The organism is Tissierella carlieri, from assembly GCF_018917285.1.
Classification (GTDB): Bacteria; Bacillota; Clostridia; order Tissierellales; family Tissierellaceae; genus Tissierella; species Tissierella carlieri.
Genome location: NZ_JAHLOH010000017.1, coordinates 1 through 57,671, shown reverse-complemented (window position 1 = coordinate 57,671; position 57,671 = coordinate 1). Strand labels below are relative to the sequence as shown.

General features: G+C 30.4%; 62 protein-coding genes and 1 other annotated feature (1 of these 63 running past the window's edge). Of the genes, 1 reads left to right on the top strand and 61 read right to left on the bottom strand.

Annotation, left to right across the window (positions count from 1 at the left end; translation table 11 throughout):
• From KQI38_RS03980 to KQI38_RS03920, 13 genes are all read right to left on the bottom strand, one after another.
• Nucleotides 1-210 carry the 5' end (the start) of a histidine phosphatase family protein gene (locus tag KQI38_RS03980; protein ID WP_216556114.1) on the bottom strand. It extends 396 nt beyond the left edge of the window, so only the first 210 of its 606 coding nucleotides appear in the window; its start codon is at nucleotides 208-210; its stop codon lies off the left edge, out of view.
• 60 nt (nucleotides 211-270) lie between these two features.
• Nucleotides 271-831 (bottom strand): AAA family ATPase, encoded by a 561-nt coding sequence (locus KQI38_RS03975; RefSeq protein WP_216556111.1) that lies wholly within the window; start codon nucleotides 829-831, stop codon nucleotides 271-273.
• Nucleotides 832-841: 10 nt separating this feature from the next.
• On the bottom strand, nucleotides 842-1,717 hold the full coding sequence (locus tag KQI38_RS03970; protein WP_216556108.1) for a GNAT family N-acetyltransferase: 876 nt from the start codon (nucleotides 1,715-1,717) through the stop codon (nucleotides 842-844).
• A gap of 56 nt (nucleotides 1,718-1,773) precedes the next feature.
• Nucleotides 1,774-2,574, bottom strand: coding sequence for a GNAT family N-acetyltransferase (locus tag KQI38_RS03965; RefSeq protein WP_216556105.1), 801 nt, complete (start codon nucleotides 2,572-2,574; stop codon nucleotides 1,774-1,776).
• On the bottom strand, nucleotides 2,555-2,983 hold the full coding sequence (locus tag KQI38_RS03960; RefSeq protein WP_216556102.1) for an NUDIX hydrolase: 429 nt from the start codon (nucleotides 2,981-2,983) through the stop codon (nucleotides 2,555-2,557). The genes KQI38_RS03965 and KQI38_RS03960 overlap by 20 nt, the downstream gene beginning before the upstream one ends.
• A 163-nt stretch (nucleotides 2,984-3,146) precedes the next feature.
• A complete protein-coding gene (locus KQI38_RS03955) occupies nucleotides 3,147-3,902 on the bottom strand; it encodes a class I SAM-dependent methyltransferase (RefSeq protein WP_216556099.1) in 756 nt (251 codons plus the stop codon).
• Between the two features lie 208 nt (nucleotides 3,903-4,110).
• Nucleotides 4,111-4,647 (bottom strand): GNAT family N-acetyltransferase, encoded by a 537-nt coding sequence (locus KQI38_RS03950; protein ID WP_216556096.1) that lies wholly within the window; start codon nucleotides 4,645-4,647, stop codon nucleotides 4,111-4,113.
• Nucleotides 4,648-4,687: 40 nt separating this feature from the next.
• Nucleotides 4,688-5,374, bottom strand: coding sequence for a 5'-methylthioadenosine/adenosylhomocysteine nucleosidase (locus KQI38_RS03945; protein ID WP_216556093.1), 687 nt, complete (start codon nucleotides 5,372-5,374; stop codon nucleotides 4,688-4,690).
• A 57-nt stretch (nucleotides 5,375-5,431) separates the two neighbouring features.
• On the bottom strand, nucleotides 5,432-6,001 hold the full coding sequence (locus tag KQI38_RS03940) for a class I SAM-dependent methyltransferase (RefSeq protein WP_216556090.1): 570 nt from the start codon (nucleotides 5,999-6,001) through the stop codon (nucleotides 5,432-5,434).
• A gap of 196 nt (nucleotides 6,002-6,197) precedes the next feature.
• Nucleotides 6,198-7,235, bottom strand: coding sequence for a DmpA family aminopeptidase (locus KQI38_RS03935; protein ID WP_216556087.1), 1,038 nt, complete (start codon nucleotides 7,233-7,235; stop codon nucleotides 6,198-6,200).
• Between the two features lie 73 nt (nucleotides 7,236-7,308).
• The gene (locus tag KQI38_RS03930) at nucleotides 7,309-8,112 is read right to left on the bottom strand and encodes a class I SAM-dependent methyltransferase (protein ID WP_216556084.1); all 804 of its coding nucleotides are present in this window, start codon (nucleotides 8,110-8,112) and stop codon (nucleotides 7,309-7,311) included.
• A gap of 290 nt (nucleotides 8,113-8,402) precedes the next feature.
• The gene (locus KQI38_RS03925) at nucleotides 8,403-9,143 is read right to left on the bottom strand and encodes a SagB/ThcOx family dehydrogenase (protein WP_094902195.1); all 741 of its coding nucleotides are present in this window, start codon (nucleotides 9,141-9,143) and stop codon (nucleotides 8,403-8,405) included.
• 86 nt (nucleotides 9,144-9,229) lie between these two features.
• A complete protein-coding gene (locus KQI38_RS03920; RefSeq protein WP_158220130.1) occupies nucleotides 9,230-9,403 on the bottom strand; it encodes a hypothetical protein in 174 nt (57 codons plus the stop codon).
• A 163-nt stretch (nucleotides 9,404-9,566) separates the two neighbouring features.
• On the opposite strand from KQI38_RS03920, the gene sfsA reads away from it, so the two are divergent.
• The gene (gene sfsA / locus KQI38_RS03915; protein ID WP_216556081.1) at nucleotides 9,567-10,268 is read left to right on the top strand and encodes a DNA/RNA nuclease SfsA; all 702 of its coding nucleotides are present in this window, start codon (nucleotides 9,567-9,569) and stop codon (nucleotides 10,266-10,268) included.
• A gap of 85 nt (nucleotides 10,269-10,353) precedes the next feature.
• On the opposite strand, the gene KQI38_RS03910 is transcribed toward sfsA, so the two are convergent.
• From KQI38_RS03910 to KQI38_RS03675, 48 genes are all read right to left on the bottom strand, one after another.
• The gene (locus KQI38_RS03910; protein WP_216556077.1) at nucleotides 10,354-10,911 is read right to left on the bottom strand and encodes a signal peptidase II; all 558 of its coding nucleotides are present in this window, start codon (nucleotides 10,909-10,911) and stop codon (nucleotides 10,354-10,356) included.
• A gap of 13 nt (nucleotides 10,912-10,924) precedes the next feature.
• Nucleotides 10,925-11,236, bottom strand: a complete 312-nt coding sequence (locus tag KQI38_RS03905) for a hypothetical protein (RefSeq protein ID WP_216556074.1) — start codon at nucleotides 11,234-11,236, stop codon at nucleotides 10,925-10,927.
• 36 nt (nucleotides 11,237-11,272) lie between these two features.
• Nucleotides 11,273-12,781, bottom strand: a complete 1,509-nt coding sequence (locus KQI38_RS03900; RefSeq protein ID WP_216556072.1) for a M3 family metallopeptidase — start codon at nucleotides 12,779-12,781, stop codon at nucleotides 11,273-11,275.
• A 45-nt stretch (nucleotides 12,782-12,826) separates the two neighbouring features.
• The gene (locus KQI38_RS03895) at nucleotides 12,827-13,339 is read right to left on the bottom strand and encodes a GNAT family N-acetyltransferase (protein WP_216556070.1); all 513 of its coding nucleotides are present in this window, start codon (nucleotides 13,337-13,339) and stop codon (nucleotides 12,827-12,829) included.
• 62 nt (nucleotides 13,340-13,401) lie between these two features.
• A complete protein-coding gene (locus KQI38_RS03890; protein ID WP_216556067.1) occupies nucleotides 13,402-14,169 on the bottom strand; it encodes a Nif3-like dinuclear metal center hexameric protein in 768 nt (255 codons plus the stop codon).
• Nucleotides 14,170-14,195: 26 nt separating this feature from the next.
• Nucleotides 14,196-15,959 (bottom strand): S41 family peptidase, encoded by a 1,764-nt coding sequence (locus KQI38_RS03885; protein ID WP_216556063.1) that lies wholly within the window; start codon nucleotides 15,957-15,959, stop codon nucleotides 14,196-14,198.
• Between the two features lie 59 nt (nucleotides 15,960-16,018).
• Nucleotides 16,019-16,858 (bottom strand): aminoglycoside phosphotransferase family protein, encoded by an 840-nt coding sequence (locus KQI38_RS03880; protein WP_216556059.1) that lies wholly within the window; start codon nucleotides 16,856-16,858, stop codon nucleotides 16,019-16,021.
• Between the two features lie 80 nt (nucleotides 16,859-16,938).
• Entirely contained in the window at nucleotides 16,939-17,697 is a 759-nt protein-coding gene (locus tag KQI38_RS03875; protein WP_216556056.1) for an SDR family NAD(P)-dependent oxidoreductase, read from the bottom strand.
• A 9-nt stretch (nucleotides 17,698-17,706) separates the two neighbouring features.
• Nucleotides 17,707-18,246, bottom strand: a complete 540-nt coding sequence (locus tag KQI38_RS03870; protein ID WP_216556053.1) for a flavodoxin domain-containing protein — start codon at nucleotides 18,244-18,246, stop codon at nucleotides 17,707-17,709.
• 269 nt (nucleotides 18,247-18,515) lie between these two features.
• Nucleotides 18,516-18,818 (bottom strand): hypothetical protein, encoded by a 303-nt coding sequence (locus KQI38_RS03865; RefSeq protein ID WP_216556049.1) that lies wholly within the window; start codon nucleotides 18,816-18,818, stop codon nucleotides 18,516-18,518.
• A 47-nt stretch (nucleotides 18,819-18,865) separates the two neighbouring features.
• Entirely contained in the window at nucleotides 18,866-20,182 is a 1,317-nt protein-coding gene (locus KQI38_RS03860; RefSeq protein WP_216556046.1) for a B12-binding domain-containing radical SAM protein, read from the bottom strand.
• A 208-nt stretch (nucleotides 20,183-20,390) separates the two neighbouring features.
• Nucleotides 20,391-21,365, bottom strand: coding sequence for an NAD-dependent epimerase/dehydratase family protein (locus KQI38_RS03855; RefSeq protein WP_216556043.1), 975 nt, complete (start codon nucleotides 21,363-21,365; stop codon nucleotides 20,391-20,393).
• A gap of 47 nt (nucleotides 21,366-21,412) precedes the next feature.
• On the bottom strand, nucleotides 21,413-22,057 hold the full coding sequence (locus KQI38_RS03850; protein WP_216556040.1) for a DUF1905 domain-containing protein: 645 nt from the start codon (nucleotides 22,055-22,057) through the stop codon (nucleotides 21,413-21,415).
• A 13-nt stretch (nucleotides 22,058-22,070) separates the two neighbouring features.
• Complete coding sequence (locus KQI38_RS03845; protein ID WP_216556037.1) at nucleotides 22,071-22,952, bottom strand: AraC family transcriptional regulator; 882 nt, start codon at nucleotides 22,950-22,952, stop codon at nucleotides 22,071-22,073.
• A gap of 113 nt (nucleotides 22,953-23,065) precedes the next feature.
• Nucleotides 23,066-23,998: a glycosylasparaginase gene (locus tag KQI38_RS03840; protein ID WP_216556034.1), complete on the bottom strand. Its 933-nt coding sequence runs from the start codon at nucleotides 23,996-23,998 to the stop codon at nucleotides 23,066-23,068.
• A gap of 18 nt (nucleotides 23,999-24,016) precedes the next feature.
• Nucleotides 24,017-24,772, bottom strand: coding sequence for a copper homeostasis protein CutC (locus KQI38_RS03835; protein WP_216556032.1), 756 nt, complete (start codon nucleotides 24,770-24,772; stop codon nucleotides 24,017-24,019).
• Nucleotides 24,773-25,013: 241 nt separating this feature from the next.
• Entirely contained in the window at nucleotides 25,014-26,477 is a 1,464-nt protein-coding gene (locus KQI38_RS03830) for an alanine/glycine:cation symporter family protein (RefSeq protein WP_216556029.1), read from the bottom strand.
• A 184-nt stretch (nucleotides 26,478-26,661) separates the two neighbouring features.
• Nucleotides 26,662-27,498, bottom strand: a complete 837-nt coding sequence (locus KQI38_RS03825) for a response regulator (RefSeq protein ID WP_216556025.1) — start codon at nucleotides 27,496-27,498, stop codon at nucleotides 26,662-26,664.
• Nucleotides 27,495-28,772 carry an ATP-binding protein gene (locus tag KQI38_RS03820; RefSeq protein WP_246565569.1) on the bottom strand — a complete coding sequence of 426 codons (1,278 nt, stop codon included), beginning with the start codon at nucleotides 28,770-28,772 and terminating at the stop codon, nucleotides 27,495-27,497. Before KQI38_RS03820 ends, KQI38_RS03825 begins: the two co-directional genes overlap by 4 nt.
• A gap of 117 nt (nucleotides 28,773-28,889) precedes the next feature.
• Entirely contained in the window at nucleotides 28,890-29,828 is a 939-nt protein-coding gene (locus KQI38_RS03815) for a dipeptidase (RefSeq protein ID WP_216556022.1), read from the bottom strand.
• A gap of 128 nt (nucleotides 29,829-29,956) precedes the next feature.
• A complete protein-coding gene (locus KQI38_RS03810) occupies nucleotides 29,957-30,769 on the bottom strand; it encodes an N-formylglutamate amidohydrolase (RefSeq protein WP_216556019.1) in 813 nt (270 codons plus the stop codon).
• Nucleotides 30,770-30,903: 134 nt separating this feature from the next.
• Nucleotides 30,904-31,467: a YdcF family protein gene (locus tag KQI38_RS03805; RefSeq protein ID WP_216556016.1), complete on the bottom strand. Its 564-nt coding sequence runs from the start codon at nucleotides 31,465-31,467 to the stop codon at nucleotides 30,904-30,906.
• A 164-nt stretch (nucleotides 31,468-31,631) separates the two neighbouring features.
• On the bottom strand, nucleotides 31,632-32,309 hold the full coding sequence (locus KQI38_RS03800; protein WP_216556013.1) for a DUF1905 domain-containing protein: 678 nt from the start codon (nucleotides 32,307-32,309) through the stop codon (nucleotides 31,632-31,634).
• Between the two features lie 69 nt (nucleotides 32,310-32,378).
• A complete protein-coding gene (locus KQI38_RS03795) occupies nucleotides 32,379-33,371 on the bottom strand; it encodes a MerR family transcriptional regulator (protein ID WP_216556010.1) in 993 nt (330 codons plus the stop codon).
• A 117-nt stretch (nucleotides 33,372-33,488) separates the two neighbouring features.
• Nucleotides 33,489-34,376, bottom strand: coding sequence for a GNAT family N-acetyltransferase (locus KQI38_RS22565; RefSeq protein WP_216556008.1), 888 nt, complete (start codon nucleotides 34,374-34,376; stop codon nucleotides 33,489-33,491).
• Between the two features lie 114 nt (nucleotides 34,377-34,490).
• The gene (locus KQI38_RS03785; protein ID WP_216556005.1) at nucleotides 34,491-35,009 is read right to left on the bottom strand and encodes a CHAP domain-containing protein; all 519 of its coding nucleotides are present in this window, start codon (nucleotides 35,007-35,009) and stop codon (nucleotides 34,491-34,493) included.
• A 47-nt stretch (nucleotides 35,010-35,056) separates the two neighbouring features.
• Nucleotides 35,057-35,926 carry an alpha/beta fold hydrolase gene (locus KQI38_RS03780; protein WP_216556003.1) on the bottom strand — a complete coding sequence of 290 codons (870 nt, stop codon included), beginning with the start codon at nucleotides 35,924-35,926 and terminating at the stop codon, nucleotides 35,057-35,059.
• A 142-nt stretch (nucleotides 35,927-36,068) separates the two neighbouring features.
• On the bottom strand, nucleotides 36,069-36,317 hold the full coding sequence (locus KQI38_RS03775; protein ID WP_216556002.1) for a TIGR04076 family protein: 249 nt from the start codon (nucleotides 36,315-36,317) through the stop codon (nucleotides 36,069-36,071).
• A 273-nt stretch (nucleotides 36,318-36,590) separates the two neighbouring features.
• Nucleotides 36,591-37,274 (bottom strand): aspartate/glutamate racemase family protein, encoded by a 684-nt coding sequence (locus KQI38_RS03770; protein ID WP_216556000.1) that lies wholly within the window; start codon nucleotides 37,272-37,274, stop codon nucleotides 36,591-36,593.
• A gap of 202 nt (nucleotides 37,275-37,476) precedes the next feature.
• Nucleotides 37,477-38,061: a DUF4269 domain-containing protein gene (locus tag KQI38_RS03765; RefSeq protein WP_216555997.1), complete on the bottom strand. Its 585-nt coding sequence runs from the start codon at nucleotides 38,059-38,061 to the stop codon at nucleotides 37,477-37,479.
• Between the two features lie 107 nt (nucleotides 38,062-38,168).
• On the bottom strand, nucleotides 38,169-38,660 hold the full coding sequence (locus tag KQI38_RS03760; RefSeq protein ID WP_246565566.1) for a GNAT family N-acetyltransferase: 492 nt from the start codon (nucleotides 38,658-38,660) through the stop codon (nucleotides 38,169-38,171).
• Between the two features lies 1 nt (nucleotide 38,661).
• Complete coding sequence (locus KQI38_RS03755) at nucleotides 38,662-39,228, bottom strand: histidine phosphatase family protein (protein WP_216555994.1); 567 nt, start codon at nucleotides 39,226-39,228, stop codon at nucleotides 38,662-38,664.
• A gap of 37 nt (nucleotides 39,229-39,265) precedes the next feature.
• Nucleotides 39,266-39,736, bottom strand: a complete 471-nt coding sequence (locus KQI38_RS03750; protein ID WP_216555991.1) for a GNAT family N-acetyltransferase — start codon at nucleotides 39,734-39,736, stop codon at nucleotides 39,266-39,268.
• Nucleotides 39,737-39,865: 129 nt separating this feature from the next.
• Nucleotides 39,866-40,600 (bottom strand): Type 1 glutamine amidotransferase-like domain-containing protein, encoded by a 735-nt coding sequence (locus KQI38_RS03745; protein WP_216555988.1) that lies wholly within the window; start codon nucleotides 40,598-40,600, stop codon nucleotides 39,866-39,868.
• A gap of 116 nt (nucleotides 40,601-40,716) precedes the next feature.
• On the bottom strand, nucleotides 40,717-40,905 hold the full coding sequence (locus KQI38_RS03740) for a hypothetical protein (protein WP_216555985.1): 189 nt from the start codon (nucleotides 40,903-40,905) through the stop codon (nucleotides 40,717-40,719).
• 107 nt (nucleotides 40,906-41,012) lie between these two features.
• A complete protein-coding gene (locus tag KQI38_RS03735; RefSeq protein ID WP_216555982.1) occupies nucleotides 41,013-41,243 on the bottom strand; it encodes a hypothetical protein in 231 nt (76 codons plus the stop codon).
• The gene (locus KQI38_RS03730) at nucleotides 41,222-41,911 is read right to left on the bottom strand and encodes a class I SAM-dependent methyltransferase (protein WP_216555979.1); all 690 of its coding nucleotides are present in this window, start codon (nucleotides 41,909-41,911) and stop codon (nucleotides 41,222-41,224) included. Before KQI38_RS03730 ends, KQI38_RS03735 begins: the two co-directional genes overlap by 22 nt.
• A gap of 277 nt (nucleotides 41,912-42,188) precedes the next feature.
• On the bottom strand, nucleotides 42,189-42,794 hold the full coding sequence (gene lepB / locus KQI38_RS03725) for a signal peptidase I (protein WP_216555976.1): 606 nt from the start codon (nucleotides 42,792-42,794) through the stop codon (nucleotides 42,189-42,191).
• A gap of 229 nt (nucleotides 42,795-43,023) precedes the next feature.
• On the bottom strand, nucleotides 43,024-43,803 hold the full coding sequence (locus KQI38_RS03720) for an alpha/beta fold hydrolase (protein WP_216555973.1): 780 nt from the start codon (nucleotides 43,801-43,803) through the stop codon (nucleotides 43,024-43,026).
• A gap of 123 nt (nucleotides 43,804-43,926) precedes the next feature.
• Nucleotides 43,927-44,682 carry an alpha/beta hydrolase gene (locus KQI38_RS03715; RefSeq protein ID WP_216555969.1) on the bottom strand — a complete coding sequence of 252 codons (756 nt, stop codon included), beginning with the start codon at nucleotides 44,680-44,682 and terminating at the stop codon, nucleotides 43,927-43,929.
• A gap of 217 nt (nucleotides 44,683-44,899) precedes the next feature.
• Nucleotides 44,900-45,823 carry a class I SAM-dependent methyltransferase gene (locus KQI38_RS03710; protein ID WP_216555967.1) on the bottom strand — a complete coding sequence of 308 codons (924 nt, stop codon included), beginning with the start codon at nucleotides 45,821-45,823 and terminating at the stop codon, nucleotides 44,900-44,902.
• A gap of 346 nt (nucleotides 45,824-46,169) precedes the next feature.
• Nucleotides 46,170-46,985 (bottom strand): GNAT family N-acetyltransferase, encoded by an 816-nt coding sequence (locus KQI38_RS03705; RefSeq protein WP_216555960.1) that lies wholly within the window; start codon nucleotides 46,983-46,985, stop codon nucleotides 46,170-46,172.
• A gap of 160 nt (nucleotides 46,986-47,145) precedes the next feature.
• Entirely contained in the window at nucleotides 47,146-50,250 is a 3,105-nt protein-coding gene (ileS, locus tag KQI38_RS03700; protein WP_216555957.1) for an isoleucine--tRNA ligase, read from the bottom strand.
• Between the two features lie 259 nt (nucleotides 50,251-50,509).
• Nucleotides 50,510-50,727: a binding site (T-box leader), on the bottom strand.
• A 310-nt stretch (nucleotides 50,728-51,037) separates the two neighbouring features.
• Nucleotides 51,038-53,365, bottom strand: a complete 2,328-nt coding sequence (locus KQI38_RS03695) for a xanthine dehydrogenase family protein molybdopterin-binding subunit (RefSeq protein WP_216555954.1) — start codon at nucleotides 53,363-53,365, stop codon at nucleotides 51,038-51,040.
• Nucleotides 53,362-53,814, bottom strand: a complete 453-nt coding sequence (locus KQI38_RS03690) for a (2Fe-2S)-binding protein (protein ID WP_216555946.1) — start codon at nucleotides 53,812-53,814, stop codon at nucleotides 53,362-53,364. Before KQI38_RS03690 ends, KQI38_RS03695 begins: the two co-directional genes overlap by 4 nt.
• Nucleotides 53,811-54,605: an FAD binding domain-containing protein gene (locus KQI38_RS03685; RefSeq protein ID WP_216555943.1), complete on the bottom strand. Its 795-nt coding sequence runs from the start codon at nucleotides 54,603-54,605 to the stop codon at nucleotides 53,811-53,813. The genes KQI38_RS03690 and KQI38_RS03685 overlap by 4 nt, the downstream gene beginning before the upstream one ends.
• A gap of 1 nt (nucleotide 54,606) precedes the next feature.
• On the bottom strand, nucleotides 54,607-55,425 hold the full coding sequence (locus tag KQI38_RS03680) for a GntR family transcriptional regulator (protein WP_216555940.1): 819 nt from the start codon (nucleotides 55,423-55,425) through the stop codon (nucleotides 54,607-54,609).
• A 48-nt stretch (nucleotides 55,426-55,473) separates the two neighbouring features.
• On the bottom strand, nucleotides 55,474-56,811 hold the full coding sequence (locus tag KQI38_RS03675) for a uracil-xanthine permease family protein (RefSeq protein ID WP_216556142.1): 1,338 nt from the start codon (nucleotides 56,809-56,811) through the stop codon (nucleotides 55,474-55,476).
• Nucleotides 56,812-57,671 lie beyond the last annotated feature (860 nt).

Here is a 57,671-nt window from a genome sequence, read left to right as displayed (position 1 = left end):
ATCTTTATCTTGTCTAATATGCTCTGCTGTAGCTACAGCCCTACCTAAAGGACTGCAATATATACAATCAAAATCAATATCTCTTAATCTATATCCAAGTTTTTTCGCACCTTCAACACCATTTTCGATTAAGTCAGAATTCTGCCATCCCTGCATTCTTCCTTCTTTATTCCATTTGGTTTCACCGTGTCTAGTTATATATATTTTCAATTATGTCCCTCCATTCTTTCTGCTAAGTTATAATCTTAACTATATTTATACTCAGTGCATTTATAATTCAAACCTGTTTTTAATCATTTGGGCTACTTCTAATGGACTTAACTCTGTATTATTTATTCTAATATAATTTTCCTTTTTAATTTCATCCTCTATTGAATTCAGCCTATGTTTCTCCATTGTGCTTATTAAATCTCTTTCTGAAAACTCTATATCTCTCTTAGTTGGTTTATGTTCTAATCTAAGAGGACTTCTATTCCGCTCTAATCTTTCCTCTAACTCTGCATCTAGCTCTACAAAGTATACTTCGCCACCTCTAGATTCAAAAATATTACATACCTTATCTATATAATCCCAATCCTCTTGCATATCAAATGCCCATACATAGGTAAATATTAATCCTTCCAAATCACTCTTTGCTACTTCTTCAAATATTTCTTGGCGAAATAAACTGACTAACCTTTTTCCTTCCTTTGAACCATAGCTAAAAAAATGGGATACTAATTCAATTGTCATATGATTATGAAAAAGCTTTAGTCCAGTTATTTTTTCAAGTTCCTGTCCAACTGTCATTTTGCCAACTGCTTGTGGTCCAAATATTAAAATCAATTTCATGTAGCTCCTCCTATCCCCTCTTTATGAAGTAACTTAACTGGTGTTTTTCTTTAAAACCTGCCATTTTATATAGATTAATTGCCTTTTCATTTTTTGAATTAACGCAAAGACTAATCGAATCTATAGAATTAAATGAAAATAGCCATCTTAATGCCATGGTTAATAAATAACATCCTATTCCTTTACCCCTTTGTGATTCATTCACTGCAAAAAATTCAATACTTCCTTCATCAAATTCAGGCTCAGCCTCAACATAAATATATCCAGTTAATTCCTTAGTTTCTTTACAAACAAATACTTTTCTATGATTATTTAATCGTGATATTATTTCTTCTCCATCATAATAGGTATTGGGAAAAGTTTTATCATGAAGCTCTCTCATAGATTCAAAATCCTCTACAGCCAATTCTATCAAACATACTTCATCTAAATTATTTAAATCACTTCTTTTAAATTCCAATATGATTTCTTCACTATTTTTACTAAAACCAAGGATATCTGCTAACTTTAGGCAATTATAATTTTTATTATTGAAAAACATACTAGTCGTTACTATTTCCTTAGGAATCAATTGTAACATCTTGTCCCACATATCAGTTGCAATGCTCCATTTCCCATTCTCGATAAAAGGTCCCCAGATTTCAGCATTATTCCTTTCCATATCTGCATCAAATCCTAATACACCAACTATTTTATTTTCTTCTGTAGCGATTACAAAACTTTTATCAAATTGAATATCCGTTATATCTTCTTTTAATGAATTCTCTATTTCTTCACTATCATCACCACAATAAGCAATATGACTTTCTTCTTTTCTATTTAATCTTGCTATAAAATCACTGATTTTCTTAATATCTCTTTCTTTAGCTAAAGTAAACTTCACCATATTATATCTCCCAAGCATTTATTATTTTTACCTAGCATAACATTAGGCAAATTTCTTTACTTCTTAATTGCTTTCTTCCATATATACACAGGATATCTTTCTGATTTTTCAAATCCAAGTTTTTCAGCTACCCGTAAAGACGGTATATTATCTTCCCTAGTTTCCCAGAGCGGTTTCATACCTTTATTTTTTTGTTTTTTTATTAATTCATATGCTACTATTGACGCATAACCTTTATTTCTTTCTTTTTCATTAAAAGTATCAAGGTCTATAAAGTATTTGTTATCATATTCAAATCCGTTATTTACACACTGAGATACTGTTTTCTCCTCAACTATGAAAATCATGCCCTCTGTTTCTTTATTCATCCCAGTTATTTTAAAATGATTCTTATATTCTTCTGGTATAATTGGAAAACTCTTTTCCAGTACATCTCCATCAATATTTTTCAGGTCTAATCTATTAAATTTTTCTTCATTTAAGATAAATGTATTTTCATAGTGTTTATTATATAGGCAAAATCCTTCTATTTCTTCTTCTAATATTTTATCATAATCATCATTCAGGGAATACACTTCAAAATACTGCTCTTTTAAGCTATCTATAATAGGTGCTATTTCTTTTATCATAAGTTCTTTAAAAAATTTTCTATTCCTTTTTAAATTTTCTAGTTCAAAATATGCATAAGCCCATCTTGATATAGCCCACACAATTATCCCTTTGGGATTTTCTTTATTATCTACATAAATCTTTCCTGGAAAATCTTTATTGATAACTGCTATAGCAGGAATCTGAAAATTAAAATTAAAATATTTTCTTACAATTTGATACTCATCCTTATCTAACTCTATATACATAATTTCCCCCTCTAATTTCATCCCAATTCCAATTTAACATTCTTATTTTAAAATCATCATACATCATTTGCAGTGATTCCTCATCTGTACTAATCCATTTAAATGCATCATGTTCATCTGATAATCTTACTTCTCCTTCTTCAAATTGACATAAGTAAATGATGCCTGCAATTTGATAGTCTTCTCTAATTAAGCTCCATGTGTCTAGTAACTTTATTGGCTTAACTGCTAATCCGGTTTCTTCCAGCATTTCTCGTTTTAAAGTTTCTTCTGCTGTTTCACCAAATTCCATACGTCCCCCTGGCAGTTCCCATAGATCCTCTTCTACTCCTTTATTATGCATCACTAAAAATTTATCTTCATTAAAAATTAATGCTTTAACTCCTATATCTATTCTCTTATCCTTCATCATTTTTCCCCCATTTTAAAATCTGAATATTATATAAATAACTTGCTCCGTTGCTTGCTACTACTAAATTTATTATTATGATATTGAGTTATATATATCTAAGTATTTCAAAGACTTAGCCTTATCTAGCTAAGCCTTTGAAATTCATGTTAATTTTCCTAAGTCATTTTTCTGCTATTAAAAAATACCTATGTTCTAATGTTTCTATATATCCTTGTTTTTCTAGCTTAACTTGTAACTCAATAAGTTTATCAAAACATCTTTCTACTGAAAAATCTGGAAATTCCCATTCAATTATTCTTGCGTAAAATACAAATGCTCCTATATCGTGAAAATATGTTTTTGGAAAATATTCTCCTGCATCAATAATTTTCATTCCAATATTTTTTGCTTCCATCAAGATTTTATCGAGATTCAATTCAATATCAGTTATATTAGGATACTCTCCTAGTAAAAACTTTGATATCTCTCTATTATTCGTACCTCCGACCTGCTGAGTAATAAAAATTCCACCTGGTTTTAAAATACGATTAATCTCTGACAGACAAAAAGATTCATGTCTATTTATTACAATATCAAAGTAATCATCCTCAAATGGCAAATTGCTGTCATCATAAACTGGTCTTACCTCAATCCCATGAGGAGTTAATATTTCTTTGCAAAGTTCTATATTAGGCAAATAACCTTCTGTTGCATAAGTTTTTCCTTCTGTTGGGTTTAAAGATAAAAGAAATTCCCCTCCACCAGTTCCCATATCAAGTAATATTTTTTCTTCATTAACATATGACTCAACTATTTTTTTATAGTCCCATGGTAGTGTTTCTTCTTCCATACGATTATTTATATGAGAGAAATCCCAACCTTTAAATGAATATTGTTCTTCATATCTCCAAGTTTCTTTTAATTTTTCTAGATTCATAAAACTACACTCCTTTTAAAATATATTAAATGTTTTCTAAAAAGTGCAGTTTACTGATAACTAATTAATCTGCTCGATACAATCTGCTATCAGATATTATAAACTGCACCGAGCAATTACCGAATTTAAGCTTCATCCTAATCCTTCCTTTACAATTTATTTTAAACTTATATATAAAGTAAATCACTAACACTAAAGATCATAATATCTAATCAATTTCCAATCCCATAAATATAGAGCTATAGTACTTACCGTCGACATGGAAATCCCTAGATATAATCCCTTCTTTTTTAAACCCTAATTTTGTATATAGATTTATAGCTGCTTCATTATCTTCTCTTACTCTTAAATTAATTTTTCTCACTACATTACCTTCTTTAGCCCAATCTATCATATATCTAATTAACTCTTTTCCTATTCCTAGTCCCCAGTATTTTTTAGCAACACTAATTCCAAATTCTCCTGTATGCTTAGTCCTTTGCCTAATACCTCCACTATAATTTAAACTTCCTACTATTTCATTTTCAATTTCAGCTATAAGGTATATTTTATTTTCTGCATCTATATAACTTTCAAGTATAGCTTCTTCTTTCTCAATGGATATATCAAATTCATTGTTACCAAATGTAAGAAAATCTGATTCTCCACCTATTTTATTTATGTAATTTATCAGGTTCAAGGCATCTTCCTTTTTTGCTGTTCGAATAGTTAAAGCTTGCCCGTTTTTCAAATTCGATTCCTTCATTATATTTCACTCCAATTTTTATACTTAGAATATTCCTTACCTACAACATTTGTAGCATACTCAAAACTATTTCTGCTGATTTATTAGCCGCAATAGTTTCAAAGGCATTATAGCTAATCGTAGCCTCATCGTCAGCATTATCTGATATACTTCTGATGACCACAAAAGGTATATTATTTATATGAGCAACATGTCCTATTGCAGAGCCTTCCATTTCAACACAATGTGGTGAATAATCTCTAAGTAGATTTTTCTTTATTTCAATATCTTGAATAAAGCTTTCTCCACTTACTATTCTTCCAATGTGATAATTCCAATTTTCACTATGATGTGATTCACATGCTTCGACAGCAAATTCAATTAACTTTTCATCAGCTTGAAAGCACTCCCTATAAGGAAAGCAATTTTCCATCTGGCCCTTTCTTACATCATGATGTGTCACATTACTAGATATTACTACATCACAGATTTTAACTGACTCATGTAATCCACCAGCAATCCCAGTATTTATAATACTATCTACACCAAATCTATCGATTAAAATCTGTGTACATGAGGCTGCATTTACTTTACCTTCTCCGCAGCGAGTTATGATTACATCTTTATTATCTATATCACCTAAGAAAAAATCAAATCCAGCAATATTTTTACTTGTATTAATGTTTATATTGTTTTTTAACAACTCAATTTCCAGAGCCATAGCACCTATAATTCCAATTCTTTTCATAGTTTTTTCACCTCTTACCTTTTATTAATCTTCCACCTATCATCTTATATCATCTTTCTATTTTCTAAATATTATTTTAAATACCTTATCTTGAGATTCTACTTTTATTGCTTCAAAGCCAAGGTTTTCTCCAATACTGATGAAATATTCAACATCTTGATCTTTATCCTTTCTTGAAATCCCATAGCCAGTCTTAATTATTTTAATGGGTGTATCTATTTCAAGCTGGATTACGAAAATATCTTTTATGCTACCATCATATTCTGGTATTATGGCATCCCACAAAACAAATTCTCCATTATCCTTTAATACTCTATATATTTCTTTAAATACTTTTTCATGATCATCTTTATTAATATACATCAATGTAAAAAATGACGTTACAGCATCGAATGAATTTTTTAGAAAAGATAATTCTCTTGCATCCATAACTATTTTTAATGGTCCATCTGGTGCTTCTTCTAATTCATCTTTCCTTGGATCGATGGCAATTACCCTATCTCCATAACATAAACCTATTATGCCTTCTCCACCGCCACCAATATCTAGAATTCTTTTTCCAATTATCTCTTCTTGTATTGTTATCTTCTGATTTCCAACAACGTACATTCTTTCCTCTTGATTCAATTCCCTTCCCCCATTCCGCAATAACTTTAGAGTGTACTATATCCTTACTCCTAGTCTATCTTTTATTTAAAATCTAACATAGGTTATATTTTTTATATGCCATATAGAAGTTTTCACTTATTTTTGATTTTTAAAGAAAATTTAACCTACATAAGTTTCAAAAAACTATCTTACATAGTACTTTTAGAGAAATTTCTTATATTAAATCTTTTAAGGAATACACTTGTTTCCCATCTCTGTCAATGGAACTAGTAGAGCATATTAATGAGTTTAATATAGCCTCTTCAGTGGCCTCAACTGTTGCTTTGAAAATTTTATTTATCTTGTTTTCATTAATTACTCTAATATCAATTACATCATTCTCTTCATAATGCTTGATTATATTAGCTGTTGAAAATCCTATAATCACTTCACCACTTCCATTACCTGTATAGCTTCCAGTTCTAGATATTCCAGGATAAACTCTTTTTATTATTCTCTTAAGTTGTCTAGATGAAAGAGGAATATCTGTGGCTAATATTACAATTATAGATCCCTTATCTTCTGTTGTATCTATCTCTTTAGTCTTTTCAACTAGTTTAGGACCTATATGGTCTCCATTTAAAACAAAGTCTTCCAAGGAGCCAAAATTACTCAAGACTAACACCCCTATTGTATATTGAGTATTTTCTAGCTCAACAATTCTAGAGGATGAACCAATCCCACCTTTTAGTCCATAACATACCATACCCGTGCCGGCTCCAATATTTCCTTCAGCAAATTCAATATTACATTTTTCTATAGCTTCATATATATGTTCCTGTTTTATATGAAGGCCTCTAATATCATTTATCACTCCATCATTACACTCACAAATAACTGGATTTACAGTACCAGTTGTACTGCCAATATCATCGTTCTGAGCTAGCATATACCTTACTAGAGTTTCATGAGCGATACCAACACTAAGTGTATTGGTAAGAATAATAGGTGTTTCTATAGTACCTAATTCTTCTATCTGAATAAGACCAGTAGATTTACCAAATCCATTTATCACATGACAGGCTGCTATTAACTTATCTTTGAAAATATTGCCTTCATGTGGCAATATTGCAGTTACTCCAGTCTTTATAACTCCATCATCTAAAGTTGTATGTCCTACTTTTACTCCCTTTACATCAGTAATAGAATTATTACTTCCTGTTGTAAAATTACCTATATTAATTCCATAATCTCTTATTTTCTTATTTGTCATTAAATATCACCTCTTCTAATATAGAAATTCTTTTGTTGTCCTTTAAAAGCTTAATTAATTTTAATTTCATAGATTATTTCTCTACAACAATTAAGAAATGTTCTGTAGTATTTCTATATTGCTCTTCTTCGCTATATTCAGCTGCCTTTTTTATGAATTTATTGTATAAGTTAATGTCTCTTTTATATAAATCCTTTACATCCATTATTAATCCAGATAAAAAGCTTTCAGCTCCTGCTGTAGATATTATCTTAAGTTTACTCTTTGACACTTCTACGATTGCATGTTCAGCTGTAGTAAAAAAGGTTTCTGTAAAACTTTCTTCCTTACTAAACTTTATATTCCCATTTAGATATCTATCAAAATGGCCTATATCCTCAAAAACATCTGGGAATTCATAAACTGCTGCCTTTAGTGCTCCCCAAGTATTTATATAAGCTATTATAGCTCTACCACCAGGCTTTAAAATTCTATATGTATCATTTATTACCTTGAGCCTGTCCTCTTCATTGTGAAGATGATATAAAGGGCCTAAAACTAAAGCATATTCAAATGCATCATCTTCTATAAAATCAAGTTCAAGTGCAGATTTACAGAAATAGTCATATTTTTTATTAGATATATTTTCTATATTTTTTTTGGCTATATCAAGTAAGTTTTGTGATAAATCCAGTAGTGAAACATCAAAACCTCTTTTTATAAGCTCTATAGAATATCTCCCTGGTCCAGAACCTATATCAATAACATTACTTATATTCTTAAAATATTTATCTATTAAATGAGTTGTAGTAGTAAATTCAATTCTTGAGTAAGGATTATCAAGTCTATCCCACTCCAAAGTAGAATTTTCATCATAATAAGCTTTAACATAATCCATATTCCTCATCTCCTATTCATACTATCTAATTAAATTTAATACCTTTTTACTTCATAAAATTTAGATTTTAAAAAGTAAATTGTCTTATAATAACATATGGATATCACTAAATGCAAGACTTTTTTCTAAAGTTTGCCATTATTCATAATAATAAGGACAATTCCTATTATTGCAGAATATTATCTCTCTATAAAAATTGTATTTATCACTTATTTTCCCAATTTAATATATAAATCTTGAATAATTTAATACTATCCCCCAGATATTCTCTGGGGGATATAATATTATCACTAAATTCTACCTACTGGAGCCATATATACTACAAACTCATCTTCTCCATCTACTTTTATCATTTCATCCATAAAGTCTTGATCATATGCAGCTATAGCACAAGTACCTAATCCAAGTGCCTCACAGGCAATATATAACGCCTGACATACATGGCCAGCATCTATAAGCATAACCTTATGAGCAAGTTTATCATATCTCCATTCCCCTCTATAAGGCAAGCAGCTCCAGATAAAATTAACTGCTGCAGTTCCAGCAAATTTTTGTCCTAAAGTTCCAGATGTTATTTTCTCTGCTATTTCTTCCTCTTCATATAAAAATAAAAGCTTATGCTCCATTGCAAGATACCTATAGACGCCCTTTCTAAGCCCTTCTACATTTTGAACAGCTAAATAAGTTTCAAAAGGATGTCTTGCCCCAGCTGATGGAACAGGCCTGACTGTGGCATAATTATCTCCCCTGATTTCTTTTACTCTTTGAGTTGCCCATAAAAGATATGATAGTTCATCTACTGTTAAAGCTTTTTTGATGTATTCACGATGAGTCTTCCTATCTGATATACACTTATGTACATCTTGCTTTAATACTATATCTTTATTTATACTAGGTAACTCGAATACCTTGAAACCATCCTCATAAGGTTTTTGTAGTGGTGGTTGAGGTAATTCTTTTTCCTGGTCAGAGAATATATCTTCTGCAAAACCAGACTTCATAAAATTTCTGTTTTGTGTAAATCTTTCCATTATAGTCTCCTTTATCATAAATTATATATTACTTTATTCTACATTTTTTGCTAAATTCCTTCTTTTATCCAGCAATATTTTTTTAATTATTCCTTTCCTCTTTCTAAATATGAAACTATTGCAAAGTATAAATTTCCTTCTTGGTTATATTCTATATCTATAATTTCTAGTATATTTTCTTCGTTTTCATTTATCCATTCATTAACCTTTTCCTTAAGTGTAGATCCATCTTCATAATCTACGATATACATATATTTCATTTCCCTCACCCCTAATATAATAGTTATAGATATTATATTAACTATGGGAACAGAAGTTGCCTTCACTCTTAATAAATTTCCTTGTTATTGGGAAAATTGATATATATTGTCCTTAATGATACAATAAATAATAAATGAATTTTAAAGATAAAGAGGAGAACATATGAAATATAAAAAAATTATAGAAGGAGTCTTTCTAAAAAGACCTAATAGATTTATAGCACAAGTACTAATAAATGGAAAAGAAGAAACAGTCCATGTAAAAAATACTGGAAGATGTAAAGAGTTACTTTTACCAGGAGCTAGGGTAATATTAGAAGACTGTACTCATAATCCTAATAGAAAGACAAAATATTCCCTTATATCTGTTTGGAAGGAAAACATGCTAGTAAATATAGATTCTCAAGTTCCTAATTCTGTAATCTTCCAAGCACTTAAGGAAAATAAGATTAATGGATTTGAAAGTCTAATAAGTTTAAAAAGAGAAGTTACCTTTGGAAATTCTAGATATGATATATATTTTGAATCTAAAGATCAAAAGGGCTTTATTGAAGTAAAGGGCGCAACTTTAGAAAACAATTATATTTCTATGTTTCCAGATGCACCCACGGAAAGAGGAACTAAACATGCCTTAGAGATGATTGAAGCAATAAAACAAGGATATAGAGGAATAATTCTCTTTCTAATTCAGATGAAAGGTCCCACTATATTTAGACTAAATTGGCAAATGGACAGTAAATTTTCTGAGGCTGTTAAGCTTGCTAGTGAAAATGGTGTAGAAATATTAGCTTATGATTCTATTGTAAAAGCTAATAGTATAGAAATAGGTGGTCCTATAGAAATAGACCTTAATACCAAATCTTAATCATATACAAATTCAAAGGATTACTGCCTAACTATTGAATCATAGTCAGGCAGTAAATTTTTAATATAATTAATAAAATTTTTAACTACTCTCCTCTTGATAGAAAATCCTTTTTGATAAATCCAATATAATCCTTTAACAACTCTATCTCATTTATCTTGGAAATTTTCTTCCAATTTTTTATTACTAGCATAATTACTAACACTTCAAAAATAGTTAAATAACAATCCTTTAAGTCAAAAACGAAAAATCCTTTTAATAATATATAGTCCAAACTCCCATTCCAAAAGATTTTATCTATTAGGGAAGATATGGCTCCTGAGAATAAAAACATTTTTGATATTTTTATCATTGGATTATTTGTAGTCCTTACCTCTAAATATTTAAAGGCATAGTAGCTAAAAATCAACACAAATACTACTATAGTTATATGAAAATACCTATTCCACCCAAGATTAAATAATGAATTTATATATGAATAGTTGTCATTTAAAACAGGTGCAAAGTATAATATATTTTCTATTATTGGAATTTTTACACCATAATAACCTTTGACTATTATCTTTATGACCTGTTCAAGTATAATTAATGCTATAATCATGATTTGAGTAGTTCTGTTACTGCCTTTAATTGATTTTTTCATAGTATTCCCTCATCTATTCGCTCTTTAACCAGTTTATTAAAACTATTGTAATAAATACTATTGATACAATTATTAATGAAATTCCCAAGCTGACAAGACCATACGTACAAGCATAAATTAGTTCGTTTGAAACACTCCAAGAAGTTGCCCCATATGGTCTTGAAAGACTTAAGCCAATGTCAACCCCTTTTGCCAGTCCTAAAAATATACTTATTTGCCCTAGTATAAATAATCCAATGCTGATTATACATACTTTTTTTAGTTTGCTGACTTTATTCCAATATGCAATGGCTTTTCTTTTTCCTGCTCCCCCATTATACTCCATAGTAACCCCCTATATAATCTTAATTTCGCTTTGATTTTATTCTAAATACCATTTTAGAGAAAACTCTTCTCCACTTATTCTTTGAAATAATTCTTCATATTTATATAGTCCTGATGGATTAATTACTTCATTGATTAAAAAGTCTCCAAATTCCTTTGGTTTCTCCGTTACACTATTTACGCCGTATTTTTTACAAAAAACCTTTCTAATCATCTCGCAGGTCACATCTCCCATGAAGTAGTTATGCATATATATTGGATGAGTTGTATAATGGATTCTATAAGCAAATGGCGGTGCATCATCAAATGGTTTATCTCCAAATAAATCTTCAAATACTTTAAAATATAAGTTTTCTATATCTTGCAATGAATTAATTTCATTTCTATATAATTCATGGTCAAAGAATATACTCCCTATAAATCTTAAATAATTTAACTTATTATATTCAGCCAGTTCCTTAAGTTGTAATTCTACAGATTTATCAAAGAAATTTCTATAAAACATTTCATCATATAAGAAGCCTCCAAATAAATTAGCTATACCCTCTGCAATAATTCCACTTACTCCTTGATTTAATAATATCTCTTCTGGTTTAAGCAGGAAGGAATGTATTCCATGTCCAGTTTCATGAAGCAATACCTTATATTCATGGTATTTATTCTTCACATTTGCAAGGATTCTAGAATCTACACCATCCTTTATAGGAAAATTATATCCCCATTCAGATTTGTTCTTTCTTGAGAAAATATCATAAGTAATATTAAACTTATCTAAATCTAATCCAAAGTTTAGGAAGAATTTTCTTAATGTCTCATAGTAGTTAGACATATCTACTGTTCTATTTTGAATAGGAGCTATCTTAGCCATTATATAATCTTCATCCCATGGCATCATTTCATCACCATTTAAAAACTTCCTTGCATATTCTTGCCTTTTACTATTTAATTTATCGATATAAGGCTTTAGTTCATTTTCCCAATTGTTAAATATAGTTGGACTTAATTCATTTTGCTTTAAACTATATTCTACAAAATCTTTATCTCCATAAAGAGTAGCATATTCTTTCCTCATATTAATTAAATCTATAAATCCGCCCTCTACCAAAGGTTGATTGATTTGATTTCTTGCAAAATATGCCTTCTTCCTAAGTTCTCTATTGTCTTCATTAGATAGTATTTGAGTTAACTCAACACTGGAAACTTCTTTTCCATCTAATTTAAATCTAAAAGTATTAAGTATCATAGAAAGTTCATTGGTCTTCTTTTGAATCTTTTCATTTAATTCATTTAGCTCGTCACTTAGATGGTATGATCTAATGGTATTATAAAATATTTCTACTCTTCTTCTATTCACCGGATCTAAATCTCTTTTCATATACTCTGATACTAGCTCATAGTTATTCTTGTCCTCTAAAAAATCATTTATTTCTTTATAAGCTTTCTCTATTCCAAAATCATATCCTGATGTATATTGAACCCATGATAGCTTACTTAAATTTGTCTGCATTTCATCTAATCTAGCTGCTATTTCAAATAATTTTTCCATGTAAAAGCCCCCTTATTTTTGATGTATATATTGTCTTATCTATATTTAAAAAAATGTATCTGGATACCTTAACTCTCCCTTGATTCTATCTAGTTTACCATCTATCAATTCACACACCATGAATACTTCATCAGATACATTAAATTGTTTTAACTCTAGTCCATATCGCCTGGCTGGTTTGAATCCAAATCTAGGATAATAAGTAGGATGTCCTATTAATAATACAATACCATACCCTAAATCCCTGCATCTTCTTAACCCTTCTTGTATTAACTGACTGCCAATCCCTTTATTTTGAAATTCTGGTTTTACTGCTATTGGAGCCAGAACTATAACTTCGTGACTAATGTTCTTATTTATAACTTCTGCTTTACTCAATAGTAAATGACCTAATATTTCATTATTTTCTTCTGCTACAAGTGATAATTCTGGAATAAACTGTTTAGATTCTCGAATTTTCTCTACTAGTTTAGGCTCATCTTCTCTATTCCTAAATGCCTCATAATTTACCTGAAATACCTTACTGTAATCCGCTGTAGTTTCTGTTCTTATTATCATAGCTTTTAATTCTCTCCTCCATAATTTGCTGTTTATAAAATTCTTATATTTACTTTAGGTATCTATATCGAATTTCTTACTGCTTCTAGATGTTCTTCCTTTAATCTAACTATCTCTATATCCTTATACTTATCTTTTATTTTCATAGCAAGACTTTCAACTCCAAATACTTCCGTAAAAGTATGACTTCCTACTATTAAATTGACACCTGCAAACTTTGCATATTCTATAGTGTATAAAACCTTTTCACCAGTAATATAAACATCACAATTTCTTCTTACTGCTTCTCGCACGTCCGTAGTAAATCCCCCACCTCCACAGACTAACCCAATTCTTTTTATTCTTTCGTCCTTAAACTTCCATGATTGCACTGGTTCTTCTAATATATTTTCTAATTTTTTAGCTAATTCTTCAAATGTAATCTCTTCTTTAAATTCTGCTATTCGTCCACAAAAGAATCCATCTTCTTCATGAGTTCTTTCAATAGTTTCTAATCCCAACTTTTTAATTAAAGAATTATTAGTTCCAAAATCACAGTCATCTAGGGGAAGATGATTGAAATAATGTGAGATATTATATTCCAAAAGCTTTTCTTTGCAAGCCTCTTTAAGCCCATATATAAATTCCCAAGCATCATGATGAGTTATCATTAAATCTATATTATTTTTTCTTGATTCTTCTATTGTATCAAGGGTTAAATTTGTACAATACCCAATTCTTTTTATATTTTCTGTACCTCTTACAGTAATTCCACTTTCTTCATAAAAGTGTTCATTATCTTTAGTAATAAATAAATCTAATATATATTGCTCTATTTCTCTTAATCTCATATTTATTCACCTTTAAAGTAGTTTTTTTATTTCCCATTTATGATTTCAATTGCCTTTTCCAATATTTCATCTCTACCTTCTTTTACACCTTCAATGGTTGGATGTATTTCTATATCAGGAACTATTCCTATTCTCTGTGTTTCACCACCATCAGGATAATATATTCCTATTCCGCTTATCATTGTATAAATCCCTCCTGGAAGATAAATTTCTGATACATTACCATCTGCTCCAGCTGTAGTACTACCAATAACTGTTGCGTTAGGTGCTACTCTAAATGCCATTGCAGTATATTCAGCATTACTCTGAGTAGTTTCATTTACTATTATAACTACCTTTCCTTTATAATAGTTTGGATTATTCTTCCCTACTTTCAAAGGCTGCTTCATATGAAATACACCAGGTTCATATATATTACCCTGAGTAAATTTTACAAATTCACTGCTTTTAGGCATTAAATAACTACCTAAAGTAAATACAATAAAGTCTGATGGATAACATCTTAAATCGATTATCAATCCCTTTGTATCTTTTACTTTAGACATTACCTCCGGTATATATTCATTTTTTATGGTTCCGGGATAAATATAGCCAATATCAGAATTTATAAGTTTGAAATGATCTTTATTCGATTTAGGCTTATTGTCAAAAATTTCATCTATAGGATAACATTGAAGTTTAGATGATTGTTTTTTATCTCCCCGGATAAATTCAACATTTAAAAAGTCATCATTAGTCATAAATAAATCACTGCTCATGTTTCTTAACTTTGTAGGATAATTAGATGCAGGGTAATATTTCAAATTATCCTCCACTATATTTTCAATAGTTCTATTATTAATTCCAGTAATTATATCTCCTAATTCAAATCCAGATTTTTTCCCTAGGGACTCATTGTAATATCCTACAACTACTGGTCTACCTTCTATAAAATTTATTTTCACTGGTGCAAGATTTTTCCCAAAATAATTTTGTAATGTAGAGTTACCATAGATATCTGCATGTGTATCATGAACTCTTTCTATTAGCTCTAAAACAGTAAGATTATATTCTAATTCATTTGAAGAATTAATAAATTTAGGAATAAATTCCCTTAAAACATCATCCCAATTTTCATCTATTAAATATTTGTATGGAAAATAATATTCAATTATATTCCAATACCTATATAAAGATAGCAATCGATAACCAACATCAGGGTATTTCATTGCCTCATATGACTTTTCATTTTGAAAATTTGGATTCCCAGCTCCCCAATCTAAACTAACATAATGGTTAATTCCTTTTCTTTCTGCATTTTTAATATTAGTAAGCTGTGTTACAAGATTATTTGATAAATTTGAATTTGTAATCCAATCTAAGTTAGCAGCTACCTTAATCTCTCCTGCTATTGGCTTAATTTGGTCTCTAATTTTAAAATCCCCTTGGCTCTCTACCCAATCATATAAGTTTTTATCCCTAGTGGATTTATCTGCATCTATAACCTTAGGCAGAATCCTAAATAATTCATAGTCCCAATTATATTTTCCCTCTGCAACATTAGGATGATAATATTTTAAATATCCCCATATTTTTCCTAATAAAACTAGATTATTTATACTTTCCTCAGATACTATTATCTTTTCTATCTTTGAGCCATTATCAAATTCATTATTATTTTCTTGTTTCTCTTTTATATCATAAAATATTTGATTTTTACTTACAAATTGTGAATTACCATAAACTTGATTTATAGGACTGCATACCATAGTAATAATACATAAAATAATAACTATTCTTATTTTTTTCATTTAATTACCTCCTCAAATAATCATATCTTTTAACCCTAAACTTTTCTCCCTCCTATATATTAAAGTATTTTTAAAATTTCATTATACAGCTTCCCATTATTGACCTTATCCAGTGCTTCTTGTGCCCACTTTGGAAATATATCTCTTTCACAAGCTTGTGCTAAACTAACTAAAGTTGAAATAACATCATCTATATCTTTCTCTTCTTGATTTATTCTGCCATATTCTTTTATAAATATCTTACTAGCTTCATCTGATAAAGAAGAACAAACATTTCTTACATCATTATATCTAAATCCTATACCAAGCATGTTGTAATCAAACATAAAGGCTTCTTTTTTGTCCTTACTAACCACTAGATTAGTCCAATAAAAATCATTATAGGTAAAGGTTTCTTCAAATTCTTTGATTTTTAAAAACATTAAATCTAAATTATCAATTAAAAGTTTCCATACTTTATTATCCTTAGTATTTGTCTTATTCATGATCAATTCTATATTTTCTTTTGTGATATAATCTGTTTCCTTATAGAATCTTCTATCATTATTTTTTAAGAACTTTGCTCCCTTATGATGCAACTTTTTATACCATAATGCAAGAGCTTTTGCTACCTCTATATCTGAAAGATCAGATTCAATCCCTAACCGATAATATAAACTCCTATCTAAATCCTCTAATAGCAAAGTGTTTTCTGTATATCCTACTACTTCTATTGTAGGTATATTTAAGTTTTTTAATATTTTATAATACTCAATTTCCCTTCTAAATTCGTCTTTTTCAAAATACTTAATTACTAAATGTTTACCGTTATATTTCATCTTATAGAGATAAATCCCATTTTTATCTCTAATCTCTTCTAAATCATTTATTTTATCATGGAATAGTCCTAGTAAGGACAATTCTTCATAAATATGCTTTAATACATTCAGATAACCACTTCCTTTCTCTTGATTTCCTAGTATAATATATTACCTAATTTTTACTTTAAATCCGCTTTTGCTTTCTTCGTCATTTTCACAAGCATTCTTCCCATTGGCAATGAAAAAGCATAACTAAGTCTCACTGATATTTTATCACCAAATGAAGGAGTAATGATGAATTTCTTGCTGTCTATGTTTTTAATAAGCCCTTTTCCTACTTTCTCAGGAGATGCTTTAAATTCTTTTGGGATTGGAAGTGGTGAGGATGATTCTGTATCAGTCAAAGGAGGGTGCATTATATGAAATGTCACACCACTATCTTCATATTCAATATTCATGCATTTAGCAAAAGATTCTATTGCTCCCTTGCTAGATGCATATGAGCTTATGTCTATAAATCCAGTAACGCCTACACCTGAGCTTGTAAAACAGATTTTACCTCGTCTTTGGTTTTTTATAATAGGAATTACAGCTTCTGTTAAATTTATGGCTCCATAAAAATTTACATCCATTACTTTACTAAAATCTTCCTTACTATGTTCTTCAAAGCTCTTAAATAAACATAAACAAGCATTATGCACAACATAATCTATACTACCAAATTTAGCATTTGTATCATTAACTGCAGTCTTTACTGAATCTTTATTACATACATCAGACTCAAAAGTTAGGAGAGATTCTGGATAGATTTCTTTTAACCTGTTAATATTATCACAACTCATGTCAAGTACAGCTGCATAATTCCCATTCTGTAGCCATTCCTTAACCATATAATATCCAATTCCATTATTGCCACCTGTTAGAAATAATGTTTTCATCTTTTCCCCCTAATTAATTCCTTTGACATATGATACTAATGGCTCTATGGCTTCTATATTGGTGAAATCAACCTTCTCACCATATGTTTCTAACATCATTTTATCTTCTGTTGACAATTCCTCTGGCTTTTTATTAGCTACCATTCTCTTAAGCATTGCCATCATGGATTTATGCAAAAAATTTAATTTGCTATAATCAATTCCCCCACGCAAATGAAAAATTTTCACTTCCTTACGCATTTCTTCTGTAAGATTCTTTTCAATAATTGGTTTGAAAATGTCTTTATCATCTGTTGCAGCAAGCCCTACAGTAAAAATAATAAGGTTTTTTGATTTTAAATCCTGAAAATTCTTTGTAATAATTCCTATACCATTAATACCACTAGCATAAAGTCCACCACCAAATATTATTGAATCATATTCAGATAACTTTTCGCCTTTTATCTCTGAGGATTCAAATAAATCAGCCTCTAATTCCTTAGCAATCCACTCTGCATATTTTTTTGTGCTACCATATTTTGATTTGTATACCACTACTATCTTGTTCATATAATTCCCTCCTTGCTTTTTCATTCTAACTAAATTGATATTTGCCTATCATATCAGATTCATTTATAAATAACAAAATAATAAGTAAAATCATCAGTAAAAACATAACAGTTCTAGAATTATTCCTAATCGAAAACTCTATCTCTATTTATCTTATATAAATATTCTATAAATCTTACTGAACTCCTTCTTTTTATAGGATTTTTCTTTATATATAAAAATAAGATAGATAGCTCATGCCATCTATCCTTAAATTTCTTCCCTCATTCTCAATCACCTTTTCTATTTTTCCTAGATAGAGATAATCCGCCAAATCCACTTATTATAGCTACATAAAATCCAAAATCATACCAAAATCCAGTATTTATTGACTCATATATTCTAATATTATTCTTGCCTATTGAAAATATTAATGAGATAGGTGCTATCCAGCCATGCCATATACCTGACAAAAAGTTAGCTGGTTTCTTTAAACTATATGAGCCATCACCTGGCATACAGCCTGTTAAAACCAATAATACTAATATAACTAGAATAGATAATCTTAATCTTTTAGATAAAATCTTATTCATTGCAGATCCCTCCAAATTTATTTATTAAAACAAGCTACAACGCCTTGTTAAACATCATACTTGTTTACCTCAATATTGCTAAGTCTTGTTTCTCTTATAGAAAACTTGTAACCCAAATTCATTATGAAATTATATATTATATTTGTTTTTGAAACTGATAGTCTTTTAATTATTGATTTCATAGAATAAAATTCTTTTCTAAACCACATATACCCATTAAATAACTCTTGTGTTGTCATATTTTTAGGCTTAAAGGCTACTCTTGTTTTTCCATTAAAATACGTCCAATCCATTGATATCAATCTATTTTCTTTCTTCAATTGATCATATATAGGTGTTTTAGGTAGTGGAGTCAATATACTTGCAGTAACGCCATCAATACCTAATTTATTGCATGCTTCAAGTGTTTTTTTAAATACATCCTTTGTGTCTGTATCAAAGCCAAATATTATTCCTGCTTGAATGGCAATTCCATTTTTATGGATTAAATTTATTATTCTTTTATACTTATCTACATTATTAATTGTTTTATTAACACTTGCCAAGCTCATTTCAGAAAATGATTCCAGTCCAACAAAAAAATATATACATCCTGATTTTTTAGCTAATTTTAATAGTTCTTCATCTTCACATCTCTCCAATGTAACTTGGGCTGCCCATTTCTTATTAAGTCTGGATAGTTCTTTCATCAACCTTTTAGCATATTCTATATCTCCAAAAAAATTATCATCCCAAAAAACAAAATATTTCTTATCTATACTTTTTATATCTTCAATAACTTCTTCAATTGGACGAACCCTAAAAGAATTAAAATATATTTGTTTTAAATTACAATAACTACATTGATAAGGACATCCCCTTGTAGCAAAAACTGCTCCTTTTGTAAAACATCTTCCTTTTATAAGATCTCTCCTTGGAAAAGGAATTCCTTTTAACGCTGTTGCATATTCAGCCTTGTATTGTTTCTTTGCTTTATCTTCATAAAAATCTTCTAAAAACTGAGGCCATGTTTCTTCAGCTTCTCCTATTATAATATAATCACAGTAATTTATTGCTTCATCGGGCATTAAGGTTGTATGAGGCCCTCCGAAAACTACTTTGCATCCTTTGTTTCTAAATTTAGTTGCCACTTCATAACAATGAGAAGCATTAGGAGTATTTACCGTTATAGCTATTAAATCAAATTTATCTTCAAAGGGTATTTTCTGATTATATTCATCTATGAGAGTAATATCGTATTTTGACTCATCAATAAATCCCGCTAAATAAGGCATAGTGATTTGAATAAAGTTATTGACTTGTTTTTTTCTAAATTTATTTATTTCTCTATTTTCTGGTGTAATCAATAATATTGTTTTTCTCATAGCATACTCCTATCATTATCTATATAACCTTCATAATTTACAAACCGATTTTTTCGGAAATATCCTTATTATTCTGCCTTTAATACTTATTCTACAAATCTTTCTAAATTCCTTCTTTCACGAATATTTTTTTACATACAAAACAAGATAGATGAACTTCCCCATCTATCTTGGATTTAAACTTTCTACGTATTCTTCATTATTCAAATTATTTGGCAGTATTAATTTCTAATTCTTTAAATATCTTATCTTCGTTATGTATAATATTTTCTTTAAAAGGTATACTGTCTCTATTTTCTAAATACCAATCATAACTATTCTTTAAGCCCATCATAAAATCAGTTTCTTCACTATAAATACAATTGATTTTACTTGTATCTAATACATTACTATAATCAAAAAATGGAAAGAAATCTCTCTCTTTTCGTCCTTTAGTTTTATAATCATATTCAATTATTTTAGCTTCTTTACCAACTACTTCTGCACAACATTCAATCCATTCTTTAATAGTAACTGGTTTCTTATTTCCAACATTAAATATAGAAATATTTTGTTTTTTTGTTTTAAGTAATTCTATAATAATATTAGCTAAATCTGTAGTGTAGATAAATTGAAGATATGTATTGTGATTTGGGATGATAATTGGTCTATCTTTGCAGATATGATCGAAAATAAAGCTCTCCCTTTGTGCATAGTTATTTTCTCCATAAACATAAGGAGGTCTTAAAATAATAATATCTGTAAAGGAATTTTTAAAACTCTCAATATAGTAATTTTCAGCTTCTATCTTATTTTGTCCGTAAGATGTCCAATAGCTATTCTCTTTTAATATATCATTTTCTTTAAAAGGAAATATCAAGTTATCTACATCATATACAGCACTTGAACTAATAAATACAAAAGATTCTAATTCTTGCTTATTTAAAGATTTGTATAGTATTTCTGCCTGTGCTTTATTTAAGCCAGATACATCTATAACAATATTAAACTTATATTTAGAAAGAATATTTTCCATCTGTTTACTGTCATTTCTATCACATATTAAATTATATACATTTTCATAATCCTGCTTTTTTGTTCCACGATTTAGAGTGAAAACATCATATTTATTTTCACAGAAAACATCAGCTATTTTCTTACCAATAAAATAACTTCCACCCATTATTAAGACTTTTTTCTTCATATATATTATCCTTTCTTATGAGTAAGTTAAAAGATTCTCCTAGGTTACTACAATATTATTTCTAAGTATCCTGTTATTTTATTCAAATCAAAGTCCTCCAATATTCCTATACTTGAATCGTAATATTTCCCGTCATAGAAAAGTATCAGATGTCCACTTGTATTTATAATACAACATTTTGGAAGTTTCTGATCTTTCTTTAGTTTGTAAACCATTTTATCTGAATGTCTAATTCCATAATAATCTAATGCCTCTATTACTTTACTTAAAGACGTTTTTGCTTTCATTAAAGTAATAACTTCCTCTATAGATACTCCTGTAAGCATGGCAACGCAACCTTGTCCGCACAATCCATCTCTTGATTTAATAATCCTAATACTATCTATCTTTCTTATTGGATTTTCTATACTATATGGACTATTATTATTGATGCGAGTCAAATGCGATATAATTTCAAAAGATATATCTAATTCTTCACTTGAATTAATAATTTTCAATACATCCTTTACAATTGGTATATAATATTTGCCATTTCCTTTAGGAACTAGTTTACATTCAAAATTAAAATCATTTATTGTTACTTTCACAGGTATGAGTCCTTTTTGACCTAATACTTCCCATACATTGAAAGGAATACTTATAAACGTCCTTCCTCCCTCTTTCAATAAACTTCCCCTAAATGTGTATTGCATTTCCTTCCTCCCACTATTTAAAAGTTGGCTTTATTGCTATCCATACCTCTTGTCTATTGTCCTGTAAATAGCATTCTATTACAGGTAAATCATCTAAATCATAACCTGAATTAGGTAACCACTCTGTATAAAAACTTTTATAAGTATTCTGGATAGAATCTGGTAATGCTCCATTTGCTTCAATTATTACCCATGTAGCTTTAGGCAATTGTAATTCAACCATATCTTCAGGAGTAATAATCTTCGTACACTCAGGTACACCTACATGAGTAGTTACCCCTAAATAATAATCCATTTCCTCTGAATCTCCCCATTGTCCTCCTGCACTAACCCCAAGGAGTCCTACGGGGCGCATATCTGCCTGACTCCAAAGCTCAAATAATCGTTTCATTGTACCATCTCTACTTGCCGTTTCCCATATTTGGGGAACTATTTGAAATGCCTTTTCTGTTTCTATTCTTTTTCTTATTCCTGAAATAGTAAATGCTGGCCATTGTTCAATTTGGTAATTCATATGATTACCTCCTTTAATCGTTATTTGGAAGGAAATCTTTGGACATGTCTTGAGACTAACCACTTCTGTACGTACTTTAGATGGAAGAACACCATGAAATTTCCTAAAAGCTCTGATAAAAGCATCTTGGGAGGTATATCCGTATTTCATTGCTATATCGATTATATTTTCCTTACTATTCAAAATATGAAAAGCTGCTAATGTAAGTCGTCTGTTCCTAATATACTCACTTAAAGATTGATCTGCAATATAGGAAAACATTCTCTGAAAATTATATACAGAACATACTGCAATTTCTGCAATTTTATCATAGGAAATTTCTTTATCAAGATTTTCTTCTATATAATCAACTACATTGTTAACACGTTTAATCCATTCCATCCTACTTATTTCCTCCTTTAGACTCTAGAATATACTAATTTAGGAAAATAATCTCGATTTTTTTTGCCCTAATTTATCGATTAGAATTTCAAATAGAGATTCTCTTTATTATCCTACTCCGTATGAGTGTCAATCCATTCTTGAGTTGCTTTTACGTAGGTTGTTTTTCCATCTGAAAATGAAGCAATATATACTGTAGGTTCTTCCGCTTCGGTAGCCACTACAAAGGAAAATTTATTTATATTTGTTGCAACACCCCATTCTCCCTTATTATTCATACATACTACGGAAATATCTTTTGCCTCTCCTCTTTTAGAAATTAACTTTTGGTTTAATTTATTTACAGCTTTTTCCGCAGCCTCCTGCGGATGAAGTCCCTCTTCCATAAGACGCACTATCTCATATGATATGCAGCCTTTCATTATATCTTCACCTACTCCAGTGGCACTAGCAGCCCCTATTTCGCTATCTGCATAAAAACCTGAACCTGATAATGGTGAATCTCCAATCCTCCCAGATCTTTTCATAAAAAGACCACTGGTAGATGTGGCAACAGCCATCTTTCCATTTCTGTCTAGCCCAACTATTCCAACAGTATCATGTCCATCATATGCCTTAAGTTTATCTAACTTAATCTCACTTTTCTTTTTTTTCCATTCCTCCTTAGAATAATCTGTAAGCATATTCGTTCTCTGAAATCCCATTGTATGTGCGTATCTTTCAGCACCTTGTCCTACTAAAAATATATTATATCTTTCATCCATAAGTTTTCTTGCAATCGAAATTGGATTTTTAAAATCCTTAATACTTCCTACAGCTCCAATAGAAAATGTATCTCCATCCATAAAAGCTGCATCAAGTTCAATCTCACAGTCTCGATTTGGTAATCCACCATAACCTACAGATCTATATTCTGGACAATCTTCTACCATTTTTACCGCAACTTCAATAGCATCTAATGATGATTTCCCATCTTTTAATAATTTTTCTGCTTCCATTATTCCTTCTAAGGCCATTCTCCAAGTACCTATTACTCCCCAACTCATTATATACACCTCTCTATATCATTTTATATTATTTAATATCTTAGTTATATTTCTCACAGATTCCTCACAAGTAAAATAATTATCATATTCAGAGACTATCAAACTTCCGCCCATATCTACTCTATCATTTCTATACTCCATGATACTTTCTATTCTTTTTTTTGCAGACAAATGAATTTCTTCTGTCCCCGTATTGTCGATTATGAGCCTTACATTCTCCTCATTGACCCCTGATCCCGGCATAATAATTATTTTATCTTCTGCTCTTGTGACTAATTCTCTTATTAGATCTATACCTTGCATAGCCTTGCTTTCTTTCCCAGATGTTAATATTCTTTCTACACCAAGGTCAATAAGTATATCTAAAGATTTAAAAGGATCTTTAGTCATATCAAAGGCTCTATGAAATGTAACAGTAAGAGGCCTAGATAATTCTATTAGTTCTTTCATTATATTTATGTCTATCTCTCCATTAGGCCTGAGTACTCCTATTACTATACCATTCACACCATATTTCTTAACAATCTCTATATCTCTCTTCATTACCTCAATCTCTAAGGGAGAATAACAGAAATCACCACTTCTTGGACGAATCATCACATTTATATCAATGGTTAGATATTTCCTAGCTAGTTCAATCATCCCTGCACTAGGAGTAGTTCCTCCTCCAATTAAATTGTCACAAAGTTCTATCCTACTAGCTCCTCCATTTTGTGCTGCTAAAGCAGATTGAATGGAATCTACACATATCTCAATATTTATTTTTTTCTTCAACAAATCACCTCCAAATCTATAGCTTAAACTCTATGTAACTTTATCTTAAATTTAGCCCTCTATTTGCTACTATACTAAAACTAATTATATCAAATCAATAAGCTAATTCCTATATCATCCTAATAGTAAGCCTAAACAAATAAATACAAAAAGGTGGATAGCTCTTGCTATCCACCTTTTTGATTTGGGATATTAAACCTGTGTAAGTATCCTTCTGGATATCCCTGTGTCATAATATTTATTATTTTAAAATCGTAGTACTCAATCCTTTTCTTAATACTGATTTCTTCTTATCCTTCTTTTCTTCAAGATTTTGGTATTCATATTCCCAATGGATGTTTCCGCTTAGTACCTTTGAATCATAGTCATCAAGAATAAATTTGACTTCCTTAGATAATAGAACTAAGGCTATTATATTCGGAACAGCCATTATACCCATAGACATATCTGCTAATTCCCATACAAATGTAGGATCTATTAAAGTACCTATTACTAAAGCTGTAAGTACTATACCTTTAAATGCATTTATTATTATAGAATTAGTTCTTAATATATTTTTTACATTTGATTCAGCAAAGAAATACCATCCTACTATTGTAGTAAGGGAGAAGAATGATAGACATATTGATAAAAACATTCCTCCAAATGTACCAAATCCTGCTGCAAAACCATTTTGAGTCATTATTGTTGCACCTTCAGCCATTTGTGCTGATGGAATACTTCCATTATAGGCACCTGAGGCAAGATTTACCATTACTGTTGATAAACAAATCAAGAATGTTGATATAAATACACCTATCATAGCAGTAAATCCTTGTTCTGCTGGATGCTTAGCATCAGCTACTGCATGTGAATGTGGTGTTGAACCCATTCCTGCCTCATTTGAAAAAAGTCCTCTAGCTAAACCAAATCTTATAGTTTGTTGTACTGTAATACCAAGTACACCTCCACCTATTGCTCCTGGTGAAAATGCTCCTATAAAAATACTCTTTACTGCTGGAACAAAATTTTCAAGATTCATAAATATAATTACTAAACTTCCAAGAATGTAAGCACCAGCCATAATTGGAACTACAGTTTCTGCAAAGGACGCTATTCTTCCCATTCCACCCATTAATATAAGTGCAACTATAATTGCAAGTCCAATGGTAACTGCAATTACGGGCACACCAAATGCACTACTAACTGATCCAGCTACTGAATTTGATTGTACCATTATACCAACTACACCTAATGCAATAATACAAGTTATTGAAAAAAATGTTGCTAAACCTTTAGATTTTAAACCATTTTTTATATAATATGCAGGTCCTCCTACTAATTCTCCATCCTTGGTTTCTCTGTATTTTTGTGCTAAAACAGATTCACTAAAAATTGTAGCCATTCCAAAGAATGCAGATATTAACATCCAAAAGGCTGCTCCTGGACCACCTGCTGCTATTGCTGTTGCTACTCCGACTATATTGCCTGTACCAACTTGAGCCGCTACAGCTGTTGATAAAGCCTGAAAAGGCGTCATTTTACCTTCTTCCACTTCTTCCTTGTTAATTATTCCTTGAACCATCTTCTTTAGTGCAGGGAATAATCTTGTAAACTGTGGAAATCTAAGTCTTATTGTCATAAAAACACCCACACCTATAAGTCCAAATATCAATACATAGTCCCACAGAATAGTATTTACAAAACCTACTAATTCTTTAAACATTTTAATAATCAGCCTCCTATATTGATTTTATTAAGTATATATTAGGCTAATTATAACCTGCGACCTTCAAATACCTATGGAAAGTTTCAAACGGAAACAAGAATTTTTTCAAAGAAATATATGTAAATAAAAAATGCAAATAAAAAAAATTAGATAAAATTACTAATCTTATCTAACTTTTTTATTAAATCTTACTATAATAAACTATTCCATCTATAAATTTTTTTATGTTTACTTTCCCTCTCTTTTTGCCCTTTCCTCTAATGAAATCCATCTCTATTTTTAGCTGTTCAAAATTATATAATCCATTAGAGTATTCTGTAAATATTTCATTCATATAATCTTCTATTCCTATATTTGCAAGATTAATCATCCCAATGGTTGCAGTTCTTCTAATTCTCTGCTCCATAGTTTTAGGATTATCAGTGAAATGACCACAAATCTCTTTGACTGTAAAATTAGCCATAGTCTGATTTGTGTCAATTAAGTACTTAACTACATCAAGAATATCTTGACTCCCTGATTCCCCAATGATACCAATTCTCTGCATCACTCTTTTTACTCCTAGCATATTATTGGCTGCATTATCATCCCTTTTAGTATTTTCAGGCTCACCTGAAAATAAACTTTGTATTTGGGCTAGCTTCTTATTCATATTAATTTTTTCTTTAACCTTATTAATTACGGTTTGCACTTCGATAGCATCAATAGGCTTTGAGATATAGTATTCTACTCCGCTTTGATATGCTTTAGAAATCATATCCTTGGAAGATACTTGTGAAATCATAATGTACTGAATGTCAGGATGTATAGTTTTTGCTTCCCTTACTAAACTAATACCATCTTTGCCTGGCATCAGCAAGTCAACTAATACAATATCTGGCTTCGATAATTCTATTTCTTCTAAGGCAGTTACCCCATTATCTGCTCTTCCTATTACATCTCCTAATCCTTTATCTATTATTATCTTTTCTAGGATTCTAATAATATTAAAGTCATCTTCAACTATATATATTTTCATTTTAAATTTTCCTCCAATGTTCTTCTTGGAATGTATATATGAAAGCTAGTTCCATTTCCTATTTTGGAGCTAACATTTATTTTTCCCTCCAATTGTTCCTCTACTATATATTGAACTAGGCTCAGTCCAAGCCCTCTATTTACTTCACCTGTATTATAATTTATCTTAGTTGAAAAACCAGGTGAGAAAATATGCTTTAATCCTTCCTCATCTATTCCAGTTCCATTATCAGATACTATAAAATGGTGCTGTTCTTGGTCTATTTCATGACTTACAATAATCTTAGCTTCTTTTTGAGAGTCAGGTATTGCATCCATACTATTCATAATGAGATTTCTAAGCATGGACATAAGATAGTAATGTTTAGAAGTATAAAAGTTTTCTCCTATATTAAGTACAAGATTTATATCCTTATCTAGTCTCCTTATTTCTCTCTTCATAGTCTCAGAAAGTATACTAATAATATCTTTAAAATCCATACCCCTATCTTTAAGCTCATTTTCCGTAATTTCCTTCATACCACGGATTACCAATCCATTCTCTTTCTTTATCTCATGCACATCTCTAGCAATAGTTAGAGCTCTATTTGCCCAGCTTTCGTTATCTTCATTAAGATTTATCTTCTCAAATAATTCATATGATTCAGACATAACCTTCTCTATATGGTCCATATTCTTTTCAATCCAGTACATCTCTGTTCTTAGCTGAGATGTCAACCACAATAGTTTTTTATATCTATTTTCATGTTCTTCCTTCATAAGAAACATTCTATAGTATTTAAGTGCATTTAATACCAGCCATACTATAGCAGAACGAACTATACTTACAAGAAACAACGTGGTACCAACCTTCCATGGAGAAGGAGATGTATCTATTGTCACTCTTACAAATATTTCTATAAGGTTAGCACCAAAGTCACTGATAATCATAACAAAAAATATAAAATTTATATTATTTTTATTTCCATAACCTATTAGTAGAGAATAGATAATAGAATAAAAAGCATAAAACAATATTTCTAACTGATATGAAATTATTACATCATTAACAGGACCTTTTGATACGTAATAAACTATCAATCTTAAAATATATACCATTACACCTGATAATATGCCAGTTGGAACTGGTCTTAACTCATGATAGTAAAAAAGAAATACTACAAACAATATTATCCCTGCTGAGACTCTAAAATCACTATTTATTAGACCAATATTAACCTGCGATGCTAATGCAACTATTAAAGAAACAAAAATCATCTTTTTATAATCCTTCAAACTAAGTCACCTCACCTATTAGTATATATTTAACATTATTTCATGTCCATACTTCTATACTAATATCTTCAACTTGGTTTTCAAATATACTATTTCAAAATACACTATCTTCTAGAGCTATAATACATCTTTAATTACCCTTAGTGCATTTTTATAAAATATCTTATCTATCTCATCTTCTGAGAATTTATTATCCTTCAATGCAAATATAAGCTTCTCTATCTCACCTATATTGTTTATTTCACAATTTGGGTGAGAACCATCATAATCAGAACCTAATGCTATTACATCTATTCCTCCTATATTTCTAATATGCTTAATATGTCTTATTATATCCTCTATTCTCGCATTCTCACTTTCACCTAGAAAATCTCTTTCAAAACATATACCCATTGTCCCTCCACTTTCTGATAGAAGTTTTATCATATCATCTGTCAGATTTCTAGAATGTTCCTTTATAGTCCTTGAATTTGAATGAGATGCTATAAAAGGTTTTGAACTTAATCTTGCTACATCATAAAACCCTTTATCGGAGAGATGGGAAACATCTATAAGCATGCCTAATTTATTCATCTCATATACTACTTCTTCACCGAAACTAGTTAATCCTCTATCTCTATAGTTCTTTTTTATATTAGGGTATCCTATTTCATTGGCTGTATTCCATGTAAGAGTTATTGCTCTTACTCCTATTCTATAGAAATTTCTCAAATTATGTATTTTCCCTTTAATCGTGCCACCTTCTTCTATAGCAAGAACAGCCGAAATCTTTCCTTCATTATCATTTTTTATTATATCTCTATAATTAGTTGCTAGACAAATATTGTCTGAGTTTTTTTCAATTTCTATATAGAATTTATCGATCATCTCAAGACAAGTTTCCAAAGGATCATCTGATTTTTTTAAATCTATCCACATGGCAAAGAATTGAGCTAATGAATTTCCCTTTTTTAGTTTCTTGATATCTATACTTAGGTGATTTTCACATAATCCTAGGTTTTCTTTATCATCCATCAATCTTAAAATTGTATCACAGTGCATATCAATTGGTCTCATTCTTTTCACCTCTTTAAATAATTTAATCCTTTATTATATATAATAAATCTAGTATATCTTTGTTTGAGAATAGTTTCCACTTAATTACTTTTTTTATAATTGATAAAAATTAGTAATTGATACTTAATCTATTTTTCAACTATCTTTACGATATTTTTCAAAACCCGCTGTAAACGTTCTTTAGTTTTATTAAATAACATATCATCCTTATGATATACTTCTTCTTCTCCAAAGTACCTATCTTCTATATAAGTGGTATATCGTATCTCAATTTGCATAGCTTCAACATTCTCTATTGAACTATAATGTGATACTATATATCCTCCTTTAAGGCCCTTTTCGTCGACCTTCACAGTGAAACCTTCATCAACAAAAGCTTTATAAACACTATGAAAAAATTCATATGAGCATGTACTTCCACCACATGTCCCTAGCACAACATCAGCTGTGGATTGTGCATAAAAACTATGTAAATCAAGCAAATAGACTTTATTCCATTCTTTCAAGCTATTATTTATTTCATTTAATAAACAAGTATGATATGGTTCATAAAATTCTTTTATCCTATTCTCAACTACTATATTTGGTAAAGAGTTTTTATAAATATTTTTACTAAATGTGGTTTTATGATAAATTAAAGATTCTGTATAATCTCCTTCTATATGTTTTTTATTAATATTTCTATTAACATCAACTACATATCTGCTATAATTAGCTGATATTTTTGTAATATTTAGCTTATATAGAAAATCATAAAGATCATTTAAAAACCAATCATTATTTGTAAGTAATACATTTTGTATCATGCTATTTTTCATTTCAGATGTAATACAAGATGATCCATGGGGAATGCTCGCAATTACAGGAGATAATATTTTGGGTCTTTCTATATTTACTGCTTCTATATTACCCCTCCTCTCTATTGTAGTATTGTTAACCATATCATATAATTCGGTTCTTAGACTTATATTCTTTAGATTTTCTCAATAAATACAATTTTTTTATTATATTATACTATACTTCACAATCCTATAAAGCATATTGGTAATCTTCATCTTTTAATATTAATTGATTATCATTCTTCTTGAAATTTTTTAATGTACTGCCTAAAATATTTACCTATCTTTACCACTTCACCCATAACTATGTCTATCTTTTCTTCATCTAAAAACCAATTATCTTTTGTGATTTCTCTTTTGTCTGGAACAGATGCGACGAAAAATTCTATATCCTTTGGGAATACTAATTGATATGTTAGAAGGGCACGTCTTGAATGATATTCTTTACAAACTAAAATAACACTTTTCACTGACAAATTATTCTCTTTTATTACTTTCCATGAAAGTTCTGCATTGTCAAAAGTATGTTTTGCTTGATCTTCCTTTAATATTTTTTCTTCTGGTATGCCTAATCTTATCCCTATTGATCTCAAAAATTCCCATTCTGAATTATACTCTGGTATTTTAAGATTGAAACCTCCACTTGGGAGTATATATGAAGCTAACCCATGATTATATAATTCTGCTGCTTTCTCCATCAATTGTGGATGACTTCCCCCTGGTACTAAGATTATATCTGACTTCTGTATTTCTGTTTTAACAAAAACTAATTCACTTATACAATCAAATGGGTATCTCATTTTATAACCTCCATTTACTTTTAACGATTTTCCCATATATCTATTTTTCCTCTATAGTTAAGTCTTCTGTACAATGCTCAACCATATATATTACTTCTAATATGTCATATAATAGTTAATCCATAGATTATTCAGTGAAGAAACAAATGTACTTCACTAAATTTTTAATCTTTATATATCTCCAAATATGATGTTATTTTACCATCTGGATGACACTCTTCAAGAACTCCAAATTCTGGATCATAAAACTTACCTTTGAAATGCAAAACCCAATGATTATAATTTGGCATATGGACAGTTAAAATACATACTTCTGAATAGTTTGGATTTTTCTTAGAAATTCTCTTGTTAGTACCAGAATGTTTTATTTTATAATAATCTAAAGCTTCGATTAATTGTCCAATACTTGTTGATCCTTTAGTATTCATAGCCTTCATTACTTCTTCCACATCCACTCCTGCAAGCATGGATATACATGCTTGTCCACAGGCTCTGGTATTAGGTTGTCCAACATAATTTACTGATTCAATCCTTCTATATTCACTTGATTCATTGACTTTCGATTTATTGTTTTCATTATTATCAACTAGTTCCATATTTATATTCAAAGTATCTCCTACACTTATTCTTGATTTTTCAATTATCTTTTTACTTATAGGTAGTAAATAAACACCATTTCCCCTTGGAATAAGAGCGCATTCATACAGCACTTTATTTATACTTCCCTTAACTCTTATTGCACCTTTTTTATTAAATAAATTCCATACATTGAAAGGTAATTCAATAAAAACTCTACTAGTTTTCTCATAATCTGGCATTGTTATATTAAATGAATGTTTCATCTTTATCCTCCTAAAATTTATTTTCAAATATACAACAGTATAACGAGGGAGTAAATACCCCCCCATATCTTATTCTTGCTCTTTCAATTTTATTGGAAACAATAAATCAAGCTGATGTTCATCACTTTCAGGCCAATTAAGGTTACAATGGTAAAGGTAATTAAGATGCTCCTCAAGCAATCCTCCCATACATTCTCCACCATCATCAGCATAATTTGCTTCATATTTAGGATTGTTAATAGTAACCCAATTTAATAGCCACTCCCACTCATGAAAATTTCCTAGAATTATCATATGTGCTGCATATAGTCCACCATTGAAATGCTTTTTCTCAAGAGGGGCCGGTACTTCCATATCTTCAGGAATCGTGATCCATACCTCATATCCATAATCTGGTCTATCCTTTGACGGGTTAGGATGATTAAATCCAAATACACGAGCATCCGGTTTAATTTCATAGAGATTACTTGCTTTCACAAACTCCTCTAGCTGCTTTCCTGCATTTTCCTCAGGATTTTCACCAATATAATGACTTGCGGCTACTGTAAATGGTGGTAAGTGAACAATCCTAACACTCTTAAGTGTTGACAAACTTTCTGCTGCCTTGTTTAAATCTTCCATTGACTTTTCCTCCTTAAAACTAACTTTTTGTAAGGATAAGGAATCAATTGCATCAAGTATATAATCATCACTTAATATGCCAAGTTTCAATTTAAGTTTTGTTTTCTTCTGCAAAGTCTCAATAAGACGGTTTAGAATCACTTTGATTGTTGATAATGCCGCTATTTCATCTTCTAAATTAGTTATATTTTGTTTAAATACCTCAATAGCTTGGACAACATCTTCGTTATTTAATATGTCTCCAATTTGTTTTAGTGGAATACGCAGCTTTCTCAAAATGACAATTTGCTGCAAACGTAAAATTGCCCCCTCATCATAGCTACGATATGAATATCCTTCTTTTTTAGAACTGACTAAAAGTCCTATTTCTTCATAATATCGAAGTGTTCTTGTGGAAATCTTAAAGGCATTTGAAACTTGAGTAATTGTTTTTAATTCCATAATAAATTCCTCCTTACTTAATAAATAAGTATAAGGTACGCCACGACGTCAAAGTCAATATGGTTTTATAAAAATATAAAGGATTAAATAACTCATACTATATTTCAGCTGAAATTATTACAATTCCTTTTTCATAATACATAGTCCCTTTATTCCCTTAGCCCTTTTATAACCCCTTTTTCCATACAATGATTCAGGCTGCCAATTATGTTCATGTGGAAATGATAATACTTCTATTGATTTGTACTTTCTCTTCTCTACTTCTTTTTCAAGATGTTCTATTAATCTTGAAGCTATACCATATCCACTCATTTCTTGGCGAACAGAGAGGCAAGTAATCATAATACCATCGGTGCTTTTACTCGATGTCGGAAATCCTAACATTCTTGATATATCTAATGGAAATGCCTCAATAAATCCCACTGGTTCATCATTATAATATTCAATATATCCAACTAAACTGTCCTTTTTTAGATTTTCCTTTAAAAAAGTTGTCTTTAATTCCTCATATTTATTCCAATTCTCTGGAATATATGCTTCCTCATCTAGATATGGATTGTATTTTGTACAGATAATACAACTATCCCTAAGGAGTTTTTCATGGTATTGTTTAATATGAAATTTATTTATATCGTATTTAAGTTTCTTCTTCATAGTAGATTTATAATCCAATTTATAATCTTCCTCTTTAAAGGATATCCCGTATTCTTCTAATTCATCTGATATAGATTTCTTTGAAGGAGGAAAACCTTTTATTTCATTTCCTTGAATAAATAATTTTCCAAAAAGAAGTGGAGAAGACTCTTTGCCTCTAATACTTTCTATTATTTCGTCTTCATTGGGAAACCAAGAATATACGGATTCAAATTTACACTCAAAAACATTAAATGATTCAAAATGAATATGTTCTTTATACTTTCTAAATAAGCTGCTAAGACGGTCTAATGAAGCAAATGATTCTGGACAAATTGGAACATAGAAATATCTTGCTATAATCTTTTTCACTATAAATCCCCCATACCATAACAATTTTATGTAGTTATTCTTCCTATTCTCATATATCCAGTATATATCTTAATTTAATAAAGTCACCTTTTTCAGATAATTTTCTGGTTTTGATTATTTTATAAAGTTATAATCATCAGGTATTCTGATATATCCTCTTATATTTTTATTTTTATTTCTTTTTACAGCTCCAGATACATTATTGATATTTCCTTCAGCAACAACTATGTAGCCGTCATAATTTTCCAGAACTATGCCAATATGATCATGGGGTTCATTTAAAAAGACATTATTAAATATTACAATATCTCCTTTACTTGGAATAAAACTATTATTTTCAGCTGGATAGTAAAATTGATTTTCAGGCAAACTGGCCCATGATTCCCATGCTGAACAACCTGCAAAATTACATCTTACATTTTCGTTAGGAAATTTTACCGGAATACTAAAACCTGCTTTGATGCAACAGTAATAAACAAATGCAGCACACCATTTTCCATCCCAGTTCTCTAATGACCATTTAGGAAATAAATTAATTATTGGCTCAATGTTGGACTCAAGCCCCATAACATTTCCATGAAAACATTTCTGTGCTTCCAATTTAGCAATTTCAGCTAACTTGTCTCTTTTCATAAAGCCCTCCTGTAAATGACAATATTTATTTTTTCTGCCTTACTCTTTTAAATTAATGATTTTAAACAATCAATCACCACATCTGGTCTATCTATATATATTAAATGATCACTATTCGAAGCAATTATCAATTTTCCTTGATTGGATAGTAATACTAGCTCTTCCTGCAACTCACGCCACTTATTCTCATGCTTAACTGCTTCTTCCTCAGGAATCTTATATTTCATCCAATTTGTAACAGATAATATCTCATCACGAACAATTACTCTTAGAGGAACATCTGGAAATACAGGTATACTCTTTATATCTTCTCCATCATGTATCCAGTTTGAAAATTCATCAGATACTGTCTTATAAAGATTTGGACTTCCAAAAAATTCTATAACATCTTGTAATTCTTCACTTGTTACATACTTCTCATATTTAGAAGTCATATCTGTATTTTGACTAATAATCTCTTCTCTGGATTTCAAAGATAATTCATTAACTAAAGAAACCATCTTATCTATTGATGTCTGAGAATTTATTGTTGGTGTATCAAGACTTTCCAATTGTTCTAAATTATATGAAGTTGAGTCCAGTAACACTACAGCCTTAATTTCATCAGGATACATTTTTACATATTGCTGTACGCATAATCCACCAAAGGAATGTCCCATCAAAATATACTTTTCTTTAATTCCAATTTCTTTAAGCATTGTATTTAATTCATATGCTATATTTCTTGTTGTTCTAGAGGATTTTGGAAGACTGCTATTACCATATCCTTGTCTATGATAAATAATGACTGTAAAATAGTCCTTTATCTCTTCAATAAGCGGATACCAATCATAAAACGAATTTCCTATTCCTACATCTATAACAAGTATTGTATTTCCATTGCCAATAATTTTATATTCATAGTTTATATTATCCACTTTTATCTCTCCTATCAATGGTAAGTATTCCTCTCAAAATTTTAAATATATTTCATCTGCTAAAGCTATCCTAATACATATATTAAATTACAGATTTTATATTTATACTAAATATCTTCCTCAATAGCTTTTATGATAATCATTAAGCTTCAACAACTTCTCCATATATTAAAACTCTACCGTTATCTGGACATCTCATTTGAAATTTCTTTTCTCTTATATTTCCATAATCTAAATCACCATTATTTAATAATGTATAGACATTGGGATATATGCTCTGCCACAATTCGTGGCAAATTGGAGGACAGATATCTCCAACTATATAAGTGTCACCTATCTTATGGTAATTTCCTCGACACTTACTTTCTAAAATAGTTAATTTAACTTTCATAATGCTTCACACCTTTCTTATACTTAAAATGTCTTAAAAAGACATGTATTAAACATTAACGATTTTACAATTCTTGTGCATCTGCATCATCATAATCAAAGTTATTTCCAATTCCTTTCCCTTGCATATTGATTAGTTTACAAACCTTTAAAGAGGTACTATTTTAGCTACATGTTTTATATTTTCAGCTGATAAACAAACTATCAGCATTATTCTTCCTAAATTAAGCTTCTTTGTATTTTATATCTATTAATATTAGATATTGATGATCTTTTACTTTAGATACTCTTTTATTAACGATTCCGCTAGGGCATGGGATGAATCTATAAAATTAACCTCATCTTTAAATTTATTTTTTAAAACACTTAAATCCGTACATGCTATAATAATATCCTCTACATCTTCTCTAATAGCATCTTTAATTAATTCATCCCAATACAAATCAACTTCTGATATTTCTTTTTTCTCTTTTATCATTTGAATTATAATGTTTATTTTTTTCTGCCAATCATTTTTGAATATAAATTGATTGCCCGAATTTAATATTCCTTTTTGATATAGTTCTGAATTAAAAGTTAGTTCCGTAGCAAATATAGTTATTTTTCTATTTGAACCTACTCTTGTCATGGTTTCCTCAACAATATTTAATAGTGGAATACTGATTCTTTCCTTTAGCTCGTCAAAATATATATGGGCAGAATTACACGGCATAGCAATACAACTAACACCTGTTGATTCAAGATGTTGTATGCCTTTAATTATTGTTTCTTTCATTATCTTATGGTCGATTGGCCGATCTAGGTAAAATGGTGTAGGAAGAGAGTAAATTATGATAGATGGATAATCTATATCATATTTTGCACCATATTGAATTTGGCATTGATCTAGTACTAATTCAAGAAAAGGTGATGTGGATCTCGGTCCCATTCCAGCTAGTATTCCTATTGACTTTTTCATTCAATATATCCTCCATTCTTCTATAAAATATGCAACATAATAATATGATTTATAACAAATTCACTTCTATCACTATCTCCTAATAACTACTGCTTACATTACAATATAAAAAAATATTATTCTTTTCTCAACGATTTCTTGATTCTCCTGGAACTATATCATTCAAGCTTTTCGCCTTCCTTTTTGTAATATCTTTTGAGAATTAGACACTTATGACCTTCTGCTGACCTCTTACAAATCTAAACAATTCTTCTTCTGATAATAATGATAATTTTAATATTTCTTCAAATGGATCACCCTTTAATCCAAGATATTTTGCAAAGGCTGGTTCTGTCTTCATTCCAGATCTTTTTAATTTTTTTATTTCTTCTTTTAGTTTTTCTCTACCTAAATCAAGTATCTTTTTTTCTATTATCATGTGACGATAGCCATTTTGATTGAAAACAGGTTTTGGCTGTCCAAAAACTTCTATGCAAAAATCATCATACTTAAAACTAGAAAATGATGTCTCTAATCCTCCGATAAACTGTCTCTCAATATGAAAGATATCACATTTTTTATAAAATTGTATTATTGTTTTTTCAAAGACATCATGATTATAGACTTCACAGATAATATCTAAATCACTATTAGATATATCAATATCTATAGGGATTGTTCCGACTAAAACTGGATTATAATTATTTAATATCTCAAATAGATTTAATTTTTTCAGTAATTTATAAGCTGACTTCTGCCTACCATTTCCTTCTTCTAAATAATTGATGTTTCTAAATTGATTTTCCAACTTATATCACCTACTTATAAAACTTAATTTAATATCCTATTGTTTGTGATGTCTTGATGCACATTGTATTAGAATCACCGTCAAATATGCTATGCCCCTTGAGTAAGTTATAATAAATCCATACTCAATCTAATCATATCTCTACACATAATACCATTTTCCACAATTTCTTCCTCATAATGTCTTGTGAAAAAATCCTTATCCACACCTATTATACGAAATCCACATTTCTGATATAATGCAAGTTGTTGCAAACTTGAATTTCCTGTTCCAATTTCTAATGTCTTCGCCCCTTCTTTCCTAGCCATAGATATTGCATGTAAAACTAACCTTTTTCCAATTCCTTTACCTTGCATATTTTCTTTTACCGCAACATTCACAAGTTCCATAGTATTTGGTCTAGTCTTTATTAATACATAAATTCCAACTATTTCATCTGTTTTATATACAAAGCAAATCCCTCTATGCAAATAATCTTCTACATCATCTCTCGAAGGATCAGCTAATAATAATAGTTCAAAGGGTATAATATCTGTATCATCTAATCTGCAAATACCATATTTTAATTCTTCTATTTTCATTTGTCTCATTTCTCCCATATTAAATCTTTATATTTATAATACTTTCTATATTTCCATCTTTAAACTGTAACTTAAATATATCTGGCATCTTCATTGATTTCCAAAAATCATAGTCATATCTTTTATTAAAAAAATTTAAAATGACACCTAAGATTGTCCCATGTGTTCCAATTACAATATCTTCCTCATTATATCTTTCTAAAATACTCTTCAGAGCATCGATTCCTCTAGCTTGTACTTCATTTAAATTTTCTCCTGTTTCTAAGCAATAGTTAAAATTATTCCATTGTTGTCTTGTAAAAGAAATGAAATCTTCAATGGGATAGTTCGCAATTTTTCTTTCTCTAAAATCATATATTATTTCTATAGTTATTCCTCTATCTTCTGCTATACCTCTTATAGTATTTATTGCTCTTAAATAGGGACTTGATATTACCCTCGATACATCATATTCTTTAAATAATTCTGTTAACTTTAAAGCATCATTATTTCCCTTTTCTGACAATGGTCTACTATATTCATCTGGAATATAATCAACCTCTGCATGCCTAACTAGATAAATATTTGTATACATCTCTATTTTCACTCTTTCCTCACAATATTATGGGTAAAGCATAAGTAATTCATTCTATATTCATATGTTTAATATAATCGAAGAGTATTAACTTCTCGGTGATTGTATGTTCACTAATCTTTTCATATCCAAACTTTTCATAAAAATAATGATTCCTATAATTCATATAAGGTGTACTTAAAGTCCATTCTAAAGCTTCTGAGAATTCATTTTCAATAAACTTCATTAATTTAGCCCCTATTCCCTTGTTTTGATAATTAGAACTTAAATATAATCTATTCAAATAGAATTGAGTATCTGATAACTTTCTAACTTCAATTCCTCCTATTATTATGTCATCTAGAAAAACAGTATAGTGAAAAGAATTATTAATTTTTCGTATTAGTTTTTCTATTGGCTCGGTTGCAGGACTTGTATCATAGTCTTCATATTTTTCTAGATCTTCTTTGAAAGCTTCCTTTTGTATATCTAATAAGACTTCTGCTTCATTAATCTTAGTTCTTTGAATTTTTATTTCCATAACCCCACCTCTATAACTATAGAATATTTTCTAAATTAAATCACCATATTATAAATAGTCTAAAATTTTATATAAAAGCATGTCTCAATAATAATGCATATTATAATGTCCTGATGGATCAGATTTTAATTAAAGTTCGAACAGTTTATTCGTATCAATTAAATCATAATTATCTAGTATCTGCTTATATACGATTCCATTTAACTTATATAATTTATAAGCATTTGATTTCTCATCACTTTTTAATATCTTGAATTTATCATCCTTTATTATTAGTGCACAGTTGTTTTCAATAGCTATTCCTATTCCTTTAAATGTTTCCATCATCTCATCAAATCCTTCTCCACCTTTCTCGTTATAATGAGGACAGTGAATAGCATCAATGAAACTAAGTCCATTAATACGTTGATAGTCCCACCAACCATCTTTATTACGAGATAAGTCACTATCACCATGTCCATATCTAAACCAACACATAGAGCCTGCACTTAAGCCAGAAAGTATAATACCTGCTTCATATGCTTCTTTTAGATATTCGTCAACTTTCTTGCTATGCCATACTTCCATCATCTTTACAGTATCTCCACCACCTACGTATATAATATCTGCAGAAAGGATCTTGCTTCTTATTTCTATGTCTGAAAGATTTCCATTTATTAAGTATAATACATCTATCTTACATCCTAATCTCTTTCCATATATATCATCAAATATATCGATATATCCTTGCGGTTCATTACTTGCAGTAGGTATAAAGAGTGCTTTAGGATTTACTTTACCAGCTAAATTAACAATATACTCATCAATTTCCAACGTCTCCAATTTGCTTATTTCTCCTCCACCAATTGCAACAATCATTCCCATTTTATTTCCTTCTCCTTTCTATATATTTCTATATACATAATTCAATTGCTATTCCCTAAAGCATTAATAATGTATCTTTACTTTTTCATTAACATTAGTATCCTTCTATAATTAACCTATATCTCGTCCACTTTACCAAGAAATCTTCTTAATATCATCTTAGCCGCAACCCATGCCGTTAAAAAGCCTATGGCAACATAAATGTAATTAAAATTAATTCTAAAATATATTAAAATTCTAAATACAAAGGATAAAGTTATTAAGAATACTATTGCTTCAAGAATATCAAAAAACATTCTCTTCAAATCAAATTCACCTCTCAGTTTATATAAGTCTTGTGACATATATTCTATAGATATGTCACAAATGATTTTCCAGAGACATTATCCATCTTTTCAATTTCATTATTATCTTAATTCCTCTTATTACTTAAAAAAACACTTATCTCTTTACATACTTTTTCAATCAATATGTTGATATCATCGATAGAATCCAATATTATTTCATTCTTTAAAGATTCTGTCTCTAAATCTTTATAATGTATTTTTAACTTGTGGAAATCTGTTATCAGATTGTTAGGCTGCGGATCTAATTTTCTCTTATTAAATCTTTCCGCTATAGTTATTTTTTTGTAGCCTTCCATATAAATCTCCATTGTTTATGACATAAGCGACCATCAATTATGTTTTCTTTAATTTTTTCATTTAGCATTTCCTTGCTTTCTGGTAATGTATAATCAGGATTTCCTGGAAAGGCTGTTAAAAATTTTGCAAATTCTTTATCATTAGGAAAAACTAATATTGCATCCTCAAATACTTTAATCTCAATATTAATAAAGCCATTATTTGATAATCTTTTTGAAACTATATCAATAATATTAGGATATTCAGGACAAATACCATAGATTATTCCCCCTGAGCGAAGAACTCGGCTATGATGAGTGATTGAGGTTGGCCCTCTCCTACAATAAATTAAGTCAAATTGCTCATCTTCAAATGGTAGTTCTTCCTTTGTCGTAGCATATACAAAGTTTACATTGTTTATTTTGTAATATTCTTTTAATGAATTAGCAATCTTTAATAACTCCACTGAACCATCAAATCCAATAATCTCGTGAGCATATTTTGCCATTTTAATAGTAAATTCTCCATGTCCACACCCGGCATCTAAAGTTGTTTTAGAATTTTGTAATATTTGAATTAGTTCTTTTTCAAAAACATCTTCACCAGAGATTCCTTCTACAGTAAATATTGCATCACTTTTATATCCACCATTTCTTTTAGCTATCATATCATACCATTCTATACTCATCTAACCACTCCTTTTTAATTTAAATTTCATTGGTTCATTATAATTTACTAATACGTTTAATCCTTAAAATTCTCCATAAGATGTCGCAGTCTCTATGTCTCATTTCTGATAACCTTCTCATGCTTGCGATACTTTGGAACTGAACCCAAAACAAATACTAATTGGTATTGGTGGTACTTCGTACTCAGTTAGAAGGTGTGATATGCAATGATGCTAGAAATATTCTTTAGCAACTCTTAAACTAAATAGGGTGTTATCTGATGTAATGATTTTCCACCTATTTTATATCTCCTAATCTATTAATTGGCCAAAATCTAAATACTGCTTTGCCTTCAATACTCTTATAATCTACAAGCCCAAATGTTCTACTATCATTACTATTTTCTCTATTATCTCCCATTACAAATAATTTCCCTTCAGGTACAATAACAGGATACTCTATTATCCTTTTAATTGTATTACCTTTAACATATGTCTCTTTTAGCAGTTTATCATTTACGTAGACTTTCTCATCTTGAATATCAATTTTATCTCCTGGAGCCCCTATTACTCTTTTAATAAACCTATTTCTACGAGGTTCTCTATTGAACTTCATTTTCATATCTTCTAATACATTTATAATTCTATCATTAAAATCTTCATTTATTTCCCCTTGAAGAAATACAACAATATCACCAGATTTAGGCTCTGAAAAATGATAAGAGACCTTATCTACATATAATTTTTCTCCCTCAAATAAAGTATTTTCCATAGACCATTGTTTCACTTCAGTTAATGCATATACCTCACTATTGAGAAACAACACAATTACAAAGGCTATAGATAAATGCAAAATCCATTCTAATCCCTCCCGCATAATGCTATTTCCTTTTATTTTTTTCATAATTATTTCAACTCCTTAAAATATTATTTAACAACACTATATTTGATTAAAACTAAAAAATCCATGTTTTCTAGATAATGGAATAATATCTGTGATGTCCCTAAACTAGCTCCTAGAGTATTAACACTTAAAGTAGTTTCTCTCTAAGTAAAAAAGTGTAATGTTCACTCTCCAAGTCGTTTCTTCCCTATGAGTGCCACTTATCAAATAGTCTGTTAGATTATGTTTTTCACTTGCCCAAAACTCTATATTTATTAACAATTTCTGTTATTGCCTCCGCAATTAACTCTGGTTCATCATTTTGTACATAGTGTCTACTTTTCTGTGCTATAATAATTTTACTATCACTAGATAATTTCTTAGATTCAAATTGAAGCTTTTGCTCTACATCTAGAATTTCTTGGTTAGGCCAATCTTTTTTATAATTATCAGGTAATCCTCTAGTTATCACTGTTAACGGAAATTCAAATATACACTTATGTTCATCTACTTGCTTATAACTTTTAATTTTATCAATTTTTTCAGAATTAAGCATTGGATTACTGTAATATTCTCGATTTGAAATTAGTAAATGATTAGGCAAAACCTTCTCAAAAACTAATTCTTTATATTCGGGAGCAGCGTCCACTAATATCATTCCTGCCACTAAATTTGGATGAATACTTGCAAACAACCTTGATACCAACCCTCCAAAAGAATGTCCTACTAAAATAAAAGGAGGCTTAACTGACACTTTTTGCAAAAGCTCAGACAAATCCTCTACAACATCTAAACATGTACGAGGAATTACTGAAGTATCACTTTTACCTATTCCTGCTCTATCATAAGAGAAAGTTGTCGTAAATAATGATATCTTATTTTGAACTGGAGCCCATACTTCGCTACTATCACCCATCCCGGCCTCAAATAATACTGTAGGAGATCCATTTATATAATACTTACTAAACAGCTCATATCCATTAATTTTGCTTCGTTCATTTTTATATTTAACTTCTTCTAAACTCTCCATTATATAACTCCTTCAATAAATTTATTTCCACAGCAAATGTGATACACATCATCCTAAAATTACTCCTCGGTGCACTTTTACACAAATACATTGTTACACTACGAAATCTTATATCCCACAATACTAACAAAGATGATTTGTAAACCATTCAGTAGTTAATTTAACTACTATATCAAAATGTTCAAGGAAACTATGGTTTGCTCCATCAATAACTTCTAATTTTGAGTCATTTGAAAGCAATGCCATTGCTGCTTTAGATCTTTCGTAGAGCAACTTTTCTTCTTCGTCATTATTACCATGAATTATTAAAACTGGGCAATTAACATCTTTTAATAACTCTTTCTGATTAATTAACTCAAAATCTTTTAGAATCCTTTTATCAATTACAATCTTTTTTCGTACTTCTTGTGGTGTGTGCTCTGTTAAATATCCTTTTTCCTCTAATTCTTGCATTTGTTCTTTTGTAAAGAATTCATACCAGTTATACTTAATCGAATCAGTTGCAGCACCTGATAAAACCATTGTTATTATTTCAGGAGTATAACTTTTTAAACAAATAACAGTTCCAAGACTATGCCCATACAGTGCAATTTTTTTATATCCCTTTGACTTTACAAATTGAATTGCTGACTTCAAATCATCCACTTCTTTTTCAACAGTCAGAATATCATCATCACTTTCTCCACAACCACTAAAGTCAAAAAGTAAAGCACTGTAACCTGATTCATTAAATGCCGTAGCAAGCCTTTCAAAACGTCCCTTTGAATGTTTGTTCGACATAAAGCCATGACACATTATAATTATTGATTCAGAAGTAGATGGGTATAGGTGCCCAACTAAGTTTAAGTTTCTTGAGTTTTTAAATCTAACTCGTTCCATCATCTTTCCCTCCTAACAATTCACCTTAAAGCTTATTCTCTATATTTCTGTATCCCATAACGGTTCTGGTTGCCGGCTCCTACGAAATATGAGCAGGTATGCGTAGTGAATGGCAACATCTTGTTAAGTCCTATGGCAACCAAACCCCAATTTTATATAATAACCTGATAGATAAATAAAAAGATATAAAATAACAGGTTTTTCCTATTATAAATAATTAACCCTTCGTACCAGTTACAATGTAATGCATATTTGCGTTCCAAGCCCAATTCTCATTATTGTGAATATTATTAATCAAATGGTTTTGCTTACACTTATACAACTCAATTAATTCCTTAAAATCATCATCGTAAAAGCCATTTTCTGCATATAGGGGGTTCTGTCTTTGTTGCTCTAATATCTCAATTTCACGTCCTATGCCTGACATGATCATATATTTTTTAAAATCATCTGACCAATAACTATCATTATATGAAAATCCAGATGCATAAGGGTGAATTGTAATATTTGTGAGACCACACATTGCAAACATTTTTGGAAAACGCATCACATTCCAATATGTATCTTGTTTTAAAACAGAAGCAGTCGTAATTTCACTATATACTTTTTCTTGCTTTTCAATCAATTCATTTAATCTTTCATTACCTCTAAACGGACATTCTCCTTCCCAATTAATTTCTGGAAAATGTCTTGCAGACACTGAAGCAGACACATTCCCTCCCTGCTTACATACTCGAATCATTTCTTTCAATCCTGCTACATTATCAGAAAGTACCCCAAGATAGGCATGATTTACAACGACATCAAATATGTTATCAGCAAAGGATAGATTAAACCCATCTTCAAGTACTATTTTTGCTTTGGTAGATAATCCTTCTTCTTTAATTTTATTATTTCCATATTCAACGAAGTGCCGGCTTATATCAAAACCAGTAACAGTTCCTATATCAAGTCCTCTTGCGATAAAGCGAGTTAATACTCCTGTTGCACAACCACCATCAAGAACATTATCAGACGACTTGATTCTGAACCATTTGAAAAAAGCATCTCTCATATCATCTCTGAACAACAAAGGTCTTGACGTTTCCCAATCATCATAGTTATCTGCGTTAATCCATATTTCGTTACTACTTCTATCCATCCATTTCTCCCCCCAGATTATATCAATAGTTTTCTATCAATATAAAACCTTACCCAACCAACTCATAACCAAAGCAGTACACTTAAGTCCTTATAAAAAGACTTCGAAGCTCTGCTTCGATATTGCTATATTACCTTAATGCCACTGACCTTTACACTTTTATAAACATATACTACTTCTGCCCTTCATTATTCATAAAAATTCTTACAATATACTATTCTACAAATTTTGCTAAACTCCTTCTTCTATCACTAAATACTTTTTGAATAAAAAAACAAGGTAAATGATTTTTACCATTTACCTTGTTTCAACAAAAGTGATAAATTTTTATTCATTATTTAATTGCCTAAACTTCAAATCTAATTTGATTTACTATCCCACATTCTACAAATCCCACATTCTTATAAGCCTTATTTGAAGCCAGATTTGACAAATCTGTATAAAGCATTGGTATCTTATTCTCATTATATATAATTTTACTTAGTTCACTAACCAATGCCCCTGCATATCCTTTTTTACGATGTGATGGCGGAGTATATACTTCATTTATTCTCCCATGTCTAGGAGAACGATGGGCAATATTAGCCATTGACACAATTTCATTACTATTTTTCCAGACATAGAAATTATCACTGAGTATATAAGACCTTGCGGCTTTAAATTGTTTATCCATTGTCGTGCTTATACCAAAGCAATCTTGTATAAATCCTCCAAAAAATTCAGATATAATTTCTACATCTTCCAAAGATGGTTTACTAATTGAGCCACTAACATGCATTGGAAAATTTATATTGGGACAATAATATGATTCCATACACATGGATATTTTCCAAGTTATATTCTTCCGCTTTGCATAATTATTTGCCAAAAACTCAGCTATTTCTGGTTTCGCAACAAACTCTAAACTATCCTGTTCTTTAAACAAATTATAAAAACCATCCGCTAACTCTTTATATTCTTGTTCTTCTACATCTTTATCAGTCCATATCCATGCAGGATGCTGTGGTGAAGATTGTGCAATAATAACTTTGCCATTTTCACTTTTTATCAAAATAGGATCATCTGACTCCCTAATACGGTGCATCAAATTAAACCTAACTTCTTCTGTTATAAATGGTTTAGTATCAAAAACATTTGAGGATTTATCAAATGGTATAAACATGGAAATTCCCCCTTTATAAAAAAAGATTCTATCGAAGCAATTAGAGATTTTTATTAAATACATTTAGATCGATTTTTTTGAAAAACCAAAAATAAGTAAGTACTTTCCTATGGGTTATAAGCAAGGTAGATAACTCTTGCTATCTACCTTGTTCTAATTTCTATTCTATTTTTTCTAATCTTATTCCTGTCATTTGTCCATTTAAGTCTTGCTTTTCTAAACTTTCTTCTGTTACTCTTTCTATGGATTTAGCTAGAGTCTCAGATTTAATAAATGCATCATACTCATCTAAAGCTGCCTTAATGTCATCAGATCCATCATAGAATATATTTATATTATCTAGAACCTCATATCCATTATTCTTTCTCATTTGCTGAACCTTGGATACGAATTCTCTTGCATATCCTTCATTGATTAAATCAGGAGTTAAAGTTGTATCCAATATTACAAATAGATTGTTTTCCATTGCCACATCAAAGCCTTCTTTAGATGATATAGTAACTAATACATAATCCTTTTCTATTTCCATATCTTCACCATCTAGGTTTAATACTAGTTTCTCACCTGATTCTAGCTTTTCTACTGTAGTATGTGCATTAAGTTCATTTAAAGCTTTTCCAAAGGATTTTATCTTCCCACCAAGTATTGAACCTGCAACCTTGAAATTTGGTTTTAAAGAATAATTCATGAATTGAGATAAATCTCTTTCAAACACTACTTCTTTAACATTCAATTCTTCCATTATTAGAGGAGCTAAATCTTTTATTTGTTCCTCATATTTTCCGTCTATCACTACTTCTTTAAGAGGCTGACGTACTTTTATCTTTACTGATTCACGAGATGCACGACCAAGTCCTACTAAATCTCTTACTAAATCCATTTTTTCTTCTATTGCTTTATTTATTAACTCCTCATTTATGTCTGGATAATATGATAAATGTACTGATTCATCTTCTGTCAGATTTTGATATATTTCCTCGGAAATAAATGGTACAAATGGAGCTACCATTTTACATAATCCTACAAGTATTTCATAGGTTGTATTATATACTGCTTTTTTATCATCATCTAACTCTGTTGACCAGAATCTTCTTCTATTTCTTCTGATATACCAGTTAGATAGATCCTCTATTACAAATTCTTGAATATCTCTTACAACCTTTGTTAGTTCAAAAATATCCATATTTGCTTTTACTTCCTTTAAAAGACTATTATATTTTGAAAGTATCCATCTATCTATTTCAGGTCTATCTTTATATTCGATGAAAAATTCTCTTGGATTTATACCATCAGTATTCGCATATAATGAGAAGAAATTGTATACATTTCTTATGGATCTAAAGAATTTACTCTCTACTTCTCTAAGACCATCTTCGTCGAATTTTGTTGGTGTCCATGGTGGAGATACGTAGATTATATACCATCTTAGAACATCTGCACCGTATCTATCAAATAAATCAAATGGATCTACTGTATTCCCTCTTGACTTAGACATTTTCTTTCCTTCTTTATCTAATACTAAGTCATTTACAAGTACATTTTTATATGGTGATTTACCTGTTACAAAGGTTGAAATAGCCAATAGTGAATAGAACCATCCTCTCGTTTGATCTATACCTTCACAGATAAAATCTGCTGGGAATAATAAATCAAAGTCATCTTTATGTTCAAATGGATAATGATGTTGTGCAAATGGCATAGCACCACTATCAAACCAAACATCTACTACATCTTTTTCTCTCGTCATTGTGCCATTACATTTTTCACATTTTAAATGAATATTATCTACATATGGTCTATGAAGTTCTACGCTCATATCTATATCTTCTATAGCTTTTTCTACTAATTCTGCTCTTGAACCTACTGAAGTTATATGACCGCAGTCATTACATCTCCATATAGGTAATGGCGTACCCCAATATCTGGATCTTGAAATTGCCCAATCATTTAAGTTTTCAAGCCAGTTTCCAAATCTCTTTTCTCCTACAAATTCTGGATACCAATTTACACCATTGTTGTTCTCTATTAACTTATCTTTCAGCTTAGTTATTTCTATATACCAAGAAGGTTTTGCATAATATAATAATGGTGTTTTACATCTCCAACAATGTGGATAGTTATGAGCTACCTTTTCTTTCTTATACATCTTTCCTTCTTCTTTAAGCCATTTTATTATATCAAGGTCTGCATCCATTACGAATTTACCTTCCCAAGGAGTTTGAGTAAATTTGCCGTCCTCTGATACCGGCTGAATAACTGGTAAACCGTATCTCATTCCAGTATTATAGTCATCTTCACCAAATGCAGGTGCAGTATGAACTATTCCTGTTCCATCCTCTGTAGTTACATAATCTGCTACTGTCACAAAGAATGCTTTTCCTTCTACATTTATAAATGGAATTAGTTGTTCATATTCAACAAATTCTAACTCCTTGCCCTTTAGCTCCCCTAATACTTCATAGTCTTCACCTAATACCTTATTAGCTAAGACCTTTCCTACATAGTATATTTCATCATTTTGTCTAACTTTCAAATAAGTTTCTACAGCATTTACTGTTAAGGAAACATTAGATGGAAGAGTCCAAGGAGTTGTAGTCCAAGCCAAGAAATATTCATTTCTATCTTTTAGCTTAAACTTTGCTATCACTGTATCTGTCTTTATTTCTTCATATCCTTGTGCAACCTCATGAGAAGCAAGACCTGTACCACATCTAGAGCAATATGGCAGTATTTTATGTCCTTCATATATTAAGCCTTCTTTATTAAATTTATCTAATATCCACCATACTGATTCAATATAATCGTTTTCTAATGTTATATATGGGTTATCTAAATCTATTAGATATGCCATCCTTTCTGTCATGTCTCTCCAAAGTTTTTCATATTGAAAAACAGATTCTTTACATTGCTTATTAAATGCTTCTAATCCATAAGATTCGATATCATGTTTATTTTTCAAATTTAATTTTTTTTCTACTTCGATCTCTACCGGAAGTCCGTGAGTATCCCAGCCTGCTTTCCTCTTTACTTGATAGCCTTGCATAGTCTTATATCTACATGTTAAATCCTTTAATGTCCTAGACATTACATGATGTATACCTGGTTTCCCATTTGCCGTAGGAGGTCCTTCAAAAAACACATATGGCTTCTTTTCATCTCTTGAAGTAACTGATTTATGAAGTAAATCTATTTCTTGCCAGTATTTGCTAATATTATGCTCTCTGACCTTTACAGGTTCATTTGATAATTCATTAAACCTTTTCACTTTTTTCATCCTTTCATTATAGAATCATCGCAGTTTCGCTGTACAAATTCATTTGCTACCTTAATTTGCTCCATAGAGTATAGTTCAGTGGTGTCCGCTAGGACCTATCGTTCGTTGTGTTAGGTCACTTTACGCAGTTTCGCAACTCAAATCTATTTGCTCGCTACGCTCGCATAGATTTGGTGCTCATTGCGTTTGACCTACTAAACCTCACTATCGTTCGCTAAGTTAGGTCATAAAAAAACCCCTAAGTCAAAGACTTAGGGACGAAATTTCCGCGGTACCACCCAAATTACAAGAATTAAAATAAATACTTCTTGTCACTTAATAAGTATAACGTCTTCACGTAATACCTTACTCTCTTCAGGTATTATGCTCAAAGGTGATCTTCACAAAGCTATTTATAATAATCTCACACCAAATGATTATCTCTCTTTAATAAATTATCTCTGCTACTGTCCTTATCAATGCATAGATTTTCACTTGTATAATAATATACTTTATTTACAAGCATTTGTCAAGAAAAAGCAAATTAAACCCATAAATTAATATACTTAATAAATAGTTGATTAGATGTAAGAAAAGCGTCTATCGATGTGTTAAAGGTAGCTTTTCTTGGCCACTGCACATTCAACTTGCACGAAATCAAAGATTTCAGCAATTTACTTAAAACTCATTTAGGTCATAGCAAGTTCTTAAAATAAAAAGACAAAAAGTATAGCTTTCCTATTCGTTATAAAAATATATATCATATATATTCTATTTTATTAAAAATAACTTATAGAAATTAAAGGATACTTCTATTTCTTTTCATTAATAGCATTTTTACTTTTTCAGGAGTTATAGGCAGATCCCTTATTCTAATTCCTACTGCATTAAATACAGCATCAGCAATTGCAGGAGAAACTGAATTTGTGACAACTTCTCCAATGGATTTTGCACCAAATGGACCCGTAGCATCATATCCATCTGCAAAATCCACAATTATATTATTAATGTCCATTCTGCATGGAATCTTATACTGCATCATACTATTAGTTATAAGCTTACCTAATTTTGTTTCCTTTACTTCTTCAAATAATGCCATTCCTATTCCTTGTACTATTCCTCCTTCTGCCTGTATTCTAGCTAACTTAGGATTAATCACAGTCCCACAGTCTATAATAGATACAAAATTTATCAAATCTACTTTTCCTGTTTCAATATCAACCTCTACTTCAGCAAAACCTGATATAAAAGGAGGTGCTATATCTACAGTGCCGAAGGACCCTGTAGCAGTCAATTGAGCATGAGGCATTTTATATATAAGTTTATTGCTTAAATCTGATAATGATATTGACTTGCTCCCATCTTTGCTCTTAAAATTAACTCCATCAAATTTAATCTCTGACAGCTCTATTCTCAAAATTCTAGCAGCTTCTTCTTCCATCATAGTTCTCATCTTAAAGGCTGCATTTTTTACTGCATTGCCAGAGAAATATGTAGTTCCAGAAGCGTACGCTCCAACATCAAATGGAGTGAGTTCAGTATCTGCAGAAAATACAGTTATACTATTAACTGATATTCCTAATGCTTCTGCAGCTATTTGCTTCAAAATAGTATCACTTCCAGTGCCTATATCTGCTGCACCTGTCAGCAAAGTAAATTTCCCTCCATCGTCAAGCTTTATGGTAGCAGAAGCAGTATCTATTCCCGGTATTCCAGAACCCTGCATGGCAATAGCCATTCCCACTCCTCTTATTACTGTAGAAGAAATTTCTATCCTTGGAAACTTATTATCCCAATCTATAAGTTCTTTTCCTCTTTTAACACAATATTCAAGTTCGCAGCTATTCATAATAATGGGATTTTTACCTGCTCCAACAGTAGTTATATTAAATATCTCTGAAGTTTCTCCTTTTTTTATCATGTTCTTTTCTCTAAGTTCTAAAGGGTCCATATTCAATTTATAAGCTAATTCATTCACCGCTGATTCTAATGCAAAGGTACCTTGGGTTACACCATAACCCCTAAAAGCTCCTCCCGGGGTACGATTGGTATATACTGCTTTACCAGTAAATCTTGATGCCTTTGTTTTATTATATAAAGGTAAAGTTTTATATCCTGCTGAGCCTAGTACAGTGCTGGCATGTTCTCCATATGCTCCAGTATCTGACAGAACTTTCATATCTATAGCTTTAATATTTCCATTTTTATCAGAACCAATAGTAACTCCTATTTTCATTGCATGCCTTGAAGATGTAGATTCAAAAGTTTCTCTTCTGTTATAAATTATTTTTGATGGCTTACCTGTTTTATATGTTACCAGTGCAGGGTAAAATTCTGCCTGAGCATTTTGTTTTCCCCCAAATCCTCCTCCGATTCTAGGTTTAATAACTCTTACCTTATTTACTGGAATTCCTAAAGACTTAGCAACATGTCTTCTAACATGGAAAGGAACTTGAGTTGATGATACTACAACAAGCGTTCCATATTGATCTATATATGAATATGCCCTGTATGTTTCCATCATAGTATGTGCTGTGGCCTGTGTAGAATATTCCTCATTTACAATCACGTCACAGCTTTTCAATATTTCTTCAACGCCACCAATTTCAAAGCTATATTCTGAAGCAATATTTTTTTCTGGATTAAATCCTTTATCCATATTCATAAAACATCTATCTCTAAAATGTATTTTACTTTTACTTTCTTCTGCTTTCATCATATCCAAAACTGGGTCATATACCTCATAATCCACTTTTATAAGTTTTATTGCCTTAAGCGCCGTTTCCTCTGTATCTGCAGCAACTATTGCTACCTCATCTCCAATATATCTTACATATTCATCTAAAATATATTTATCATAAGTTGATGGCTCAGGATATGATTGACCTGCTCTTGTATATAGATATTTCGGTACATTCTCATGAGTAAAAATACATTCAACTCCCGGAACTTTTTTTGCATTTTCGATATTTATACTTTTTATTCTGGCAAATGCATAAGGGCTTCTTAGTATTTTAATTATAAGACAATTCTTAGATGCAAGATCATCTGTATATACAGGCTTCCCCGTAACCAACCCCATTCCATCTACTTTTGGTATTCCTTTCCCTATAGCATATCCACTCATTCCTTCACCTCCATATATTTCATTATTCCTCTAAGCTGTCCTACATATCCTGTACATCTGCATAGATTTCCAGTTAAATATTGAGATATATCTCTTTTAGTAGGATTTTTAAGCTCATTTTTCATTGCAATAACAGTCAAAATAAGTCCCGGACTACAATATCCACATTGTTCTGCTCCTTCGGAGACTAAAAGTTCCCCAAGCTTTTTCTCCTCATCAGAAATTCCTTCAATTGTGGTTATATGTTTATTCTCTGCTCTAACTGCAAAATATGAACAAGATAAAATCGGTTTTCCATCTATCAGTATAGTACATACACCGCAGCAACCTGTATCACATGCTCTTTTTACACTAAGATATCCATAACGTCTTAGAACTTCAGAAAGATACTCATCTGGTCTGACATCTAAAGATTTCTTGCATCCATTTATATATAAGTTTATAATCATCTCTGCACCTCCAATAATGCCCTTTTAACAAGTATCTTAGAAATTTCTTTCCTATATTCACAAGTTCCTCTATTATTGGTTCCGAAATGAATTTCCTCCGATACTAGTTCTCCGGCTTTAGTTGCAGTATCTTCATTGACTTCAACATTACTTATGTATTCCATTGCTTCATATGCTAATATTGCAGCTCTAGGTCTTGCTCCAATTGATATTCTATACTTTCCATTTACTCTACTAACCCCTACACTTAATATGGCATAATCCACTGCAGAATTTCTTATGGTCTGAAAATCTGCTCTTTGTATATTCTTTTTGATAATTACCTTTTCTAAGATATCCTTTCTGTAGTCTTTCTCCTTAAGATACTCTTCTAAGGATATCCTACCTCCCTTATATAAATAAATATCTGCATCTAATGCCAATAAAGCTGTAATTGGATCTGAAAATCCATATCTTGAGTAGACTGTTGCACCTATTGTAGCTATATTTCTAAGCTGAACTCCAATTATATGCTTAACAGAATCCTCAATTATATTTCCAAAATTATTCTTTAAAATCTGTGAAGTCTCAAAATCTCTTAGGCTAGTCATTCCCCCGATTTCAACTTCTTCCTCTAGCTCATTTATATATTCAATCCCCGTCTGTGATAAATCTATAGCCAAACCGATTTTCCTATTTCCCATTCTCAAAAAGCATCCTCCTCCAATCAATCTAGCTGATCTCTTGGAAATAAATGCAGAATATGCTTCGTCTAAACTTTTAGGTAACAAATAATCCCCAAATGTTATCATCTTAATCACCAGTCCTCTTATTAATGCTAGAACCAAGCTTGCTAAGCTTTGCACCATAATTGCTTCTCAATGCATTAAATCTAATGAGTTCATCTACATAATACTCCGAATTATACATTACTACTTTTCCATCAGTAGCGTATTTGATTACATCAGCTCTAAGCAATGGAGAATTTATATCTAAATTTAATATCTCAGATAACTCCTTAGTAACCAATTCAGGGATTAATTCCATATAGTCATGACTGAATTCAAAATTAGTATTTTCTTCAATGAAATCAAACATAGACTGCCCAAAAAGTTCTTCAGAAAAATCTAAGTCTTTTAATATTTTCTTGGGTAATCTATTTATGCAATATACGGCTTGCTTTCCATCTGCGAAAAATATTTTTTCTACAATAAGTATTTCTTCTCCTCTTTTTATATTTAAAATTTGTGCTGTCTTCTCATCAGCCTTATCCCACTTATGAGAAAGTACATCTACCTCCAAATCATATCCGCAATCTTTTAAAAAACTCCCTAGTTCTCCAGTATAATCAATATTTTCAGAGAGTTTTCTTGCGAATGTAGTAATCATAGTATTGCTTCCTTGACTTTTAGATATCAGTCCTTCATTTTCCAATACCTTCAATGCCTCTCTGATAGTCAGTCTGGAAATCCCCATATTCTTTGCTATCGTACCTTCTGAAGGCAGTTTTGAACTATCTCCATTCTCCATATTCAAAATATATTCTCTAAGATATTCTATTGTCTGCTGAACCATGGTCTGCTTATTGATTTTATGCATATCTCCAATATTCATATTTATTCTTCCTTTCATAAATACTTTTTCTGAAATCGATAATATTATAAATTACATTAATATAATCTAATTTTCTTGCCCATCCTTATCATTCGATTCATCTTTAGGTAGTATTAAGTTTAATATTATAGCCGTTAGTGTGGAAATCACAACTGAAGAACTTCCAAATACAGTATCTACCCATGCAGGAAATCCAGCTAATGAACCAGGAACTGATGTAATCCCTACCCCTAAAGCCACTGCTAATCCGACTATGGCTGTATTTCTTGGAGTTAACTTAGAAGAGGATATCATTTTTATTCCAGTCATTGTTATCATTGAAAACACCGAAATCGTAGCTCCCCCTATAACTGCTTGAGGTATAGTCGTAAGTAATGATGCAAATTTAGGTATTAATCCTGCTACTAGAAAAATAATTGCGGCAAAAACAAATACCATCTTATTTACAACACGATTAACAGTTATGATTCCAACATTTTGACTATAAGTTGCTGTAGGCAGTCCACCAAAGAATGCACTGATAACGCTGGTTACACCATTTGCTTTTATTCCTCCTGATAACTCCTTATCCATAGGCTCTCTATCTAGTCCCCCAATAGTTGTTGATGATAAATCTCCTATAGCCTGGACTGCATTTACTATATATATTATAACCATAGAAATGATGGAGCTAATTTCAAATTTAATTCCAAAGTGCATCGGAGCAACTATTTTAAACCATCCTGATTCTGAGACCGTATCAAAAGATATAATGCCAAGCATTAAGGATATAACATATCCTACTATCATCCCTATTAGTATGGCCGCCAACTTTATTGAACCTTTTGTAAAATATGTAAGAAAAACAACTACTCCAAATGTAATCATGGCAATCATCCAGTTCTGAGGTGAACCAAAATTAGGGTTTCCCGCACCGCCAGCCATATATCTAATAGCAACAGGATAAAGTGATAGTCCTATTGTAAATATTACGGTTCCAGTCACTATAGGCGGAAAAAATCTTCTAAGCTCCTTTACATACATGCCTACTATAAATGCAGCTATTCCTCCTGCTATCTGTGCACCAAAAATTGCAGCTATACCAAACTGCCCTCCAATTGCAAGTATAGTAGGTACATAAGCGAAGCTGGTACCAATGATTATAGGCAGCCCGGAGCCTATACCCTTTATTGGAAATAACTGTAATAAGGTTGCAAGAGCCGTTATAATAAGTGAAATTTGAACTAATATCGTTCTATCAGCTGAATCTAAACCAGTAACATTGGCTACCAATAATGCTGGAGTAACTACGCCAACAATTGCAGCTACAACGTGCTGAAATCCCAGAGGTATTACCTCCTTAATCTTTGGAATCCCTTCTATTTCAAAAATTGTACCTGATACTTTTACTGAATTCTCTTTCATCACAAACCCATCTCCATTCCCATAAATATTTTTTATGATACCCTTATGAACATATTATCTTATCAACTTATCTGATAAGTTTGAAGATAGTTTATATTATAACACTCCATTTTAAATTATATAAATTTTACAAATTTTCAATGATATGGAACCGCGATAATAATATATCAATGTCGAATTGATAAAATTTATACATATGGATATTCTTACTATATTGATATAATCATATATAAATTGATAGTATCTTTATTATATAATTTATACAAAATAATATATCCAATATAAAATATTTTTGATTTCTCCCTATACTATTAAAGTAAGAAAAGCGTCTATCGACGCATAATGAGGTAGCTTTTCTTGTCCACTTCATAAGCAACTTGCATGAAATCAAAGTTTTCGGCAATCTGCTTAAAACCCAAATAGGTCAAGTTCTTTAAATGAAAACAGAAAACTAGAACTTTCCTATTCGTTACAAAAAAGCTTCTATGGAAGGGTTAAATATATCTAGTATCTTTAATGTTTTAAAAAATAGGAAATGAGTTGAAGATGAAGAAATTAAATTATTGCAGAATATCTCAATAGAATTAACAGAAAATTATAGCATTCATATAAAAATATCTGGACATTTTAGTCAATATGTTAGCACCTATTGTTTCAGATATAGAAGGTAAGACAGATTTCAATAATTTAGGTAGCTCTTAAATTCATTATGCAAAGGAGAATTTAAATTGCAATTTTCTCTGATGTTACCCCCTAAATCCGGACACGGATTCAGGGGGTATTATCATGTCTAAATATTCATTTGAGTTTAAGTTAAAATTAGTTAAAGAATACATGGAGGGAGAAACTGGTGGTTACAA

Coding starts and splice junctions, on each gene's coding strand:
- KQI38_RS03975 (WP_216556111.1), bottom strand. CDS start 831: ATGAAATTGATTTTAATATTTGGACCACAAGCAGTTGGCAAAATGACA.
- KQI38_RS03970 (WP_216556108.1), bottom strand. CDS start 1,717: ATGGTGAAGTTTACTTTAGCTAAAGAAAGAGATATTAAGAAAATCAGT.
- KQI38_RS03965 (WP_216556105.1), bottom strand. CDS start 2,574: ATGTATATAGAGTTAGATAAGGATGAGTATCAAATTGTAAGAAAATAT.
- KQI38_RS03960 (WP_216556102.1), bottom strand. CDS start 2,983: ATGAAGGATAAGAGAATAGATATAGGAGTTAAAGCATTAATTTTTAAT.
- KQI38_RS03955 (WP_216556099.1), bottom strand. CDS start 3,902: ATGAATCTAGAAAAATTAAAAGAAACTTGGAGATATGAAGAACAATAT.
- KQI38_RS03950 (WP_216556096.1), bottom strand. CDS start 4,647: ATGAAGGAATCGAATTTGAAAAACGGGCAAGCTTTAACTATTCGAACA.
- KQI38_RS03945 (WP_216556093.1), bottom strand. CDS start 5,374: ATGAAAAGAATTGGAATTATAGGTGCTATGGCTCTGGAAATTGAGTTG.
- KQI38_RS03935 (WP_216556087.1), bottom strand. CDS start 7,235: ATGACAAATAAGAAAATAAGAGATTATGGAATTAATATAGGTAATTTT.
- KQI38_RS03930 (WP_216556084.1), bottom strand. CDS start 8,112: ATGGATTATGTTAAAGCTTATTATGATGAAAATTCTACTTTGGAGTGG.
- KQI38_RS03925 (WP_094902195.1), bottom strand. CDS start 9,143: ATGGAAAGATTTACACAAAACAGAAATTTTATGAAGTCTGGTTTTGCA.
- KQI38_RS03920 (WP_158220130.1), bottom strand. CDS start 9,403: ATGAAATATATGTATATCGTAGATTATGAAGATGGATCTACACTTAAG.
- sfsA (WP_216556081.1), top strand. CDS start 9,567: ATGAAATATAAAAAAATTATAGAAGGAGTCTTTCTAAAAAGACCTAAT.
- KQI38_RS03910 (WP_216556077.1), bottom strand. CDS start 10,911: ATGAAAAAATCAATTAAAGGCAGTAACAGAACTACTCAAATCATGATT.
- KQI38_RS03905 (WP_216556074.1), bottom strand. CDS start 11,236: ATGGAGTATAATGGGGGAGCAGGAAAAAGAAAAGCCATTGCATATTGG.
- KQI38_RS03900 (WP_216556072.1), bottom strand. CDS start 12,781: ATGGAAAAATTATTTGAAATAGCAGCTAGATTAGATGAAATGCAGACA.
- KQI38_RS03895 (WP_216556070.1), bottom strand. CDS start 13,339: ATGATAATAAGAACAGAAACTACAGCGGATTACAGTAAGGTATTTCAG.
- KQI38_RS03890 (WP_216556067.1), bottom strand. CDS start 14,169: ATGAGATTAAGAGAAATAGAGCAATATATATTAGATTTATTTATTACT.
- KQI38_RS03885 (WP_216556063.1), bottom strand. CDS start 15,959: ATGAAAAAAATAAGAATAGTTATTATTTTATGTATTATTACTATGGTA.
- KQI38_RS03875 (WP_216556056.1), bottom strand. CDS start 17,697: ATGAAAACATTATTTCTAACAGGTGGCAATAATGGAATTGGATATTAT.
- KQI38_RS03870 (WP_216556053.1), bottom strand. CDS start 18,246: ATGAACAAGATAGTAGTGGTATACAAATCAAAATATGGTAGCACAAAA.
- KQI38_RS03865 (WP_216556049.1), bottom strand. CDS start 18,818: ATGAATAAGATTTTATCTAAAAGATTAAGATTATCTATTCTAGTTATA.
- KQI38_RS03860 (WP_216556046.1), bottom strand. CDS start 20,182: ATGAGAAAAACAATATTATTGATTACACCAGAAAATAGAGAAATAAAT.
- KQI38_RS03855 (WP_216556043.1), bottom strand. CDS start 21,365: ATGAAGAAAAAAGTCTTAATAATGGGTGGAAGTTATTTTATTGGTAAG.
- KQI38_RS03850 (WP_216556040.1), bottom strand. CDS start 22,057: ATGCAATACACATTTAGGGGAAGTTTATTGAAAGAGGGAGGAAGGACG.
- KQI38_RS03845 (WP_216556037.1), bottom strand. CDS start 22,952: ATGGAATGGATTAAACGTGTTAACAATGTAGTTGATTATATAGAAGAA.
- KQI38_RS03840 (WP_216556034.1), bottom strand. CDS start 23,998: ATGAGTTGGGGAGTAATAGGTACTTGGAGAATGGCCTTAGAAGGAATA.
- KQI38_RS03830 (WP_216556029.1), bottom strand. CDS start 26,477: ATGTTTAAAGAATTAGTAGGTTTTGTAAATACTATTCTGTGGGACTAT.
- KQI38_RS03825 (WP_216556025.1), bottom strand. CDS start 27,498: ATGAAAATATATATAGTTGAAGATGACTTTAATATTATTAGAATCCTA.
- KQI38_RS03815 (WP_216556022.1), bottom strand. CDS start 29,828: ATGAGACCAATTGATATGCACTGTGATACAATTTTAAGATTGATGGAT.
- KQI38_RS03810 (WP_216556019.1), bottom strand. CDS start 30,769: ATGGTTAACAATACTACAATAGAGAGGAGGGGTAATATAGAAGCAGTA.
- KQI38_RS03805 (WP_216556016.1), bottom strand. CDS start 31,467: ATGAGATACCCATTTGATTGTATAAGTGAATTAGTTTTTGTTAAAACA.
- KQI38_RS03800 (WP_216556013.1), bottom strand. CDS start 32,309: ATGAAACATTCATTTAATATAACAATGCCAGATTATGAGAAAACTAGT.
- KQI38_RS03795 (WP_216556010.1), bottom strand. CDS start 33,371: ATGGAATTAAAAACAATTACTCAAGTTTCAAATGCCTTTAAGATTTCC.
- KQI38_RS03785 (WP_216556005.1), bottom strand. CDS start 35,009: ATGAAAAGAGACAAGTTAGCTGAAATTGCTAAATTGGAAGCACAGAAA.
- KQI38_RS03775 (WP_216556002.1), bottom strand. CDS start 36,317: ATGAAAGTTAAATTAACTATTTTAGAAAGTAAGTGTCGAGGAAATTAC.
- KQI38_RS03770 (WP_216556000.1), bottom strand. CDS start 37,274: ATGAAAAAGTCAATAGGAATACTAGCTGGAATGGGACCGAGATCCACA.
- KQI38_RS03760 (WP_246565566.1), bottom strand. CDS start 38,660: ATGGGAGAAATGAGACAAATGAAAATAGAAGAATTAAAATATGGTATT.
- KQI38_RS03750 (WP_216555991.1), bottom strand. CDS start 39,736: ATGGAAATAAAAATTCAAAGAACTAAGATTAATGAAGCAGAAGTCTTA.
- KQI38_RS03745 (WP_216555988.1), bottom strand. CDS start 40,600: ATGGGAATGATTGTTGCAATTGGTGGAGGAGAAATAAGCAAATTGGAG.
- KQI38_RS03735 (WP_216555982.1), bottom strand. CDS start 41,243: ATGGAAGGCTACAAAAAAATAACTATAGCGGAAAGATTTAATAAGAGA.
- KQI38_RS03730 (WP_216555979.1), bottom strand. CDS start 41,911: ATGAGTATAGAATGGTATGATATGATAGCTAAAAGAAATGGTGGATAT.
- lepB (WP_216555976.1), bottom strand. CDS start 42,794: ATGAAAAAAATAAAAGGAAATAGCATTATGCGGGAGGGATTAGAATGG.
- KQI38_RS03720 (WP_216555973.1), bottom strand. CDS start 43,803: ATGGAGAGTTTAGAAGAAGTTAAATATAAAAATGAACGAAGCAAAATT.
- KQI38_RS03715 (WP_216555969.1), bottom strand. CDS start 44,682: ATGGAACGAGTTAGATTTAAAAACTCAAGAAACTTAAACTTAGTTGGG.
- KQI38_RS03710 (WP_216555967.1), bottom strand. CDS start 45,823: ATGGATAGAAGTAGTAACGAAATATGGATTAACGCAGATAACTATGAT.
- KQI38_RS03705 (WP_216555960.1), bottom strand. CDS start 46,985: ATGTTTATACCATTTGATAAATCCTCAAATGTTTTTGATACTAAACCA.
- KQI38_RS03695 (WP_216555954.1), bottom strand. CDS start 53,365: ATGAGTGGATATGCTATAGGGAAAGGAATACCAAAAGTAGATGGAATG.
- KQI38_RS03690 (WP_216555946.1), bottom strand. CDS start 53,814: ATGATTATAAACTTATATATAAATGGATGCAAGAAATCTTTAGATGTC.
- KQI38_RS03685 (WP_216555943.1), bottom strand. CDS start 54,605: ATGATAACATTTGGGGATTATTTGTTACCTAAAAGTTTAGACGAAGCA.
- KQI38_RS03680 (WP_216555940.1), bottom strand. CDS start 55,425: ATGAAAGGAAGAATAAATATGAATATTGGAGATATGCATAAAATCAAT.
- KQI38_RS03675 (WP_216556142.1), bottom strand. CDS start 56,811: ATGAAAGAGAATTCAGTAAAAGTATCAGGTACAATTTTTGAAATAGAA.